General features: G+C 72.7%; 50 protein-coding genes and 1 pseudogene. 26 read left to right on the top strand and 25 right to left on the bottom strand.

Annotated features, from left to right (window positions below; translation table 11 throughout):
- Positions 1-752: pseudogene (locus AB0F18_RS19120) on the top strand (hypothetical protein); the annotation flags it as partial.
- A gap of 18 nt (positions 753-770) precedes the next feature.
- Here AB0F18_RS19120 and AB0F18_RS19115 read toward each other — a convergent pair.
- On the bottom strand, positions 771-2168 hold the full coding sequence (locus AB0F18_RS19115) for an ABC transporter substrate-binding protein (protein ID WP_362061924.1): 1398 nt from the start codon (positions 2166-2168) through the stop codon (positions 771-773).
- A 197-nt stretch (positions 2169-2365) separates the two neighbouring features.
- Between AB0F18_RS19115 and AB0F18_RS19110 the strand changes: the two genes are divergently transcribed.
- Both AB0F18_RS19110 and purU read left to right on the top strand, forming a co-directional pair.
- Positions 2366-2812, top strand: coding sequence for a hypothetical protein (locus tag AB0F18_RS19110; protein ID WP_362061939.1), 447 nt, complete (start codon positions 2366-2368; stop codon positions 2810-2812).
- Positions 2813-2826: 14 nt separating this feature from the next.
- Positions 2827-3705: a formyltetrahydrofolate deformylase gene (purU, locus tag AB0F18_RS19105; RefSeq protein ID WP_362061921.1), complete on the top strand. Its 879-nt coding sequence runs from the start codon at positions 2827-2829 to the stop codon at positions 3703-3705.
- A 97-nt stretch (positions 3706-3802) separates the two neighbouring features.
- Here purU and AB0F18_RS19100 read toward each other — a convergent pair whose 3' ends face one another.
- Entirely contained in the window at positions 3803-4318 is a 516-nt protein-coding gene (locus AB0F18_RS19100; RefSeq protein WP_362061918.1) for an EF-hand domain-containing protein, read from the bottom strand.
- A gap of 288 nt (positions 4319-4606) precedes the next feature.
- On the opposite strand from AB0F18_RS19100, the gene AB0F18_RS19095 reads away from it, so the two are divergent.
- Positions 4607-5185 (top strand): sigma-70 family RNA polymerase sigma factor, encoded by a 579-nt coding sequence (locus tag AB0F18_RS19095; RefSeq protein WP_042816979.1) that lies wholly within the window; start codon positions 4607-4609, stop codon positions 5183-5185.
- On the top strand, positions 5182-6420 hold the full coding sequence (locus tag AB0F18_RS19090) for a maleylpyruvate isomerase N-terminal domain-containing protein (protein ID WP_362061915.1): 1239 nt from the start codon (positions 5182-5184) through the stop codon (positions 6418-6420). The genes AB0F18_RS19095 and AB0F18_RS19090 overlap by 4 nt, the downstream gene beginning before the upstream one ends.
- Before the next feature lie 62 nt (positions 6421-6482).
- On the opposite strand, the gene AB0F18_RS19085 is transcribed toward AB0F18_RS19090, so the two are convergent.
- The 3 genes from AB0F18_RS19085 to AB0F18_RS19075 form a co-directional block, all read right to left on the bottom strand.
- A complete protein-coding gene (locus tag AB0F18_RS19085) occupies positions 6483-8105 on the bottom strand; it encodes a CHAP domain-containing protein (RefSeq protein ID WP_362061912.1) in 1623 nt (540 codons plus the stop codon).
- A 179-nt stretch (positions 8106-8284) separates the two neighbouring features.
- Complete coding sequence (locus tag AB0F18_RS19080; protein ID WP_362061909.1) at positions 8285-8563, bottom strand: hypothetical protein; 279 nt, start codon at positions 8561-8563, stop codon at positions 8285-8287.
- 296 nt (positions 8564-8859) lie between these two features.
- Positions 8860-10479: an AMP-binding protein gene (locus AB0F18_RS19075; protein WP_362061907.1), complete on the bottom strand. Its 1620-nt coding sequence runs from the start codon at positions 10477-10479 to the stop codon at positions 8860-8862.
- Between the two features lie 155 nt (positions 10480-10634).
- Here AB0F18_RS19075 and AB0F18_RS19070 point away from each other — a divergent pair, with 155 nt between their 5' ends.
- The 4 genes from AB0F18_RS19070 to AB0F18_RS19055 all read left to right on the top strand — a co-directional run bounded on the left by AB0F18_RS19070 (position 10635) and on the right by AB0F18_RS19055 (position 14701).
- Complete coding sequence (locus AB0F18_RS19070; RefSeq protein WP_362061936.1) at positions 10635-11828, top strand: amidohydrolase family protein; 1194 nt, start codon at positions 10635-10637, stop codon at positions 11826-11828.
- Between the two features lies 1 nt (position 11829).
- The gene (locus AB0F18_RS19065; protein WP_362061905.1) at positions 11830-12984 is read left to right on the top strand and encodes an acyl-CoA dehydrogenase family protein; all 1155 of its coding nucleotides are present in this window, start codon (positions 11830-11832) and stop codon (positions 12982-12984) included.
- A 6-nt stretch (positions 12985-12990) separates the two neighbouring features.
- Positions 12991-13911 (top strand): acyl-CoA dehydrogenase family protein, encoded by a 921-nt coding sequence (locus AB0F18_RS19060; protein ID WP_362061902.1) that lies wholly within the window; start codon positions 12991-12993, stop codon positions 13909-13911.
- Positions 13912-14239: 328 nt separating this feature from the next.
- The gene (locus tag AB0F18_RS19055) at positions 14240-14701 is read left to right on the top strand and encodes an ATP-binding protein (protein WP_362061899.1); all 462 of its coding nucleotides are present in this window, start codon (positions 14240-14242) and stop codon (positions 14699-14701) included.
- A gap of 182 nt (positions 14702-14883) precedes the next feature.
- On the opposite strand, the gene AB0F18_RS19050 is transcribed toward AB0F18_RS19055, so the two are convergent.
- Together AB0F18_RS19050 and AB0F18_RS19045 are read right to left on the bottom strand one after the other, a co-directional pair.
- Positions 14884-16311 carry a pentapeptide repeat-containing protein gene (locus AB0F18_RS19050; protein ID WP_362061896.1) on the bottom strand — a complete coding sequence of 476 codons (1428 nt, stop codon included), beginning with the start codon at positions 16309-16311 and terminating at the stop codon, positions 14884-14886.
- A 29-nt stretch (positions 16312-16340) separates the two neighbouring features.
- Complete coding sequence (locus tag AB0F18_RS19045) at positions 16341-17000, bottom strand: TetR/AcrR family transcriptional regulator C-terminal domain-containing protein (protein ID WP_362061893.1); 660 nt, start codon at positions 16998-17000, stop codon at positions 16341-16343.
- Between the two features lie 94 nt (positions 17001-17094).
- Here AB0F18_RS19045 and AB0F18_RS19040 point away from each other — a divergent pair, with 94 nt between their 5' ends.
- Positions 17095-18504: an FAD-dependent monooxygenase gene (locus AB0F18_RS19040; RefSeq protein WP_362061933.1), complete on the top strand. Its 1410-nt coding sequence runs from the start codon at positions 17095-17097 to the stop codon at positions 18502-18504.
- Here AB0F18_RS19040 and AB0F18_RS19035 read toward each other — a convergent pair whose 3' ends face one another.
- The 5 genes from AB0F18_RS19035 to AB0F18_RS19015 form a co-directional block, all read right to left on the bottom strand.
- Positions 18505-19353 (bottom strand): immunity 49 family protein, encoded by an 849-nt coding sequence (locus AB0F18_RS19035; RefSeq protein WP_362061890.1) that lies wholly within the window; start codon positions 19351-19353, stop codon positions 18505-18507.
- 83 nt (positions 19354-19436) lie between these two features.
- On the bottom strand, positions 19437-19856 hold the full coding sequence (locus tag AB0F18_RS19030) for a hypothetical protein (protein ID WP_362061887.1): 420 nt from the start codon (positions 19854-19856) through the stop codon (positions 19437-19439).
- Between the two features lie 20 nt (positions 19857-19876).
- Complete coding sequence (locus AB0F18_RS19025) at positions 19877-22090, bottom strand: EndoU domain-containing protein (RefSeq protein WP_362061884.1); 2214 nt, start codon at positions 22088-22090, stop codon at positions 19877-19879.
- A gap of 199 nt (positions 22091-22289) precedes the next feature.
- Positions 22290-22478 (bottom strand): hypothetical protein, encoded by a 189-nt coding sequence (locus AB0F18_RS19020; RefSeq protein WP_362061882.1) that lies wholly within the window; start codon positions 22476-22478, stop codon positions 22290-22292.
- Entirely contained in the window at positions 22475-23128 is a 654-nt protein-coding gene (locus tag AB0F18_RS19015; RefSeq protein WP_362061879.1) for a dihydrofolate reductase family protein, read from the bottom strand. Before AB0F18_RS19015 ends, AB0F18_RS19020 begins: the two co-directional genes overlap by 4 nt.
- Positions 23129-23420: 292 nt before the next feature.
- Between AB0F18_RS19015 and AB0F18_RS19010 the strand changes: the two genes are divergently transcribed.
- Positions 23421-24284, top strand: coding sequence for an FkbM family methyltransferase (locus tag AB0F18_RS19010; protein WP_362061876.1), 864 nt, complete (start codon positions 23421-23423; stop codon positions 24282-24284).
- Positions 24285-24324: 40 nt separating this feature from the next.
- Here AB0F18_RS19010 and AB0F18_RS19005 read toward each other — a convergent pair whose 3' ends face one another.
- Positions 24325-25251 (bottom strand): cyclase family protein, encoded by a 927-nt coding sequence (locus tag AB0F18_RS19005; protein WP_362061873.1) that lies wholly within the window; start codon positions 25249-25251, stop codon positions 24325-24327.
- Between the two features lie 100 nt (positions 25252-25351).
- Between AB0F18_RS19005 and AB0F18_RS19000 the strand changes: the two genes are divergently transcribed.
- The 3 genes from AB0F18_RS19000 to AB0F18_RS18990 are packed head-to-tail and all read left to right on the top strand — an operon-like array spanning position 25352 to position 28555.
- On the top strand, positions 25352-26263 hold the full coding sequence (locus AB0F18_RS19000; protein ID WP_362061870.1) for an SDR family oxidoreductase: 912 nt from the start codon (positions 25352-25354) through the stop codon (positions 26261-26263).
- A 16-nt stretch (positions 26264-26279) separates the two neighbouring features.
- A complete protein-coding gene (locus AB0F18_RS18995) occupies positions 26280-27482 on the top strand; it encodes an acyl-CoA dehydrogenase family protein (RefSeq protein WP_362061867.1) in 1203 nt (400 codons plus the stop codon).
- Positions 27479-28555, top strand: a complete 1077-nt coding sequence (locus tag AB0F18_RS18990; protein WP_362061864.1) for a Zn-dependent alcohol dehydrogenase — start codon at positions 27479-27481, stop codon at positions 28553-28555. The genes AB0F18_RS18995 and AB0F18_RS18990 overlap by 4 nt, the downstream gene beginning before the upstream one ends.
- An 82-nt stretch (positions 28556-28637) precedes the next feature.
- Here the strand turns inward: AB0F18_RS18990 and AB0F18_RS18985 are convergent, their stop codons facing one another.
- Positions 28638-29255: a flavin reductase family protein gene (locus tag AB0F18_RS18985; RefSeq protein ID WP_362061930.1), complete on the bottom strand. Its 618-nt coding sequence runs from the start codon at positions 29253-29255 to the stop codon at positions 28638-28640.
- Positions 29256-29375: 120 nt separating this feature from the next.
- On the opposite strand from AB0F18_RS18985, the gene AB0F18_RS18980 reads away from it, so the two are divergent.
- The gene (locus AB0F18_RS18980) at positions 29376-29918 is read left to right on the top strand and encodes a hypothetical protein (protein WP_362061861.1); all 543 of its coding nucleotides are present in this window, start codon (positions 29376-29378) and stop codon (positions 29916-29918) included.
- Between the two features lie 92 nt (positions 29919-30010).
- A complete protein-coding gene (locus AB0F18_RS18975; RefSeq protein WP_362061858.1) occupies positions 30011-30805 on the top strand; it encodes a VOC family protein in 795 nt (264 codons plus the stop codon).
- Positions 30806-30839: 34 nt separating this feature from the next.
- Here AB0F18_RS18975 and AB0F18_RS18970 read toward each other — a convergent pair whose 3' ends face one another.
- The 4 genes from AB0F18_RS18970 to AB0F18_RS18955 all read right to left on the bottom strand — a co-directional run bounded on the left by AB0F18_RS18970 (position 30840) and on the right by AB0F18_RS18955 (position 35919).
- The gene (locus AB0F18_RS18970) at positions 30840-31562 is read right to left on the bottom strand and encodes an enoyl-CoA hydratase-related protein (RefSeq protein WP_362061927.1); all 723 of its coding nucleotides are present in this window, start codon (positions 31560-31562) and stop codon (positions 30840-30842) included.
- 223 nt (positions 31563-31785) lie between these two features.
- On the bottom strand, positions 31786-34020 hold the full coding sequence (locus AB0F18_RS18965; protein ID WP_362061855.1) for an acetate--CoA ligase family protein: 2235 nt from the start codon (positions 34018-34020) through the stop codon (positions 31786-31788).
- Positions 34021-34191: 171 nt separating this feature from the next.
- Complete coding sequence (locus AB0F18_RS18960) at positions 34192-34716, bottom strand: GNAT family N-acetyltransferase (protein ID WP_362061853.1); 525 nt, start codon at positions 34714-34716, stop codon at positions 34192-34194.
- Between the two features lie 45 nt (positions 34717-34761).
- Entirely contained in the window at positions 34762-35919 is a 1158-nt protein-coding gene (locus AB0F18_RS18955; protein WP_362061850.1) for an NAD(P)/FAD-dependent oxidoreductase, read from the bottom strand.
- 172 nt (positions 35920-36091) lie between these two features.
- On the opposite strand from AB0F18_RS18955, the gene AB0F18_RS18950 reads away from it, so the two are divergent.
- The 3 genes from AB0F18_RS18950 to AB0F18_RS18940 all read left to right on the top strand — a co-directional run bounded on the left by AB0F18_RS18950 (position 36092) and on the right by AB0F18_RS18940 (position 37793).
- Positions 36092-36865, top strand: coding sequence for a maleate cis-trans isomerase (locus AB0F18_RS18950; RefSeq protein WP_362061847.1), 774 nt, complete (start codon positions 36092-36094; stop codon positions 36863-36865).
- A gap of 68 nt (positions 36866-36933) precedes the next feature.
- The gene (locus AB0F18_RS18945; protein ID WP_362061844.1) at positions 36934-37386 is read left to right on the top strand and encodes a DoxX family protein; all 453 of its coding nucleotides are present in this window, start codon (positions 36934-36936) and stop codon (positions 37384-37386) included.
- Positions 37383-37793 carry a Zn-ribbon domain-containing OB-fold protein gene (locus AB0F18_RS18940; protein ID WP_362061841.1) on the top strand — a complete coding sequence of 137 codons (411 nt, stop codon included), beginning with the start codon at positions 37383-37385 and terminating at the stop codon, positions 37791-37793. Before AB0F18_RS18945 ends, AB0F18_RS18940 begins: the two co-directional genes overlap by 4 nt.
- Before the next feature lie 186 nt (positions 37794-37979).
- Here the strand turns inward: AB0F18_RS18940 and AB0F18_RS18935 are convergent, their stop codons facing one another.
- Positions 37980-38645 carry a pyridoxal 5'-phosphate synthase gene (locus tag AB0F18_RS18935; protein WP_362061838.1) on the bottom strand — a complete coding sequence of 222 codons (666 nt, stop codon included), beginning with the start codon at positions 38643-38645 and terminating at the stop codon, positions 37980-37982.
- Positions 38646-38715: 70 nt separating this feature from the next.
- Between AB0F18_RS18935 and AB0F18_RS18930 the strand changes: the two genes are divergently transcribed.
- Entirely contained in the window at positions 38716-38922 is a 207-nt protein-coding gene (locus tag AB0F18_RS18930; protein WP_362061835.1) for a hypothetical protein, read from the top strand.
- 15 nt (positions 38923-38937) lie between these two features.
- On the opposite strand, the gene AB0F18_RS18925 is transcribed toward AB0F18_RS18930, so the two are convergent.
- From AB0F18_RS18925 to AB0F18_RS18910, 4 genes are all read right to left on the bottom strand, one after another.
- Positions 38938-39777 (bottom strand): PhzF family phenazine biosynthesis isomerase, encoded by an 840-nt coding sequence (locus AB0F18_RS18925; protein WP_362061832.1) that lies wholly within the window; start codon positions 39775-39777, stop codon positions 38938-38940.
- Positions 39778-39874: 97 nt separating this feature from the next.
- Positions 39875-40720 carry a proline hydroxylase gene (locus AB0F18_RS18920; RefSeq protein WP_362061829.1) on the bottom strand — a complete coding sequence of 282 codons (846 nt, stop codon included), beginning with the start codon at positions 40718-40720 and terminating at the stop codon, positions 39875-39877.
- A gap of 47 nt (positions 40721-40767) precedes the next feature.
- Positions 40768-40959 carry a hypothetical protein gene (locus AB0F18_RS18915; protein WP_362061826.1) on the bottom strand — a complete coding sequence of 64 codons (192 nt, stop codon included), beginning with the start codon at positions 40957-40959 and terminating at the stop codon, positions 40768-40770.
- A gap of 131 nt (positions 40960-41090) precedes the next feature.
- Positions 41091-44024 carry an alpha/beta fold hydrolase gene (locus AB0F18_RS18910; protein ID WP_362061823.1) on the bottom strand — a complete coding sequence of 978 codons (2934 nt, stop codon included), beginning with the start codon at positions 44022-44024 and terminating at the stop codon, positions 41091-41093.
- A 321-nt stretch (positions 44025-44345) separates the two neighbouring features.
- On the opposite strand from AB0F18_RS18910, the gene AB0F18_RS18905 reads away from it, so the two are divergent.
- A complete protein-coding gene (locus AB0F18_RS18905) occupies positions 44346-45548 on the top strand; it encodes a M4 family metallopeptidase (protein ID WP_362061820.1) in 1203 nt (400 codons plus the stop codon).
- On the top strand, positions 45545-45841 hold the full coding sequence (locus AB0F18_RS18900; RefSeq protein WP_362061817.1) for a protealysin inhibitor emfourin: 297 nt from the start codon (positions 45545-45547) through the stop codon (positions 45839-45841). Before AB0F18_RS18905 ends, AB0F18_RS18900 begins: the two co-directional genes overlap by 4 nt.
- Positions 45842-45893: 52 nt before the next feature.
- Here AB0F18_RS18900 and AB0F18_RS18895 read toward each other — a convergent pair whose 3' ends face one another.
- A complete protein-coding gene (locus AB0F18_RS18895) occupies positions 45894-47111 on the bottom strand; it encodes an acetyl-CoA acetyltransferase (protein ID WP_362061814.1) in 1218 nt (405 codons plus the stop codon).
- Between the two features lie 184 nt (positions 47112-47295).
- Between AB0F18_RS18895 and AB0F18_RS18890 the strand changes: the two genes are divergently transcribed.
- Both AB0F18_RS18890 and AB0F18_RS18885 read left to right on the top strand, forming a co-directional pair.
- Complete coding sequence (locus tag AB0F18_RS18890; RefSeq protein WP_362061811.1) at positions 47296-48564, top strand: acyl-CoA dehydrogenase family protein; 1269 nt, start codon at positions 47296-47298, stop codon at positions 48562-48564.
- Positions 48564-49049, top strand: a complete 486-nt coding sequence (locus AB0F18_RS18885) for a nitroreductase family deazaflavin-dependent oxidoreductase (RefSeq protein WP_362061808.1) — start codon at positions 48564-48566, stop codon at positions 49047-49049. The genes AB0F18_RS18890 and AB0F18_RS18885 overlap by 1 nt, the downstream gene beginning before the upstream one ends.
- A gap of 72 nt (positions 49050-49121) precedes the next feature.
- Here AB0F18_RS18885 and AB0F18_RS18880 read toward each other — a convergent pair whose 3' ends face one another.
- Positions 49122-49769 carry a TetR family transcriptional regulator gene (locus tag AB0F18_RS18880; protein ID WP_362061805.1) on the bottom strand — a complete coding sequence of 216 codons (648 nt, stop codon included), beginning with the start codon at positions 49767-49769 and terminating at the stop codon, positions 49122-49124.
- Positions 49770-50078: 309 nt separating this feature from the next.
- Here AB0F18_RS18880 and AB0F18_RS18875 point away from each other — a divergent pair, with 309 nt between their 5' ends.
- Together AB0F18_RS18875 and AB0F18_RS18870 are read left to right on the top strand one after the other, a co-directional pair.
- Entirely contained in the window at positions 50079-50918 is an 840-nt protein-coding gene (locus AB0F18_RS18875) for a VOC family protein (protein ID WP_362061802.1), read from the top strand.
- A gap of 237 nt (positions 50919-51155) precedes the next feature.
- On the top strand, positions 51156-52102 hold a 947-nt coding region (locus AB0F18_RS18870; protein ID WP_362061799.1), incomplete at its 3' end, for a serine/threonine-protein kinase.

Here is a 52102-nt window from a genome sequence, read left to right as displayed (position 1 = left end):
GCCGCACGCCGCCGGCCGCGCAGCCCCGGCCGTACGGGCAGCGCCCGCCCCGGCAGCAGCCCGTCCCGCCGCAGCAGCAGTTCCAGGCCCCGCCCCCACCCCCGCCCGCACCCGCGCGCCGGATCCCGCCCGCGGTCATCGCCGCCGGGGTGTTCGGGCTGGCCGTGGCCGGGCTCGGGGTGGGCGCGCTGCTCAGCGACGGCAAGGCGCAGAACAACGACCCCGTCGCGGTGGCCCCGGCCTCCGGCGGTTCCGCGGCCGCGGACGCGCCGGGCGGGTCCGCGCCGGTGGACCCGGCCCGCCCGCAGGCCGCCCAGCTGGACAAGCTGCTCGCGGACGCCAACGACAGCCGGACCGCGGTGATCAAGGCCGTGGACGACATCAAGGACTGCAAGAACCTCGGCCAGGCGGCCCAGGACCTGCGCGAGGCGGCCCGCCAGCGCGACGAGCTGGTCACCCGCCTCGGGGACCTCAAGATCGATCTGCTCCCGAACCACACCCGGCTCGCGGCCACCCTCACCAAGGCCTGGAACTCCTCGGCGGACGCCGACAACAGCTACGCGGACTGGGCGGACGACGCCGGCCACGACAAGGGCGGCTGCAAGGACGGCAAGGCCAAGCCCACGGACGACGCCGCCGCCGGCAACAAGTCGAGCGCCGAGGCGACCAAGGCGAAGGAGTCGGCGGCGACCATGTGGAACACGATCGCCGCCAAGTACGGGCTCACGCAGCGCGACAAGACCCAGCTGTAGGGGGGTGCCGCGGCGGGGTCACGCCGAGCGCGGGGCCGATTCCAGCGTCGACGTCATGTCCACGTCCTGCTCGCCGAGCTGTGCGACGAGCCGGCCCTGCTGGACGACCTGGAAGCTGACCCGGCCGTTCACCAGCCGCGGGAAGCCGGCCACCGCCCGCATGTCCTGGTAGCGCCAGCTCAGCTCCGGGGTGAGGTTCCCGGTCGAGATGCCGGAGGACTCGTTGAGCATCCGGGCCAGCTTGCGGCCCGTGATGGCCTCGCCGTCCTTGAACTTCTGGACGACCTGGTTGAGGACGGTGTACGCGATCCAGGTGGTCTGCGCCCCGCTGTCGTCGGCCTCGACGGTGTCGTCCCCGAAGGCCTGGTCGCTGATGACCTTGCGCATCGGCGCCCACAGCGGGTCGGTCGACACCGGGTACCAGCTGGTGACGTACGCGCCCTCGAAGGGGCTCTCCTTGCCGCCGGTGCGGTCGACCAGGGCCTGGCTGACGCTGCCGAGGACGGAGGAGATCTGCGGGTTCCTGCGCACGCTGGAGTCGGCGCGGCGGAAGGCGTCGAAGAAGGTCTCGGTGCGCTCGCCGAGCACGGCCGTGACGCAACCCTTGGACGACGAGGCCGACGAGGCCGACGGCGAGGTGCCCTTGGCGGCGGGAGATCCCGACGGGCTGGGGGTCGTCGTCGCCTTGGACGAGGAGGACGGCGGGGCCGGCGTCGCGGAGGCCGCGGACCCGCCCCCGGTGACGTCGGCCAGGGCCTCGCGGGCCTGCGGCATGAGGTCCGCGGCGTCCTCGGCCGCCCGGATGTCGGAGGCCTCCGGGGTGTTGCTGGCCTTCAGGCCCGCGTTCAGCAGCACCGGCATGGTGTCGCCGACGAGGGTGTCCGGGCGGACCAGGGACACCTGGGAGCAGGCCTTGCCGAGCTGGTGGCCGGCGCCGGCGAGCAGCGCGGGCTGGCCGCCGTTGACCGGGTAGGACAGGGTGCTCTGGAACTCCTCGGCGGAGACCCCGTAGCCGCCGATGAAGGGGATGCCCTCGGCCTCCAGCGGGGCCATGAAGGCGCGGCCGTGCTGACTGTACGAGCCGACGACGGCCACCGCCTTCTTCGTGATGGCCTCGCGGGCGCAGTCGGCGGCGCCGGTCGCGGTGTTCTTCTCGTTGCAGGTCAGGACGCGCAGCTTGCGGCCCTTGATGCCACCGTTGGCGTTGATCCACCGTTCGTACGCCTTGGCCATACCCGGCATTCCGGGCATGTTGGTGGCCTTGGTTCCCATCGGAGCGAACGTCATGACCGTGAGGGTGTCCCCGGAATCCCCCGATCCACCGGGGAGCACCCCACACGCTGTGGTGAGACACGCACCCGTCACTGCGGCAAGGAGCAGGCGGGACAAGGCAGTTGCGCGTCGGCGATTGGTCATGTCCCACGACCATTCCGTCACAGGGGTAACTGGATGGTGAGGTGTACACAACATCCGGTGACGCCCAGGTGAACTACCGGGGGGTCCGGCGGGGATAGGTGCGTCAAGATCGCATTTGTGGGGAACGTACGATCGAAAGCGTGACATTCGCCCAAGGTTCGAAGAACTCTTCCCGCCGCGGCGGCCGCTCCTCCACCATGGGCGGCATGCCCCTCAACGACATGCCGTGGTGGCGCTGGCGCAGCAACGTGCGCTCGGCGCTGCACATGCTTTCCGACCCCGCCTTCCAGGAGGAGATCTGGCTGACCGGCGTCGAAGGGTACGGGGACGTCACCGACGCCGTGTACCGGCTCGTCGAGGACACCTGGCTCGACAGCTGGTCCGCCGACAAGTACATAGGCACGATCTTCCGCGACGCCCAGGAGGCGGCCCTGGTCGACCTCGCGGTGCTGCGCGTGCTGCGGATCCTGCACCAGGTCGGCCCGGACGCCCCCGTGACCGCGTACCTGGAGCACCACGCCTGGCCCGAGGCGGTGCGGGCGGCGCGCGAGGCGCACGTCCGCATGTCGGCCGCGGACGGCGAGGACCCCGACGAGCGTCCGACCTCGGTCGACGTGCTGAAGATGCTCACGCGCGCGGTGTGAAAGGCTATGGGGTCATGAGCGACCCGCAGCCCGGGGCCCGGCCCCTGCCCCAGTACGTCCTGACCGTGTCCTGCCCCGACAAGCAGGGCATCGTGCACGCCGTGTCGAGTTACCTCTTCATGACCGGCTGCAACATCGTGGACAGCCAGCAGTTCGGAGACCGGGAGACCGGGCTCTTCTTCATGCGGGTGCACTTCGAGGCCGAGCCGGAGGTGACGCTGGACAAGCTGCGCGCCAGCTTCGCGGCCATCGGCGACAGCTTCCGGATGGACTGGCAGATCCACCGCTCCGACGAGCGCATGCGGATCGTGCTGATGGTGTCGAAGTTCGGCCACTGCCTCAACGACCTGCTGTTCCGCGCGAGCATCGGCGCGCTGCCGGTGGAGATCGCGGCGGTGGTCTCGAACCACACCGACTTCGCCGAGCTGGTCGGCTCGTACGACATCCCCTTCGTGCACATCCCGGTGACGAAGGACACGAAGGCGGCCGCCGAGGCGCAGCTGCTGGAGCTGGTGCGGGCGGAGAACGTCGAGCTGGTGGTGCTCGCCCGCTACATGCAGGTGCTGTCGGACACCCTGTGCAAGGAGCTGAGCGGGCGGATCATCAACATCCACCACTCCTTCCTGCCGAGCTTCAAGGGCGCCAAGCCGTACCACCAGGCGCACGCGCGCGGCGTGAAGCTGATCGGTGCGACCGCCCACTACGTGACGGCCGACCTCGACGAGGGGCCGATCATCGAGCAGGAGGTCGAGCGGGTCGGGCACGAGGTCACGCCGGACCAGCTGGTCGCGATCGGGCGGGACGTGGAGTGCCAGGCGCTGGCGCGGGCCGTGAAGTGGCACAGCGAGCACCGGGTGCTTCTGAACGGGACCCGGACCGTCGTGTTCGCGTAGACCCCGCGGGGGCCTGGGGGCTCTGCCCCCAGGCCCCCGCGCCTCAAACGCCGGCGGGGCTGGGTGTGGCGGGGCCGGAATGTGTACGCCGTAGGCGTTACGCGTCCGGGTCCACGCCGCAGTACGCGGCGAAGGCCGTGAGGATCTCCTCCTCGCCGATGCGGCCGTCGCCGTCCGCGTCCAGGGCCGCCGCCACCAGGGCGGCCAGGTCCGGGGCCGTGCCCAGGACGCGCAGGACGCGGGTCGCCGTCGCCGGGGTCGCGCCCCTGCCGTCCTCGTCCGCCACCGCGACCACCGCCGCCAGGAACGGCCGGGCGATCTCCGCGAACCGCTCCGGGTTGTCCCGCAGCCGCTTCGCCGCTCCGGTGACGAACTCCTCGCGGGACACCCGCTGGTCCCCGTCCACGTCGGCGATGCCGGCCATGCCCTGCCAGAAGGCCTCGGCGCCGGCGAAGACCGCCTGGCCCTTGTCCGAGCGGGCGGTCACACCGAATTCGGCCAGTACGGCACGGGCGGCCGTACTGAAGTCCTCGCGGTCGATGTAGCCGGATCCGTCCTGGTCGAAGGTGGCGAATCGGGAGGCGATCTTGCGCTCGTACTCTGCGCTGTCCATATGCGGCGTTCCGCCTTCACATGTGCGTTGGGGTGCACTTGAGGTGCAGATCAAGACAGGCAGGAGCGTAAGGCCTCGATGGCCTGCGCGTTAAGCCGAGCGGTCAACGAGGTGGCCGCATCGAACCCGCGCACGGGGAGCGCGGCGGGGCGCGTACGCATGTACGGGGGAAGGCGGACCGATCCTGCTAGCACGGGGGTCGCGCTTCCGGGGGAGGTTCCCCCAAAACAGGCGCGCTCCGGCCGGTGGCGACTACATTTGACGGGTCGACACACGGCTGGAGGCAGCATGGCGAAGGACGTTCCACCGCGCTGGGACCGCCGCATGCAGCAGCGTCTCGCCCGCGGCGAGGCCGCCGCCCTCGGGGAGCTCTACGACCGTTTCGCCTCGCTCGTGCACAGCCTCGCCCACCGGGTGCTCGGGGACGAGAAGGCCGCGGACCGCATCACCCGCGAGGTCTTCGGCTACATCTGGGAGAACCCCGACGCCTACGACCCCAAGCAGGGCTCCATGCGCTCCTGGGTCGCCCGGATCACCCAGGGCCAGGCCGTCGCCCGGCTGCGACAGGCCGAACTGGGCCGGGGCTCGCGCGAGGAGCTCGAACAGAAGGTGCGCAGCGCCAACGCCGCCGCCCGCGCCGACTACATCGTCACCTCCATGCCCGCACCGCTGCGGGCCGCCCTGGAACTCGCGTACTTCAAGCGCCGCGACTACCGGCAGGCCGCCGCCGACCTGCAGATCAGCGAGGACGAGGCGCGGCGCCGGCTGCGGCTCGGCCTCCAGCTGCTGTCGACCGCCAACGTCCTCCCGAGGGAGGACACCGCCCCGCCCGGATACGGCCCTCGCGGATACGGAACCACCCGATGACCGGACCCACCGAAGACACCCCCGGCGACAGCAACGACGACGCGTACGGGCGCCCGGCGGGCGGCCGTACGCGGATACCGGGTCCCCGCGCGGCCGGTGACGACCTCGACGCGCCCGAGTTCCTGCCGCCCGCGCCGCCCACGCACGCCGTACTGAAGTCCCTGCTCGGGGCGTGGGCGCTGGCCGCCTGCTCCGCCGAGGAGACCCAGGCCGTCGAGGACCACCTCACCGTGTGCGCGCCCTGCGCCGAGGAGGCGCTGCGGCTGCGCGACGCGGTCGGGCTGCTGCACCCGGAGGAGAGCCTCGACCTGAAGCCGCTGCTGCGCTCGCGGGTGCTGGAGGACTGCCTGGGCAAGCGCCCGGCCCGCATCCCCGTACCGGCGTGGGCGAACCCGTACGACACCGAGACCGCGCGCCTCGACGCCCTGCTGCGCGACTTCGGGGACTCGGAATGGGACACCCCGGTGCGGCTGAAGTGGTTCGAGGAGGAGCGCCGGCGCAGCCACCGCACCACGGTCGCGGGCGTGATCGGGCACCTGCTCACGGTCGACGGGATGATCGCCACCGCCCTCGGCCTGGACGACCCGCTCGGCCCGCAGGCACCGCCCGGCGGACCGACCGGGCGTACCGAGCACTTCTGGAACTCCGCCACCGCACCGTCCGACCGGCAGGTGCGCGAACCCTGGCGGGCGCAGGGGCACACCCTGGTCCGTACGGTCTCCTTCGCCGGCCGGGGCGTGGCCGAGCTGGCCGTGGACTACGGGGCCTTCGCGCTGCCGCTCGGGGACGCCTTCCTGGAGCGGGCCTTCGAATGCTGGGTGCACGCCTGGGACATCGCGGAGGCGGTGGACTACCCGTACGAGCCGCCGTCCGGCCCGCACCTGCACGGCATGATCGACCTCGCGGCCCGGCTGCTGCCCGGAGCCCTGGCCGGCCGGCGCCGCTCCGGCCTGGCGGCACCGGCGCGGGGGCTGGTCGCGGCGGGGGCTCCGGGGCGGACCCTGCACCTGGAGATCGAGGGGGCGGGCGGGGGCGGCTGGGACATCGCCCTGGACTCCCCGGCGGCGAAGCCCTCGCGGGAGCACACGGTGGCGGAGGTCGCGCTGGACGGCCTGGAGTTCTGCCAGCTGGCCGCCGGCCACATCTCCCCGGAGGAGGCGGCGGTCGGCCAGACCGGCGACCGCGAGGCGATCCGCGACGTCCTGTTCGCCGCGGCGTCGCTGAGCCGGCTGTAGCAACGGCCGTACGCGGCTCCGGAGGACCGGGGCCGCGTACGGGGCGGAGGGCCGAGTGCGGGTCAGGCGGTGGGCACGGCGGTGATCAGGGTGGCCGGGACGCTGACGACGTCGTTGAAGCTGGCCTTGCCGGGGCCGAATTCGGCTTCGGTCATGGCGCGCTTCTTGCCGCCGGTGACCTGCCAGACGGTGGGGTCGCCCTGGGCGAGCAGCATCGTGCCGTCGGCGGGGACCGCCTTGGCGACGGCGGAGGCCAGCCACTCACCCGGCAGGGTCTCCAGCGGGCGCTTGTCGTAGCCGAGGCCGGTGAAGTCGGCGTAGGTCAGGGAGACGGCCTTGCCGCCGGCCATGACGTAGACGGTGGGGTCGGAGGCGTTCTTCACGACGGTGCCGTTGACCAGCTGCTTGCTGACGGCGCCGGCGAGCCACGTGCCGGGCACGCCCATCTCCGGGCGCTGGTTGTAGCCGTTGGCGGTCCACTCGGCGCCCGAGATGTGCACGGCGGTGCCGTTGACCATCACGTAGCGGTTCGGGTCGGTGGTCGACTGGTCCATGACCACGGTGCCGTTGGCCGGGGCCTTGGCGGCGGCGGCCTTCAGCCACTCACCGGGGACGCCCATGAGGGTCATCTCGTTGTACCCGTCGGCCGTCCACTCCTCGGCCGAGATGTGCAGGGCGCCGCCCTCGACCATCACGTAGCGGGCCGGGTCCTTGCCCGTCTGGTCCATGACGACCACGCCGGTGGTGACCTGGCGCTGTGCGGCGGTCTTCAGCCAGGCGGACGGGACGCCCATGTCCGGGCGGACGTTGTAGCCGGCGGCGGTCCAGTCCTCGGCGCCGATCTTCAGGGCGGCACCGTCGATGATCACGTAGCGCTCCGCGCCGCCCGCCTGGTCGTGAACCACGGTGCCGGAGGGCGGGGCGCTCACCAGGGAGCGGAAGGCCGAGTCGTCGACGAGGACTATCTTGCTGAGGTCGTACTTGTCCGGCGTGACGTCGGAGCCCGCCACGGGGACGCCGGCGCCCTTGATCATGACCTTGACCTCGGGGCCGTTCGGCGACTTGACGAGGGTGCCGTCCGCGAGGGAGGACGGGGCGGGGTAGGAGGGCTTGGTCGTGCCGGCCGGGGAGATGTAGCCGCTGATCTTCTGGCCCCAGGGGGAGGAGCCGACCTGCCACTGGTCGGTGCTGTGGGTGCTCACGTGGCCCGGGTAGCCGCCCTGGTTGCCGCCGGTGATGGTGACCCAGTTGCCGGAGATCCCGGTGACGAGGGCGACGTGGTCGTCGGAGTAGCTGCCGCCGTGGTTGTAGACGACGGCGTCGCCGACGTGGGGCGTGCTGGAGAGGGTGCCGTACTTGACGCCGTAGTCGTAGAAGCTGTCCGCCATGTCGCTCAGGGTCGACAGGCCGGTGACCCCGTTGCGGGCCCAGACCCAGCCCGCGAAGTCGGCGCACCAGGCGTGAGTTCTCTGGCCGTTGTAGCAGCTGCTGTTCTGCTCCGGGCCGCCCACGTAACCGCCGTGGGCACAGGCGCCGTTGCCCTCCTCGGCGCGGGCCGTCGCGGAGATGCCGTCGGTGAGCGCCGAGGCGCTGGCCGGCGAGGTGAAGATCATGGTGGCGGCGGTCGCGGCGAGGGCCGAGGTGGAGGCGACGCGGATGGCGGTGGCCTTGAGGTTCTTGGGCATGGCTGAGCTCCTGTGGGCGTGGAGAGACGTGTGGGGGCGCCGCGGGATGCCGCGGGGCGGGCCTGGTCGAGGCCGGAAGGGGTGGGGCTGCGCACCGTGGTGCCGGTGGGACGGCTGCCCTGCAGGAACAGCGGTCGGAAGGACCGGGCGGTCGGTGGCGAAGAGGGTGGTGCGGTGGGTCAGTAGGTGATCAGCGGGCTGAGGTGGTACGCGCGGCCCGCGCCGGTGCCGAGGACGGTCGTGAGGAGCCCGCAGGCCTTCTCACGGGCGAGGGCGTCGTTCTCGGCGCGGACGAAGAGGGCCACGTTCATGCCCGTGGGCAGCGGGCGCACCCGTACGTGTTCGAGTGCGTGCTGCGGGCCCGCGTGGGCCCAGAGGGCGTCCTGCAGGAGGCTCGCCCCGCTCTCCGTACCCGGCGCCCCGCTGTGGCTGAGGAGGGGGAGTCGGACCAGGAGCATGCCGCTCAGTCCCACCCGATGACGTCGCCGGAGGCGCAGTGGGCGGCGCTGAGGATCTGGGTGGTCTTCGACATGGCGGTTCCCCCGGCTGGTGAGTGAGCGGTCCTGGTGTCCGGACGGCGGATGCCCGGGCTCCGGGGGCTGTCCGCCCCCCTCGCCCCGGCTTCGGGTTTCGTTCCCGCCGCCGTTCCGGTGATCACCATCCTGCTCGGTCCGGAAGCCCCGGAGAAGGTTTCCGGCCTGGCACCAAGGGGCCCGTCAGCTTGGTGCCAGGGGTGCGCCGGGCGGCCGTCCGGTCAGGAATAGCGTTCGCGCAGGCGGTACTTGAGGACCTTGCGCAGGGCGTCGTTACGGGGGAGGGCGTCGACCAGTTCCAGCTGTTCGGGCAGCTTGTACGGGGACAGGCCCTGGGCGCGGAGGTAGGCGGTGACCTGGGGGAGGGTCAGCGGGGCCGCGCCCGCCGGCTGCTCGACCACGGCGCAGACGCGTTCGCCGCGCTCCTCGTCGGGGAGGCCGATGACGGCCACGTCGCCGACGCCGGGGAGCTGGTGGAGGAGGTCCTCGATCTCCTTCGCCGAGATGTTCTCGCCCTTGCGGATGATCACGTCCTTGCTGCGTCCGGTGAGGACCAGGTGGCCGGAGGGGGTGAGGTGGCCGAGGTCGCCGGTGATCAGGTAGCCGTCGGCGTCGAAGACCTCGGGGGTGTCCTTGCGGTTCAGGTAGCCCTGGCAGACCGCCTCGCCGCGCAGCCGGACCTCGCCGTCGGTGCCGGCGGGCAGGGGGGTGCCGTCGGAGGTGGTGATGCGGATGGACATGCCCTCCGGGGGGCGGCCCTCGGTGGTGGCGAGGTTCTCCGGGGTGTCGTCCGGGGAGCCCATGGTGATCATCGGGACCTCGGTCATGCCGTACCCGTGGGTGAGCTGGCAGCCGAGCTCGCGCACCACCGCGTGGTAGATCTCCGGGGGCTTGGGGGCGCCGCCGCCCGCCAGCAGGCGCAGGCTCGGGATGAGCTTCACCGCCGGTTCCTTGCGCTGCTCGGCCAGGAACATGGAGTAGAAGGCGGTGGAGCCGCCGGCGATGGTGACCCCGTGGCGGCGGTAGCCGTCCAGCGCGTCCGGCATCGCGAACTTCTCGAAGAGCACCGCCGGGAACCCGTACAGCAGCAGCATCACCGTGTAGTCGGGCCCGGCTATGTGCGCGTACGGGAAGGCCATCGAGCCGACGTCGGACGGGGTCAGGCGCAGGGCGTGGGCCAGGCAGGAGCCGCCCGCGATCAGGGAGCGGTCGGTGTGCAGGACGCCCTTGGGGTCGGAGGTGGTGCCGGAGGTCCAGTAGATCCAGCGCACGGAGGTGCCGTCGGCGGGCGGCGGGGGCAGGACCGCCGGGTCGCCGTCGGGGAGGTCCGCGTACGCCTCGAAGACCCCTCGGGCGCCGAGGCGGGCGGCCATCGCGGTGTGGTCGAAGCCGCGCCAGGTACCGGGGACGGCGAAGAACTCCGCCCGCGACTCGCGCAGGGCGAACCCGGTCTCGCGGTCGCGGTAGAAGGGGATCACGGGGGACTGGACGGCGCCGAGGCGGGCGAGGGCGGCCGACAGCAGGACGGTCTCGATGCGGGTCGGCAGCTGCCAGGCGACGACCGTGCCGGGGCGTACGCCCATGCGGTACAGGCCCGCGGCGACGCGTTCGGCGCGGTCGCGCAGGGCGGCGAAGGTGAGGGTGCGGTCGGCGGCGGGGTCCTCGGCGGCCTCGATGAGGACTGGGGCGGCGGGGGTCAGGGCGGCCCGGCGGGCGATCAGCTCCCACAGGGTGCGGGAGCGGCCGAGTTCCGTGGCGGCGGCCGTGACGCCGTCTGCTGCGGCCGTTTCGGTCTCCGCCGTCGCCGTCGCCGTCGCCGTCGCCGTCTCCGTGGTCGTCATTGCGGACCTCCCCTGGGCGTGCCGGCCGGAAACGCCAGCTGACGGTTAGTCAGATCAAGGGCAGAGCGTAGGGCTCAGCCGCTTGTCGGTCCAGGGGTGGCGGGTCTAGCTTGTTTCTGACGATGCATCAGATCAGGGAGAAGGAGCGCGAGCAGATGGCACTGGAACTGCCTCGGATCATCAGCGTCGACGACCACGTGATCGAGCCCGCCCACCTCTTCGACGTATGGCTGCCCGCGAAGTACCGCGACCGCGGCCCCAAGCCCCTCACCGCCGGCATCGGCGAGCTGGAGTACACCGGCGGCAAGTACGTGATCTCCATGGACCCCGACGGCCCGCCGACCGACTGGTGGATCTACGAGGACCTCAAGTTCCCGTACAAGCGCAACATCGCCGCCGTCGGCTTCGACCGCGACGACATGACCCTGGAGGGCATCACCCGCGAGGAGATGCGCCGCGGCTGCTGGGACCCCAAGGCGAGGCTCCTCGACATGGACCTCAACCACGTCGAGGCCTCCCTCTGCTTCCCCACCTTCCCCCGCTTCTGCGGGCAGACCTTCGCCGAGGCCCGTGACAAGGAGGTCGCCCTCGCCTGCGTGCGCGCCTACAACGACTGGATGGTCGAGGAGTGGTGCGGCGACAGCGGCGGCCGGCTGATCCCGCTGTGCATCATCCCGCTGTGGGACATCGACCTCGCCGTCGCCGAGATCCGCCGCAACGCCGCCCGCGGGGTGCGCGCCGTGACCTTCTCCGAGATCCCCACCCACCTGGGGCTGCCGTCCATCCACTCCGGCTACTGGGACCCCTTCTTCGCCGTCTGCCAGGAGACCGGCACGGTCGTGAACATGCACATCGGGTCCTCGTCCCAGATGCCCGCCGCCTCCCCCGACGCCCCGCCCGCCGTCCAGGCCTCGCTGAGCTTCAACAACGCCATGGCCTCGATGATGGACTTCCTCTTCAGCGGGGTCCTGGTGAAGTTCCCGCAGCTCACGCTCGCCTACAGCGAGGGCCAGATGGGCTGGATCCCGTACGCCCTGGAGCGCGCCGACGACGTCTGGCAGGAGCACCGCGCCTGGGGCGGGGTCCGCGACCTGATCCCCGAGCCGCCGTCCACGTACTACTACCGGCAGATCTACTGCTGCTTCTTCCGCGACAAGCACGGCATCGCCTCGCTGGACGTCGTCGGCCGCGACAACGCCACCTTCGAGACCGACTACCCGCACGTCGACTCGACCTTCCCGCACACCAAGGAGGTCGCCCTCGACCACGTGAAGGGCCTGGACGACGAGACCGTCCACAAGCTGATGCGCGGCAACGCCATCCGCATGCTCGGCCTGGACCTGGTCTGAGATGGACCTCGCCCACACCGAGGAGGAGCAGGAGTTCCGGGCCCGGCTGCGCGCCTGGCTCGGCAAGGTGCTGCCCGAGCTGCCCGCCAGGCCCTCGCCGGACGACTGGCCGGGCCGGCGCGCCTACGACCTGGGCTGGCAGCGCCGGCTGTACGACGCCGGGTACGCGGGCCTGCACTGGCCCGTCGACGCCGGCGGACGCGGGGCCACCCCGACCCAGCACCTGATCTTCCTGGAGGAGACCGAGCGGGCCGGCGCCCCGTACGTCGGCGCGAACTTCGTCGGGCTGCTGCACGCCGGCCCCACCATCGCCGCCGAGGGCACCGCCGAGCAGCGGGCGCGCTGGCTGCCGCCGGTGCTGCGCGGGGAGGAGGTGTGGTGCCAGGGGTTCAGCGAGCCGGGCGCCGGCTCCGACCTGGCGGCGCTGCGGACGAAGGCGGTCCGCGACGGGGACGCGTACGTGGTCACCGGCTCCAAGATCTGGACGTCGCACGCCGAAGTCGCCGACTGGTGTGAGCTGCTCGTACGCACCGACCCCGCCGCGCCCAGGCACCGCGGGATCTCCTGGCTGGCCCTGCCCATGGACGCGCCCGGCGTCACGGTCCGGCCGCTGCGCACCCTGGCGGGCTCGGCCGAGTTCACGGAGGTCTTCCTGGACGAGGTCCGGGTACCGGTGGCCAACCGGGTCGGCGCCGAGAACGACGGCTGGCGCGTCACGATGGTGACCCTGTCCTTCGAGCGCGGCACCGCCTTCGTCGGCGAGGTCGTCGCCTGCCGGCGGACGCTGGGAGCGCTCGCGCGGGCCGCCAGGGCGAACGGGCGCTGGGACGACCCCGTACTGCGGCGGCGGCTGGGCCGGCTGTACGGGGAGTTCGGGGCGCTGTGGCGGCTCACGCAGTGGAACGTCAGCGAGGCGCAGGGCTCGGGCGGGGTCCCCGGCACCGGGGGCAGCGTCTTCAAGCTGGCGTACTCGCACGCGCGGCAGGAGCTGTACGACGCGGCGGCGGAGGTGCTGGGGGCCGGGTCCCTGTCCCTGGAGGAGGAGTGGACGCTGGAGCGGCTCTCCTCGCTCTCGTACACGATCGCGGCCGGTACCTCGCAGATCCAGCGGAACATCGTCGCCGAGCGGATCCTCGGCCTGCCGAAGGGGCGGTGAGCGGTCGTGGACTTCCGGCTGACGGAGGACCAGCGGGACCTGCGGGCGGGCGTCCGCGACCTGCTCGCGGGGCGGTACGGGCGCGAGGCGCTGCGGGAGTCCGTGTCCTCGGGGGTGGCGGTGGACCGGGCGCTGTGGCGGGAGCTGGGCGAGGCGGGCTTCTTCTCCCTGCGGCTACCGGAGTCCGAGGGCGGGGTGGGCCTGGGCCTGCCGGAGGCCGTGCTCGTCTTCGAGGAGGCCGGGCGGGCGCTGCTGCCGGGGCCGCTGGTGGCGACGCACCTGGCGGCCGGGGTGGTCCCGGGGGCGGCTTCGGGCTCGGCGGTGGTGACGGCCTTCGACCTGGGCGGGCCGCTGGTGGCGCACCTGGGCGAGGCCGACGCGGTCCTGGGGGCGGAGGGGCTGCCGGCCGGCGAGCCGGTGCGCTCGGTGGACCCGCTGACGCCGCTGTGGCGCGCGTCCGGCGACGGGGCCGCGCTCCCCGCCGGGTTCCGTGAGGCGGGGGCGCTGCTGACGGCGGCGCTCCAGCTGGGCAGCGCGCTGCGGACGGTGGAGCTGGCGGTGCGGTACGCGGGGGAGCGCGAGCAGTTCGGGCAGCCGATCGGGGGCTTCCAGGCGGTCAAGCACCTGTGCGCGGGGATGCTGGTGCGCGCCGAGGTGGCCCGTACGGCGGTCTATGCGGCGGCGGTGACGGGGGACACGGCCGAGATCGCCGCGGCGAAGCTCCTCGCGGACGGGGCGGCGGTGCGCGGTGCCCGGGACTGCCTCCAGGTCCACGGCGGGATGGGCTTCACGTGGGAGGCGGACGTGCACCTGCACCTGAAGCGTGCGTGGGTGCGGGCGGAGCAGTGGCGCACGGCGCCGGAGGCGGAGGAACTCCTGGCGTCCTGCCTGGAAGCGGAGGCGGAGGCCGAGGCGAGTCCGCTGTAGGGCCGTCGCCGGCTGTTACGCAGGGGCACGGGAGGGACGGCGCGGGACTCATGTCCGATTACAGAGAGTTGATATCGGTTTGTGTCCTTGGCCCGCCCCGATGCGGCCCGGAGGCGGGGGCGTGCCACGGTACGCTCCCACGATGCGAGTGGTTGAGCGACGGGAGCGTCGCACAGTATGCACCACGCCTACTCCTTCGCGCTGGAATATGCCCGAAGCGCTTGTTGTGGTGACTGTATGTCAACCATGCTGCTCGGCACGGGGATCACGCCCGGTGATCCCATCCTGTCGCGAGGCGAAGTGTCCGCCGGTTCGGATGGTGTGAGCGGTGCAGGTGCTTCAGGTACAGCTGGAGGTAGGACCGGACCCCGCCGAGGTCGGCCGGGCGCGCCGATGGGCGCGGTCCCGGCTGGCGGGGTCGGGCATAGGGGACGACGAACCGCTCGCGGAGACGCTGATCCTGCTGATCTCCGAGCTCGTCACGAACGCGGTCGTGCACACGGGCTGCCCGGCCGTCCTGCGGATGCTCCTCGGGGGCCCCGGCGTACGGGTGGAGGTCGCCGACGCGAGCGACCGCGCCCCGGCGCGGCGGCGGGCCGCCGGGGACGACACGGGCGGGCGCGGGCTGGAGCTGGTGGACGGGCTCGCCGACCGGTGGGGCTGGCAGCGCGAGGGCGCGGGCAAGCGCATCTGGTGCGAGATCGACCGCGCGGTGAAGGAACCTGCGTCGGCTCCGCCGGCGCCGCTGAAAAAAGTCGTACTGAAACGGGAACCGCGCGTGTACCTCTAACGAGGTGTTGACGGTTCGTCACCTGTTGATCACCCTGGTGGTGAGCGATTCGTCGCGAGGGGACGCCAAGGGTCCTGTGCCTTGACGAGTGCGGGTCGTGGGGTGGCGGCTGCCGTGCCGCGCTCGGGGCGTGCACGACCGCACGCCGCCACCCGCAGGTCCCTCCGTAATGGGGCGTCGGTTCAGTTCTGGCGGTGCGGTGTGATGACCCGTACGTCGGCGCCGCGGGTGCGGAGCCAGGATTCCAGGGTGGGGCCGGTCAGGGGGCGGGTGCCGGTTTCGGTGGTCAGGGTGGCGGGGCCGAAGAGGGTGCCGGTCAGGCCCGTGACCGTGGTGGTGTCGTCCAGGGTGACCCGGAAGGAGTTCTCCCGGAGCGTCGCGCCGGTGAGGTCGGCGCCGCGCAGGTCGGTCTTCATGAGGGTCGCGCCCAGGATGCGGGCGCCGCGCAGGCGGGCGCCGCGGGCGTCCACCCCGTAGAGGTCCGCGCGGGCGAGGTCGGCCCCGTCGAGGACCGCGCCGCGCAGTACGGCTCCGTCGAGGTGGGCCCGTACGAAGCAGGCGCCGGTGGCGTCGGCGCCGGTGAGGTCGGCGCCCTGGAGGTGGGAGCGGTAGAACTCCGTGCCGGTGAGGTTGGCGCGGGCCAGGCCGGTGCCGCAGAAGAGGGAGCAGGAGAAGTCGGCTCCGGTCAGGTCGGCGCCGCTCAGGTCGAAGTGGCTCATGTCGGTCCCGCCGGGCTTGCCCTCGGCTCCGTCCTCGACCCATTTCCACAGCCAGTGCGCCGCGTCGGGGTCGACGGGCAGCAGGACCCGCCAGGGCAGGACGGCCGGGCGGCGGTGCCGGTACCAGGCGGTCGCCGACGGGTCGGCGCCCAGTTCCTCACCCGAGTCGTCGACCGTCAGCTCACGGAAGCGGGCGTCGAGGGTGGCGACGGCGGCGCGTACCGGCTCCGGCAGGCCGGGGAGCGCCTCCTCGATCCGGTCCCGGCCCGCGAGGTCCTCGCGGTACATGCCGGCCCCGTACCAGCGTGCGGGCGGCCACCCGGCGGCCATCCGCGCGACCAGCGCCTCCCAGGGCCACAGGAGCGCCCGGTGCTCCCCGAGCCCGTCCGCGAGGGGCGTCGGCGGCGCCAGGCCCCGTACCGCGTCGGGCAGCCCCTCCACCTCGGCCTCGGGGAAGGCGGCGAGCCCGGCCTGGGTGGCGTACACGCGGAACCACGGCTGGTCCTTCGCGATGTCCAGGTCCTCCACGGCCGCGAAGGTGGACCGGCCCTGCGGAAGGAGGACCTTCCGGATCCACGGCACGGTCCCCCACTCGACCAGCACCGGCGTCCCCAACTCCCCGGCCAGGACGGCGGCGAGCTCCTCGGGGGCGGGTGGCCCGGTGACCTGCGGGGTGGCGTACACGTTCAGCATGCCGCGCAGGTCACCGGCGCGCAGCGCCTCGTACTCGCAGGTGACGAGGGCCGTGTCCCAGTTCCGCCCGTCGACCACCCCGTCGGGGGCCACGTCGACCCGTGCCCCGGGCACCCCGAACCCCCGCGCGAGGGCCCCGGCCAGGCGGTCCCGATCGGGCCGGGCGGCCGTGAGGAACCCGTACCCCGTGCCGTTCATCGCTTCTTCACTGTCATCCGCCCAGGGTGTCAGCCGCGGGGCGCGGGCCCGTACCGGTTTTCGATGCCCGCGACGAGGAGGGCGAGGCCTTCCTCGAAGCCCTGGTCGTAGTCCTGGAAGAGGTCCGCGCCCGCCTCGGCGGCCAGGGGGTAGTCGGCGAGGCGTTCGGCGCGTTCCGTGACGTCGAAGCCCTCGCGGCGCTCGCCCGGGAGGGGCTGGACGCCCTGTTCCTCCGTGACGAAGCCGAGGGTGAAGAAGTAGGCCGTGGTGGTGGCGCGGACGGCCTGGGGGAGGGTGAACCCGGCTTCGGTGAGGGCGCGGAGGTTCGCCTCCATCTCGACGGCGTGCTCGGTGCCGGTGAAGCGGGACCCGCTGAAGACCTTCGCGCCGTCGCGGTAGCGGAGCAGGGCGGTGCGCAGGCCGCGGTTGGCCGTCAGGACGCGGTCCTGCCAGGAGAGGCCGGGGTCGAGGGGGGAGTCCGCCGTCATGCGGCGGTACATCTCCGTGGCCATCTCGTCGAGGAGCTCCTGTTTGTTCTTGAAGTGCCAGTAGAGGGCGGGCGCCTGGACGTCGAGCTCCTTGGCGATCGCGCGCAGGCTGAGGCCGTCGAGGCCGACCTCGTTGAGGAGGCGCAGGGAGGTGTCGACGGCCTGCTTCTTGTCGAGCTTCGGGGGTTTGCGAGTAGCCACGCTTGACAGTTTAACAGCGTTAAGGGCACTCTTCAGGGGTCGGAACTTAACGCTGTTAAGGAGGCTTCTCGTGGGTGTGGACGTAGACGTGGACGTGGACGTGGACGTGCTGGTCGTCGGGGCCGGGGCCGCCGGGCTCGCGCTCGCCGTCGACCTGGCGCGGCGGGGGACGCGGGCCCTGGTGGTGGAGCGGGCCGACGGGCTGTTCCCCGGCTCGCGCGGCAAGGGGATCCAGCCCCGCACCCTGGAGGTCTTCGACGACCTGGGCGTCCACGACGCCATCCGGGCCGCCGGCGGCCCGTACCCGGTCGGGATGATCTGGCAGGACGGCAAGCGGCTCGGCGAGCACACGATGTGGGACGAGACGGACGTGCAGGAGGGCTCGCCGTACCACGAGCCCTGGATGGTGCCGCAGTGGCGCACCCAGGAGGTCCTCTTCGCACGCCTCACCGAACTCGGCGGGCAGGTCGCCTTCGGCCGGGAGCTGGTCGGGATCGCGCAGGACGCGGAAGGGGTGACGGCCGAGTTCGCCGCCGGCGCGCCCGTACGGGCCCGGTACGCGGTCGCCGCCGACGGCGGCCGGTCGACGGTACGGCGCCTGCTCGGGATCGGGATGACGGGCGAGACGGTCGACCCGAACCCGATCCTGGTGGCCGACGTACGCATCACCGGCCTCGACCGCGACAACTGGCACATCTTCCCGCCCGCCGACGGTGAGGGCTTCCTCGCCGTCTGCCCCCTCGCCGGAACGGAGGACTTCCAGCTCACCGCGCAGATGGAGGACGGCGGCCCGGCGATCGACCTCTCCCTCGCAGGGCTGCGCGCGGTCGTCGCCGCACGCTCGCACCTGGACCCGGCCGATGTCACGGAGGTGCGCTGGGCCTCCGAGTTCCGGCCCCGGGCGGCGATGGCCGACCGGTTCCGGGAGGGGCGGATCTTCCTCATCGGCGATGCCGCGCACGTCCACTCGCCGGCGGGCGGGCAGGGCCTCAACACGAGCGTGCAGGACGCGTACAACCTCGGCTGGAAGCTGGCGGCGGTGCTGAGCGGGGCGGCGCGGGAGGCGCTGCTCGGCTCGTACGAGGAGGAGCGGCTGCCCGTCGCCGCCGAGATGCTCGGCCTGTCCACCCGGATCCACCGCGGGGAGGCCCGGCGCGGCGCGGCCACGCAGCAGCTGGGGCTGGGCTACCGCGGCTCGTCCCTGGCGGTGGAGACCCGTACGGGCCTGGACGCCACCGCCCTGCGGGCCGGCGACCGCGCCCCGGACGGGAACCGGGGCGGCGTGCGCCTCTTCGACGCCTTCCGGGGGCCGCAGTGGACCCTGCTGTCGGTGGGCGGGGCCCCGGTGCCGGAGCTGCCGGGGGTACGGGTGGTGCGGGTGCCGTCGTACGAGGCGTACGGGGACGGGGTGTTCCTCGTACGCCCGGACGGCTACGTGGGGTGGGCGGGCGGCACGGGTGAGGGCGCGGCGGCGTACGCGGCCCGGGTGGGGGCCGGGGGGTGATCAGACCTCGAACTCGCCTACCCAGGAGCGCTTGAGCAGGTGTTCGGGGAGGTACGGGGATTCGACCTCGACCGGGATGCCGCCGTCGTAGGCGAGGCAGGCGATGGCGAGGATGCCGAACGGCACCAGGCCGTCGATGTCCTCGGCCCGCTCGGGCGTGGCCGTCCAGTAGCGCTTGTGGAGTTCCAGCGCCTCCAACAGTGCAGTGTGGAAGCCTTCTTCGTCCTTCTGGAGGAACTTGTAGAAGAGGTTGATCGGCGGGTACGCCACCTGCTGGATGTAGTCCCGACCCGCGATGACGGCCACGTCGGGGTGTGACCGCTGGAAGGTCTCGGTCAGCTCCTCCACGAGCTCCGGGCGCTTGAGCCAGTACGCCTGGAGGGCCGCCACCCAGTGGTAGAGGTAGTCGTCGTGGTCGGCGCGGGAGGCGCGCAGGACGTCGAGCGGGAGCTCGCACAGTGCGGTCATCTTCGGCTGGTCGCGGGTGATGATCGCGTACCAGAACGCCTCGATCCACGTCTGCGCGTGCGCGTAAGGCATCGGCCCCGTCGCGGGCAGTGTGTGCACCTCATGGAGGATTCGCAGGCTGACCGTTCCATCGGTCATGCCCGCCGTACGGAAAACCGCCGAGCCGAGCTGCGCCGCGGCGACGACCGCTTCCCACGTTTCCAGTTTCCCGCCCCGCGGATCCACCCCGAAGCGCGCGTTCAGGTTGAACTTCGCACCGCCCCAGACAAGGTCGAGGTTGTGCGGCGCCGAATCGAGTTCCTCGAACTCGACGTTCAGCCGCTCGCGGAGCCAGTCGACCCACTCCTGGCGATTGGGGTCAGGCTCCGCATGGCTGGTCACGAACACCTTCCTTCCTTGCCGCGGGGGGTTCGGCCACCCATCGGCTGAGCCACCCGCGACCGCGCCCGGTTCGGCCGGGCCGTTCACGCGCCGAGGTAGTCACGGATTCCCGCCAGCGGGTCGTGACCATGCTCCTCGGCGTACTCACGGCGGCGCGAGTCGGCCTTTTTGGGATTCGCCAGGCAGCAGTAGTCCCAGAAGTCGACCAGCACGCGGAACGCGTCGTCGAGGGTGTATTCACCCTGAACGTGCTCGACGAAGTAGTTCTCCACCCTCACGCCCTCTGGGCTGATGGTGGCGGTGTGCGCGTTTCCGTCCAGGTCCTCCGGCGCGAAGGACGGGTTGGCCTTGGCCTCGGTCACCAGGTCGATGGCCTCCAGGACGGACAGCGGCGAGAGCTGGATGTCGGCCGTCACCCACTGCCCCAGTGTGCTCAGCTCGTCAGGCCCGGAGAAATCCGGCATCCCGAAGGCGTCCTCGGCGTAGTATTTGGTCCGAATCACTGCTGGGTTCTCCTTCTCGCTTACTTCGGCATGAGCGGGTAAATCGTCTTCGCGTCACCGGTGATCGGGTCGAAATAGCCTTCGAACCTGATGCCCTTCCACTCGCCGCGCCACTTATTGCGGACGAGGTCGACCACCCTGCCGTTCTCGAAGGACTTCGTCATGGCACGCCTGACCTGCTTTTCCGTCCAACCCGGGGGGAAGAAGGTCGTCTTGGCCCGCTTCATCACCATCTCCCCGGTGCGCGGATCACGCATCCATACATTGCCCGTGGTCAGTCCTGTCTTGTGATCGATCTCGATTATGCTTGGGACCTTCACCATGTGGGGGTTGAGATCACGGCCATCGGGTCGGAAATGGTAACCGGACACCTTGGGGTTGCCTTTGGGATCGTACTTGAGCTCGCCCTGCAGCACGTGGTCGAAGGTGTGCTCGGGGATACGACCGCCCTTCGGAAGCCGGGGAAGGTCTTCCACCTTCGGCGGATCCTGATGGGGGATGGCCGTGTCCCCGCCGTGGCCCGAACCCGAACCCGTGGTCGGCTGACCCGTGCCGGGGTCGGCGGGGTCATGGGGGTCGCCACCGTGACCGGAAGTGTTGTCCGCGGGGTCGTGCGGGCCAGCGTCGTGACCACTGCCGCCGGACGAGCCGTGACCGCCGTGACCCGCTCCGGAACCGCTGTCAGCGGCGTGCGTGGGCTGGTGGCCCCCACCCCCCGGTCCGGTGTGGCTGTTGTGGGCCGTCTTGTCCGACGCGCCGCCCGGGGTGTGGGTCGCGGTGCCACCTGGCGTGTGCGCTGCATTGTCGGCCGTGCCCGTCACCGAGTGGGTGTTGCCGCCGCCGACGGTGACTTCCTCGCGCTTGGGGACCTCGGCGAGGGGGTGGTCGTTTCCCTTCGGGACCGCGGTGAGGTCCTGTTTCGGGGTGCCGGTGTGGTCGAGGAGCTGGTGGGTGGTCTTGTCGTAGTACTGCGGGCGGCCCAGGGCGTCGTCGGGTAGGCGGAGTGTTTCGGTGGGGTGGGGGAAGGTGACACCAGGGGTGTCGGCCTTGGGGAGGTCCTTCCAGACCACGTCGTCGACCTTGGGGAAGGCGCCGTCGGCCTTGCCGAAGTTGGCGAACAGTTCGCCGATCTTGAGTTTGCTGAAGGCGAGGGATCCGGCCTTGCCGGCGGCCTGGCCGACGTAGGTCATGGGGTCGATGAGGCGTCCCGCCTTGCCGGCCACGCTGATGACCTTGGCCGCCGTGCCTGTCTTGGCGGCGGTGCCGGCGCCGTCGGTGAAGATGGCGGTCAGGACGTTGAAGGTGACCGCGCCGGCGGCGCGGGCGGGGTTCTTGCCCCATTCGTCCCAGGCGACGAGGGCCTTGCCGGTCTCCTTCATCGCGTTGCGCGAGTCGCGCAGCCAGGCCGGCATCGCCTTGTCGTCGGCCATCCAGAACACCACGCCCGTGCCGGGATTGATGCTGAGGGCCAGGCCGGTGCCGAGCTTCGCCAGGCCCGTCCAGGCCTTGCCCGCCGCGTCCGCGCCGTCGACGCCGACGAGGGTGCCCAGGCCGCGGACGGTGCCCACGATGCCGTCGACGACGATGCCGTCCCAGACGAAGGACTTGACCCAGTAGCCGACCTCCCAGGCCCGGTGGGTTTCCTCCAGGTGTGAACCCCAGGGCAGGTCCTGTGCCTTGTTGAGGTCACTGGCCAGGTAGCCGTGCATGTCGTCGGCGTGCGAGCCGTCGTCGGCTCTGAGGGGAGGAGCGCCGTACAGGGCGCGGATCTTGGTTGCGCAGGCGCGTTCGGCCGCCCAGAACGCGCCGGCGGTCGCGTTGACTGCGTCGACCAGGGCGTTGTTTTCGGCGGTCTTCTTTCCGTCGTCCTTCCAGTGCTCGTCGCCGAGGATCTTGTTGGAGAAGGTCGTCGCCTCGGCTTGGAGCTGCTTCAGGCGTGCCACGAGCGGGCGGGCCTCGGTGACGAATTCGCCCAATGCCTTGGCTGCCGACTCCAGTTGGTCGGCGAAGAAGTCGCTGTCCGTCTTCACCGGATGCGTGGTGGCGAACAACTGTGCCGCCTCGGGAGCGGAGTAGAAAGCCGACAGGCCCTGGAACTCGGAGTCGACGTTCGCGCCGGCGTCGCGGAAGGTGCCCGCGGCGGCGGTGATCGCCTTGTGGTTCTGCTCCAGCGCGTCCAGGTCGCCCGTGAACTGCGGGATCGCGCATGGGTTGATCGGTATATGGTCCGTCACTGCTGCCCCGCCCCCCGGGTGTTGATCTACGCGCGAGCCTACCTGTCTACCTGGGCGGATTTCCGAACACAAATGCGAAATGGGCTGGGGGCTGGGGTCGGCCGGAAAGTGGTGGGCGGTGACTGCATCCGGCTCGTGCCGGCAGACTTTCGGCTGTGGGCGGCGATGGCGGACCGGTTCCGGGAGGGGCGGATCTTCCTCATGGGCAATGCCGCGCGTCCATGGACGCGTAGTCGGCGATGCCGTCGTGGATCTGTGTGCGGAGGTCGCCGACCAGCTGCCGGATACGGGTCATCGCCGTGTGGTCGTCGTCGGTCACGGTGAGCCGGTCGTCCTCGTCCGTGCCGCCGCCGGTCGGCCGGCCGCCCGTGGCCGCCGTTGGGGTCACCGGCGCCAGAAGAGGTGGTGCATCACGTCGCCGCTCGGGCTGGGGACCACGTCCCGGTGGAAGCGGTCGAGGAGTTCGTCGGGGGACTCCCAGAGGCGGGAGCCGGAGCCGAGGTTTACCGGGGAGACCGCGACGTGGAGGGTGTCGACCAGGTCGGCGTCGAGGAACTCGCGGATGGTGATCGCCCCGCCGCCCAGGCGGACGTCCTTGCCCTGCGCCGCCTCGCGGGCCCGGGCGAGGACCGTGGCCGGGTCGGCGTCCACGAAGTGGAACGTGGTGTCGGAGAGGGTGAACGAGGGGCGTGGGTGGTGGGTCATCACGAACACCGGGGTGCGGAAGGGAGGCTGCTCGCCCCACCAGCCGCGCCAGTCGTGGTCCTGCCACGGCCCGCGCTGGGGGCCGAACTTGTTGCGGCCCATGATCTCGGCCCCGATGTTGCGCGCCCAGTCCCGCGTGAAGTAGTCGTCCAGCCCGCGGCTCCCGCCCGGCTCGGTGCGCATGGGCCAGCTCGCCGTGGCGCCGGCCCAGGAGAACAGGGCCGCGGGATCGGCGGCGTCGCCGAAGGGGTGCTCCAGGCTCTGGTTCTCGCCGGCGCCGAAGCCGTCCTGGGAAACCATGAAGTTGTGGACTCTGAGGAGCTGCGTCGTCATGTGGTCCTTCTCCGTTTTCGTCGGTGGTAGGGGTGAGACTGCCCGGGCCGGCGAAACTCATCGGTGTCAGTGGGGATCGGCGCGCGGACATGCCGCCTTCGGCGTAACGGGGGCGGCCGGGCGTGCGGGCGGCAGGCCGCGCGGGGGCCCTGCGCCGCCCCTTCCGGCAGGTACGGGAAGACCTGGACACGAAGCCCGGACGGGGCGCCTGAGCCGGGACGGGCCCTCCGTGCGCCAGGATGCTGGGCCGGGGGGCACCGCCAGTCCGTCCATCCGGAGAGCGAGAGCGTCCATGACCGTCAACGCCACCGCCAACGCCGCCTCACCCCTGCTCGACCTGGTCCGGCCGGCCCGGCCGACCCATGTCCTCGACGTCGGCGCCAACCCGATCGACGGGGACCCGCCCTACCGGGCCATGCTGGAGGCGGGCCTGTGCCGGGTGACCGGGTTCGAGCCCCAGCCCGAGGCCCTGGCGGAGCTGCTGCGCCGCAAGGGCCCGTACGAGACCTACCTGCCCGACGCCCTCGGCGACGGAGCCGCGCACACCCTCTACGTCGCCGCCGCCTCCGGGATGACCAGCCTCTTCCGCCCCGACCCGACGCGGCTCGGGCTGTTCAACGGGTTCGAGGAGTGGGGGCGGGTCCTGGAGGAGGTGCCGGTGGAGACGCGGCGGCTGGACGAGGTCGGGGAGGTCGGGCCCTTCGACCTGCTGAAGATCGACATCCAGGGGGCGGAGCTGATGGTCTTCGAGGGCGGACGGCGGAAGCTGGCGCAGGCCGTGGCCGTGCACACGGAGGTGTCCTTCGTCCCCCTGTACGAGGACCAGCCCGTCTTCGGTGACGTGGACCGGGAGCTGCGCGCGCAGGGCTTCGTCCCGCACGCCTTCGCCGCCGTCAAGCGCTGGCCGATCGCGCCCGTCGTCTTCGGCGGCGACTTCCGGCGGGCCCGCCACCAGCTGCTGGAGGCCGACGTCGTGTACGTGCGCGACTTCGGCCGCCCCGAGGCGATGGACGACGAGCAGCTCAGGCAGCTGGCCCTGCTCGCCCACCACGTCTACGACTCCGCCGACCTGGCCCACCACTGCCTGCGGCAGCTGAGCGCGCGGGGCGGGGCGCACCCCGACGCGGCGAACCGGTACCTGGCGGCGCTGGGGTAGGCCCCCATCGGGCCCCGCTCAGGCCCCGCCCGGGCCCCGCTCAGAGGACCGCCACCGGGGCCACCGGGGTGCCGGTGCCGCCGACGAAGGGTTCCGGCATCGCCGAGAGGAGGAAGGAGTACCGGCCGGCTTCCGCACAGGCTGTGGACAGGGCTTCGAGGTTCCAGTTCTGCCCCTGGTGCATGCCCATCTCGACCAGGTCGAGGGCGTGCACCGGCAGCCAGAGGTCGTCGATCTCCGGCGGGAAGATCTCGAAGGTGAGGGTGTCGTTCGCGACGGCCGCCACGTCCCGGGCGTGGAACCACTCCGGGGTGCGGACGGAGAGGCCGGGCGACGGGAAGCCGTAGCCGTGCTTGTCGCCGGCCAGGTAGACCTGGATCTGGCCGGTGCGGACCAGGACGATGTCGCCCGCACGGACCGTGACCCCGCCGAACTCCTCGGCCTGCGCCAGGTCCTCGGGGGTGACCGCGTGGCCGCCCAGGAGGCGGTCCAGGCCCTTGGCGCGGGCCACGTCGAGGAGGACCCCGCGCGAGACGATCGGGCCGGCCTTGTCGATGCCGCTGAACTGGGCGCGGGTGTGCGCGGTGATCGTGGACGCCGGGCGGCCGTTGTAGATGCGGCCCGAGTGGGAGACGTGGGTCAGGGCGTCCCAGTGGGTGGCCGCCTGGAGCCCCATCGTCACGGAGTCGTCGCTGCAGGCCACCGTGCCCGGGCCGAAGAGCTCCTGGTTGATCTGGACCATGGTGTGCAGGGGGTTGACCCGGCCCGGGATCAGGCCGGCCTGCACCCCGTCCTCCTTGAGCGGCAGGGCCAGGGGGACGCGGCGCCCCGTGCGGATCTCCGCGGCCGCCGCCCGGACGACCTCGTCGGTGATCAGGTTCAGGGTGCCGATCTCGTCGTCGGCGCCCCAGCGTCCCCAGTTGTTGACGCGCTTGGCGATGTCGTGGAACTCGGGGGGCATGGTCATGGGCGCCATCCACTCCTTGAACGAACAGGGGCTTGTGGGAAGGGATCTGACTGGTCATAGAATCTAACGGACCGTCAGAAAAAGCGGGAAGGGGCCGGACGTGGGGAACTTCTTGGCAGGCAAGGTCGTGGCCGTCACCGGCGCCGGCCGGGGCATCGGCCGGGCCGTGGCACTCGCCGCCGCCGCCGAGGGCGCCAAGGTCGTCGTCAACGACTACGGCGTCGGGATCGAGGGCAACGAGCCCACCAGCGAGGTGGCGGAAGAGGTGGTGAAGGAGATCCTCACGGCCGGCGGGGAGGCCGTGGCCGTCGCCGACGACATCTCCACCATGGCCGGCGGCCAGCGCATCGTCGACACCGCCCTCGCCCAGTACGGGCGCATCGACGGGGTGGTGTGCGTCGCGGGCATCCTGCGCGAGCGGATGCTCTTCAACATGTCCGAGGAGGAGTGGGACCCCGTCGTCGCCACCCACCTCAAGGGCACGTTCACCGTCTTCCGCGCCGCCTCCGCCGTCATGCGTCGGCAGGGCTCCGGCACGCTCATCGGCTTCACCAGCGGCAACCACCAGGGGTCCGTCGCCCAGGCCAACTACAGCGCCGCCAAGGGCGGGATCATCTCCCTCGTCCGCAGCGCCGCCCTCGGCCTCAACAAGTACGGGGTCACCGCCAACGCCGTCGCCCCCGTCGCCCGCACCCGGATGTCCGCCAACGTGCCCATGGAGCTCAAGGAGATCGGCGAGCCCGAGGACGTCGCCGCCCTCGTGACCTACCTGCTCAGCGACCGCGCCAGGGCCGAGGGCATCACCGGGCAGGTCTACACGATCGCCGGACCGAAGATCGCCGTCTGGGCCCAGCCGCGCGAACTGCGCGCCGGCTACGCCGAAGGGGCCTGGACCCCCGAGAAGATCGCCGACTTCCTCCCGGGCACCGTCGGCACCGACCCGATGCCGATGCTCGCCCAGCTGGAGGCCATGGCCAGGGCGGCCGCCGCCAAGGACCGCCCGAACGCCTGAGGAGCAGGGGGACAGCGTGGACTTCAGCTTCGGCACGGAGGCGGAGGAACTGCGCGCCCGCGCCCGCGCCTGGCTCGCCGAGCACCTCGTCGGCCCGTACGAGGAGGCCATCGGCCTCGGCGGGCCCGGCAGCGAGCACGAGGGCGTCGGCGCCCGGCGCGCCTGGGAGCGCGAGCTCGGCCGCGGCGGCTGGATCGGCACCGGCTGGGACGCCCCGGCCGGCGCCTACGGGCAGCAGCGGCTCACCCTCACCGGACAGGTGGTGTGGGCCGAGGAGTACGCGGCGCTGCGCGCCCCCGGCCGGGTCGGCCACATCGGCGAGAACCTCCTCGCCCCCACCCTCCTCGCCCACGGCACCCCCGAGCAGCAGGCCCGTTTCCTGCCCGGCATCGCCCGCGGCGAGGAACTCTGGTGCCAGGGCTACAGCGAGCCCGACGCCGGATCCGACCTCGCCGGGCTGCGCACCGCGGCCGTACGGGACCCGTCGGACGGGCTGCTGCGCGTCACCGGCCAGAAGATCTGGACCTCCCTGGCCCGCGAGGCCGACTGGTGCTTCGTCCTGGCCCGCACCGAGGCCGGCTCGCGCCGCCACCACGGCCTGTCGTTCCTCCTCGTCCGGATGGACCAGCCGGGGCGGGTGGAGGTCCGCCCGATCCGGCAGATGTCGGGGACGGCCGAGTTCAACGAGGTCTTCTTCGACGGGGCCGTCGCGGAGGAGGCCGTCGGCGGCGAGGGCAACGGCTGGACCGTGGCCATGGGCCTGCTCGCCCTGGAGCGCGGGGTCTCCACCCTCGTCCAGCAGATCGGCTTCGCGGCCGAACTGGAACGGGTGATCCGGGCGTACGCGGCCCCGGGCGCGGACTTCGACCCCGTGCTGCGCGAACGCCTCGTACGGCAGTGGGCCGAGCTGCGCACCATGCGGTGGAACGCCCTGCGCACCCTGGGGGAGGCGGGGGACGCCGGCGCGCCGAGCGTGGCGAAGCTGCTGTGGGGCGGCTGGCACCGGCGGCTCGGGGAGCTCGCGGTGGAGGTGCGGGGCGCGGCGGCCACCGCCGGCCCGGGGCTCTGGGCGCGCGGGGCCCCGTACGAGCTCGGGCTCGCCGAGGAGCAGCGCCTGTTCCTGTTCACCCGGGCCGACACGATCTACGGCGGTTCGGACGAGATCCAGCGGAACATCATCGCCGAGCGGGTGCTCGGCCTTCCTAAGGAGCCCAGATGAGGGGCGTCGTGTTCGACGGCAAGCAGGCCCAGGTGGTCGGGGACCTGGAGATACGGGATCCCGGGCCGGGGGAGGTGCTGGTCGCGATCGGTGCGGCCGGGCTGTGCCACAGCGACCTGTCGGTGATCGACGGGACGATCCCCTTCCCGCCGCCGGTGGTGCTCGGGCACGAGGGCGCGGGGGTGGTCGAGGCGGTGGGGCCGGGAGTGACGCACGTGGCGCCCGGTGACCGCGTGTCCCTGTCGACCCTCGCCAACTGCGGGGCGTGCGCGGACTGCGACCGCGGCCGGCCGACGATGTGCCGCAGGGCGATCGGGATGCCGGACCGGCCGTTCTCTCGGGGCGGGCAGCCGCTGTTCCAGTTCGCGTCGAACTCGGCGTTCGCGGAGCGGACCCTGGTCAAGGCCGTGCAGGCGGTGAAGATCTCCGAGGAGATCCCGATGACCTCGGCCGCGCTGATCGGCTGCGGGGTGCTCACGGGGGTGGGGGCGGTGCTGAACCGGGCGAAGGTGGGGCTCGGGGAGAGCGTCGTGGTGATCGGGACGGGAGGGATCGGCCTCAACGTCATCCAGGGCGCCCGGATCGCGGGGGCGTCGGTCATCGTGGCGGTGGACGCGAACCCGGCGAAGGAGGCGGTGGCGCGGCGGTTCGGCGCGACGCACTTCGTGGACGCGTCGGCGACCGGGTCCCTGGCCGGGACCTCGGCGGCCGTGAAGGAGATCCTGCCGACGGGTGCGGACCACGCCTTCGAGTGCGTGGGCAGCGTGAAACTGATCCGGCAGGCCGTGGACCTGCTGGACCGGCACGGGCAGGCGGTGCTGCTGGGCGTGCCGGGGTTCGCGGAGGAGGCCTCGTTCCAGGTCTCCTCGATGTACCTGGACAAGACGATCATGGGTTGCCGGTACGGGTCCTCGCGCCCCCAGCGCGACATCGCGCTGTACGCCGAGCTGTACCGGCAGGGGAAGCTGCTGCTGGACGAGCTGGTGACGCAGGTCTACCCGGTCGAGGACTTCGCCAAGGCCGTGGACGACGCGCAGCACGGGCGGGTGGCGCGCGGGGTCCTCACGTTCTGAGGGCGGCCCCGGGGTGTGGCGGTGGCCCGGAGCGCTCGGAGCGCGCCGGGCCACCGCGGTGTGCGGAGGGCGGGGGTACGCGTCACTCGGCCAGGCGGCCGAAGCGGCCCTTGTGGAAGAGGAGGGGGTCGCCCTCGCCCTCCGCGCCCATGGCCTCGACCCGGCCGACGACGATGAGGTGGTCCCCGCCGGTGTGGACGGCGTGGATCCGGCAGTCGATCCAGGCGGGGACGTCGTCGAGCTGCGGGGATCCGGTGGCCGGGGCGGGCCGGTGGGAGACCCCGGCGAACTTGTCGGCGCCGCTGACCGCGAAGGCCCGGCAGAGCTCGCCCTGGCCGGAGCCGAGGATGTTGACGCAGAACACCCCGGCGCGGGCGATGCGGGGCCAGGTGGCCGACGTGCGGGCCACCATGAACGTGACCAGGGGCGGGTCGAGGGAGAGCGAGGCGAAGGACTGGCAGGCGAAGCCGGCCGGCCCCTCCTCGCCGTCGGCGGGCGGGGCGGTGATGATCGTGACCCCGCTGGCGAAGTTGCCCAGTACGGCGCGGAACTCGGCGGGGCTGACGGGCGCGCGCTCGTCCGCGCCGACGGCCCGCAGGTCGGGGCGCGGGAGGGCGTCGACGCGCGCGGACTCGGGCTCCCGGGGCGTGGAGGTGGGGGAGCCGACTGACCTGAGGTATCGGACGACGGTGGCCGCCATCCCTGCGTGTCCCATCACCCTCCGATTGAACCTGACGGCTCGTCAGATGAGAAGGGGTCGCGGGGGTGGGTGTAGGGTCCGATGGCGGGTTGAACGCGTTCAAAGAGGGGGTGGGGGGCGATGGGGAGGCTCACGGCGGCCTGGGGCCGGGAGCTCGCTGGGGCGGCGGCCGCGGCGATCGGCCAACTCGCGCTGCTGGTAGCGGGTTCCGTCCTGTTCGCGTTCACCCGGGCCGACTACGACCCGGGGGAGGGAGGGGCGTTCGGGATCGTGGTCGTGCTGGTGGCGGGCCCGGTGGTGCTCCTGCTGCTGGGGCTGCTGCACGCGGCCCTGTTCGCCCTGCCGGTCTCGGTGGCGGCCCGCGCCCTGGGCCGGCGCACCCCCGTGCCGGCCGCCGGGTGGGCGGCAGCCCTGGGGGCGGTCCTCGCGGCGGTGTACGCGGCCGAGGGGTGGCGGCACGGGCTGCCGTACGGGCCGACGTGGGAGTGGGTCGCGGGGCTCGGGGTGCTTCCTGTGGCGGGGGCGCTGTACGCGCGGTGGTGTGAGGTCAGGACGCTGAAGGTGGTGGAGGGGGTGGCGTGGGTGATGGGCACCGGCCTGCTGGTGGTGGTGGCCGCGGGGGTGGGGCTCGTGTCCGGGGGCGGGGCACCGCCGAACGGGTGAATCCGGCGGGCATCGGCGGTCTGTACGTCCTCTGGTGGGTGGGGGGTGGGCATGGTGGCGAGCGACTGCGCGCCTACCCGTAGGAGGAACTGATGCTCGGCACCGACTTCCGTACCGGATCGCCCAACTGGCTCGACCTCGGCAGCCCCGACACCGGCGCGGCCGCCGCCTTCTACGGGGCGGTCTTCGGCTGGGACTTCGTCTCCGCCGGGCCCGAGGCGGGCGGGTACGGGTTCTTCCAGCAGGGCGGCCGCACCGTGGCCGCGCTCGGACCGCTGACGGAGGAAGGGGCGGACTCCTCGTGGACCGTCTACTTCCAGAGCGAGAACATCCGGGCCACCGCCGACGCCGTGATGCGCGCGGGCGGGGAGATGCGGGCGGCGCCGATGGACGTCATGGGGGAGGGCTGGCTCGCCCAGTTCACCGACCCGCAGGGCGCGCGGTTCGCCTGCTGGCAGCCCGGGAAGACGGCCGGGCTGGAAGTGGCCTCCGCCGAGAACAGCCTGCTGTGGGTGGAGCTGCACGTACCCGACCCGGAGGCCGCCCTGCGGTTCTACGGCGGACTGTTCGGGTGGCGGTCGCAGGAGATGGACGCGCCGGGGATGACGTACCGGGTGCTGAGCCTCGCCGAGGGCGACCAGCGGGACACCTCCTTCGGCGGGGTCGCTCAGCAGGGCGAGGGGGCGGGCGGGGCGTCGGCGCTCGTGCCGCGGTGGGTGCCGTACTTCCACGTGGCCGACGCGGACGCGACCGTCACGGCCGTCGAGGAGGCGGGGGGCGCGGTGCTGATGCCGGCGGCGAACGTGCCGGACGTCGGGCGGATCGCGTGGGGAGCGGACCCGGCGGGGGCGGTGTTCGCGGTGCTGAAGCCGAACCCGCGGATGTAGGTGCCGGCAGGGGCGCGCAGGCGCGTACCTCGGCTTAGCGGCCCAGGTACTTGGGGGTGCGGCGCTCCACGAAGCTGGCCACGCCCTCGTTCGCGTCGGCGGTGGTCATGTTCAGCTCCTGGGCGGTGGCCTCGGCGGCGAGCGCGGTCGCCCGGTCACCGTCCAGGGAGGCGTTGACCAGCTGCTTCGTGAGCGCCAGGGCACGGGTGGGGCCCTGGGCGAGCCGCTCGGCCCACGCGCGGGCGGCCGCCTCCAGCTCGTCGGCGGGGACCACCTTGTTGACCAGGCCGAGGCGGGCGGCCTCCTCGGCGGGGACGGCGTCGCCGAAGAACATCAGCTCCTTGGCCTTCTGCGGGCCGAGGAGCCGGGGGAGCAGGTACGCGCCGGCGCCGTCGGGGACCAGGCCGCGGCGGACGAACACCTCGATGAAGCGGGCGGGTTCGGCGGCGATGACGAGGTCGCAGGCGAGGGCGAGGTGGGCGCCGATGCCGGCGGCGGTGCCGTTGACCGCGGCGATGACGGGTTTCTCGCAGTCGAGGACCGCGGTGACGAGGCGCTGCGCCCCGAGCCGGATCATGCGGGCGACGTCGCCCGCGACCCGGTCGGTGGCGGCGGGCCCCGAGCCGCGGAGGTCGGCGCCGGCGCAGAAGCCCTTGCCGGTGGCGGTGAGGACGACGGCCCGGGTGGCGGGGTCGGCGGAGGCGTCACCGAGCAGCGCGATGACGCGCTCGCGCTGGTCCCAGGTGAGGGCGTTCATGGCGTCGGGACGGTTGAGCGTGATCCAGGAAACGCCGCTCTCGAAGCGGTGCAGGATCTCGTCCGAGGGGGTGACGGGGGACAACGGAACTCCGTTCGGGGGGTTGGGGGGCTGGGCTGGGCCGGGCCGGGCAGATCAGGTCCCGGCCGGCCAAATCCAGCCCCGCCGGCGTTTGAGGCGCGGGGTCTGGGGAGGAGCCCCCGGGGCTCGGCGGCACCGCAGGTCAGCGGCATAGGGCGAGCGCGTCCAGCGCCACCGCCCCCTGCCCCCGGGGGAGGACCATCAGCGGGTTGATGTCCAGCTCCGACAGTTCGTCGCCCAGTTCGAGGGCCATCCGCTGGACCCGGAGGACGACCTCCACCAGTGCGTCCACGTCCGCCGCCGGAGCCCCCCGTACGCCGTCCAGCAGCGCGGCGCCGCGCAGTTCGCGGAGCATCGTCCGGGCCTGGTCCTCCCCGAAGGGGGGTACGCGGACCGCCGCGTCGTGCAGGACCTCCACCAGGACGCCGCCCAGGCCCACGGTGACGGTCGGGCCGAAGAGGGGGTCCTGGGTGACGCCGACGACCATCTCGACGCCGCGTTCCACCATCTGGCAGACCAGGATCCCGTCCAGCGGGATGTTCTCGTAGCGGGCGATGTCCGTCAGCTCGCGGTACGCGTCGCGGATCTGGCTCGCCGAGGTGAGGCCGACCTTGACCAGGCCGAGTTCCGTCTTGTGGGCGAGCTGGGGGCCCGAGGCCTTCATGACGACCGGGTACCCGACCAGCCCGGCCGCGCGGACGGCCGCCGCCGCGCTGGTGACCAGCTGTTCGCGCGGGACGCGGATCCCGTACGCCCGCAGCAGCTGCTTCGCAGCGTGCTCGCTGAGCTGCTGGCCGGGCCGCATCAGGGCCTGGGCCTTGCGGTAGGAGGGGGACGGGGTGCGGGGGGCCTCGTCGAAGGGGGAGCGGTACGAGGCGGTGAAGCGGTGGTGGCCGAGGTAGGCGCGGACGGCGGTGATGCAGTTGCCGAAGGTGCGGAACGTGGCCACGCGGGAGGAGCCGAGGAGGGTGGAGCGGTACGCCTCCTCGGTACCGACGGGGGAGCCCCAGATGACGCAGATCAGCTTGTCGGTGGCCTCGGCGGCGTCGACCAGGTCCTGGGCCAGCTTGTCGCTCATCGGCGGGAAGGGGCCGGTGATCGGGCAGATCAGGACGCCGACCGAGGGGTCGGCGAGGATCGCGTCGATGATTTTGCGGCCGCGCCAGTCGCCTACCGGGTGGCCGCCGTTGTCGACCGGGTTGGCGACGTTGAGGTACGGGGGGATCCACTGGTGGAGCTCGGCCTGCTTGGCGTCCGAGAGGGTGGGCAGGGTCAGCCCGGCCTCGGTGGCGAGGTCGGAGAAGTGGGCGCCGGTGCCGCCGGAGATGGAGTAGACGACGACCCCCTCGGCCTGCGGCGGCCGGGCTCGGGCGAGGAGGGCGGCGGTGTCCTGGAGTTCGTCGAGGCCGTCGACGCGGATGACCCCGAACTGGCGCATGGCGGCGTCCACGACGGTGTCGGCGCCGGTCAGCTTGCCGGTGTGGGAGGCGGCCATGCGGGCCCCGGTCTCGGTGCGGCCGACCTTGACGGCGACGACGGGGACCCCGTTGCGGGCGGCCCGGTCGGCGGCGAGGAGGAAGGAGCGGCCGTCCTTGAGGCCCTCGACGTAGCAGGCGATGGCCCCGACCTCGGGCCGTTCGGCGAAGTAGGAGATGAAGTCGGAGGTCTCCAGGTCGGCCTCGTTGCCGGTGGGGGCCCAGTGGGAGAGGCGGATGCCCAGTTCCTGGAGGGTGTAGACGGGGCGGCCCTGGTGGCCGGACTGGGTGATCAGGGCGATGGCCGGGCCGTCGAGGTCCTCGCGGAACCGCTCGAAGGCGTTGAGGTTGGTGTTCGGGCCGAGCAGGCGCAGCCCCGAGCGGCGTACGGCGGCGGTCAGCCGGGCCTGGGCGGCCGCGCCGGTCTCGCCGGTCTCGGCGAAGCCGGAGGCGAAGGCGACCGCGAACTTGACCTTCGTGTCGGCGAGTTCCTCGATGACCGGGATCGGGTCGGCGACGAGGAGGACGGCGAGGTCGACCTGTTCGGGCAGCTCGGCGACGGAGGCGTGGCACGGCAGCCCGAAGACGGAGGTCCGGGTCGGGTGCACGGGGTGGACGCGGGCGCCGACGCGTTCGGCCCAGGCGATCAGCTGCCGGGTGATGCCGGTGTTCGGCCGGCCGTCGGTGTCGGAGGCGCCGATGACGGCCACCGACTCGGGCCGGAAGAACCGGTCCAGGTCGGGCACCTCGGAGTGCAGGGGCCGGCCGCTGACGTCCAGTTCGGCCGTGTCCCCGGCGGCCGGTGCCGTCGTGGAGTGGACGGCGGTCCTGGGGGTCTCCCCGCAGGCCTCGACCCGTGCGCGGAAGTCGGTGGTGAGGGTGCCGTGAGTAGATCCAAGCATCGCTTCGCCCGCCCTGCTCGATGAACCTCGGTGGAGTCGTCCGTAGCTGACGTGTAGTCAGATTACTGAACTGACACGCCGTCAGGAACAGGGCTGCGCAGGAAAGGTGGTGGAGGTGGTGTGCCTGAACCGTGGCAGAGGTGTCGGGGCTCCGTCCAGACCGGATCCGGCCTAGGGGGCCGCGTAGCAGCGGACGGTGACGGTCTGCTGCGGGGTCCAGCGTTGTTCGGCGGTGCCGAGGAGGGTCCAGCCCAGTCGCTCGTAGAGGGCCGTCGCGGCGGTGTCGGACGTGACGACGTCGAGGACGGCGTGCAGACCGCGGTCCGTCGCGTCCTGGACGGCCCGGGCCAGCAGCAGGGCGCCGAGCCCGTGGCCGCGTGCGGCCGGGGCGACGAACAGCCGGCTGATCACCGCGGTCGTGGCGCGGCTGGCACCCGCGCGGGCGCTCCACAGACCGGGTGCGATATCGCCGTCGTCGCTGCGGGACAGGCGGACATGGCCGGCGACCCGGCCGTCCAGTTCCGCTACCCAGGCGGAGAGCGGCGTCGGCTGCGTCAGCCAGTCGCCGGGGCGGTCGGGCCAGTTCACCGGGTAGCCGTCGCGCTCATGGACGGCGGCGAGCACCTGGACGCACGCGTCGAGGTCGCGGTCGGTTCTCTGCCGGACGTGACGGGTCGGATCGTTCTTGGCCTCCATCGCGGTAGGGAAACACAGTCCCGGGACGGTGACCAGCCTGTTTGGCTAGCGGGAGAGTGCCTTTGCGATGTGACGCGCGTCGCGGGACAGTTCGCGGAGCATGCCGCTGATGGGGTTCGTGTAGCCCGTGAAGTACAGGCCGGGGGCCCCGGGGGTGGTGCGGGGGCCGGTGGCGAGGGGGCGGCCGCGGTCGTCCAGGACGCCGAGGTGGCCCACCAGGGGTTCCAGGCCGCGGCGGTAGCCCGTCGCCGCTATCACCGCGTCCGGGGTCAGCCGCGTTCCGTCGGCCAGGACCACCTGGTCGCCGTCGAACGAGGTCACGGCCGCGACGGGTTCGATCCGGCGGTCGCGCACTGCGTCGATCAGGCCCATGTCCTGGACCGGGATGGCCCCCTGGCGCACCCGGCTGTACAGGCCGGCGGTGGGGCGGGGGAGCCCGTACGCCGACAGGTCCGGGACGGAGGCCTTCGCGACGAGGGTCCCGAGCCGGTCCACGAGGCGCACCGGCAGCCTGCGCACGAGGATCCCCGTGCGCTGCGACGGCCAGCCCAGCGTCGAGCGGCGCAGGATGTGCGGGGCCGTGCGCACCGCGAGCCGTACCCGGGCCGCGCCGCCCTCGGCGAGGTCCACGGCTATCTCGGCGCCGGTGTTGCCGACGCCGACGACCAGTACGTCCTGCCCGGCGTAGGGCGAGGGCTCGCGGTAGCCGGAGGCGTGCAGCAGTCGTCCGGTGTACGTGTCGGCGCCCGGCCAGTCGGGCAGGTGCGGGGTGTGGTTGAACCCGGTGGCCACGACCACGGCCCCGGCCGCCAGCAGCCGTCCGCCGGAGGCGTGCAGGGTCCAGCCCTCCCCGTCGGCGGCGCGCTCGACGCGGGTCACCTCGACGCCCGTGACCAGCTCCAGCTCGTGGTGCTCGGCGTACTTCTCCAGGTACCGGACCAGGTCGGCCCGTGCGACCCAGCGCCCGAAGCGGCGCGGCATCGCCAGCCCGGGCAGGGCCGACAGGCGCCGGGTGGTGTGCAGCCGCAGCCGCTCGTAGTGGCCCCGCCAGGAGGCGCCGACCGAGCCCGACTTCTCGACGACCACGGCGCGCACCCCGCGGGCGCGCAGCGCCGCGGCGACGGCGAGGCCGCCGGGGCCCGCGCCGATCACGTACACGGGGCGGGGCTGGGTGCTGGTCAGGTCGGGTGCGGGCGCGGGCATGAGGAGTGAGCGTATCGACACACAGGGTTGATGGGTCTCGGACGAGGAGGGAATCGATTGCGGATCGGTCACGGGGCCCGGTCCGGTTGGTGCGGGGTCCGGCGCGGCTTGGCGGCACAGCCGGTCGAACCCTGACAAAGTGGGGCGTCCCGGTAGTGGAGAGGAGCGCGCGATGTGGCAGCCCGACGGGTGGGACGTACGCGTCCGCCTCGGTGTCCTGACCCCCCACGCCGACGTCGGCCCCGAGTCGGAGCTGCGCGCCATGGCCCCGGCGGGGGTCGGCCTGCACTACGCGCGGGTGCCGTTCGGGGCGATGGGGCGCGGCGGTGCGATGGAGGCGAGGATCCCGCTGGCTCCGGTACGGGCCTTCGCCGAGCCCCCGCAGGTGGACGACGCGGCCGAGCTGCTGGCGGCCGCGCCGGTGGCGGCGCTCGCGTTCGCCTTCACCAGCTCCTCGTACGTGATCGGGGCGCGCGGGGAGGCGTACCTGCTGGCCCGGCTGCGCGAGCGGGCGCACGGCCTGCCGGTGGTGGCGACCTGCGCGGCCGCCGTCGAGGCGCTGCGCGCGCTGGGGGCCGGGCGGATCGCGCTGGTGGACCCGCCGTGGTTCGACGAGACCCTGAACGAGCTGGGCCGCGGCTACTACGAGGAGGCCGGGTTCGAGGTCCTGTACGCCGCCCCGTGCGGGCTGCCCGGCGGGCAGGCGCAGGTCACCCCGCAGGGCCTGCACGACTGGGTGGCCGGGCAGGTGGGCGGCGCGGCGGAGGCGGTGGTCATCGGCGGCAACGGCTTCCGAGCGGTCGGCGTGATCGAGGCGCTGGAGGCCACCCTGGGCCGTCCGGTGCTGACCGCGAACCAGGTCCTGCTGTGGTCCGCGCTGCGCGCGGCGGGGGCGGGGACCGCCGGGGTCGAGGGCTACGGGCGACTGTTCACGGAGGTCGTCTGAGGCCTTGCGGGATCGGCGCCGATCCGCTGAACTGACGTACCGTCAGATCGAGTGGAGGGTGGCGGTCCATGCAGACCATCTGGCTCAGCGGGGCCGAATGGCTCGCCGTGCTGCGCATAGGCCTCGGCCTGTGGTGGCTGGAGAGCTGGCGGCACAAGGACAAGAAGGGCTGGTTCGAACGCGGCACCGGCATAACCTGGGCCGCCGACGTCGCCGGCAGGCACCGGTGGTCCTTCGTGAAGAGCGGCTTCGCGGCCGTCGTCCAGCCGCGGCCGCGGCTGATGGCGTACGTCGTCGTCTACGCGGAACTGGCCCTGGGGCTGGGCCTGGTGCTGGGCTTCCTCACGCCGGTGGCGCTGGCCGGCGGACTGCTGCTGAACCTGCTCTATCTGGTGCTGATGATCCACGACTGGGCCGAGCAGGGGCAGAACGCGATGATGGCGCTCATCTCGGGCGTCGCGTTCTTCGGCGTCTCCTGGCAGACCTGGTCCCTCGACTCCGTGATGGGGATCCTCCTGTGAGCGCCGTACGGTACGACCTGCCCGAGGCCGACGAGTTCACCCGCCCCTACTGGGACGCGGCCGCCGAAGGGCGGCTGCTGCTGCGGCGGTGCGCCGAGTGCGGGCGGGCGCACCACTACCCGCGCGAGTTCTGCCCCTTCTGCTGGGCCGGCGAGGACCGGGTCGCCTGGGAGGCGGCGAGCGGCCGCGCGACCCTCTACACCTGGTCGGTGATCCACCGAAACGACCTGCCGCCGTTCGGGGAGCGCGTCCCGTACGTGGCCGCCGTGGTGGACCTGGCGGAGGGGCCCCGGATGATGACCGAGGTCGTCGACTGCGCGGACGCGGACCTGCGGATCGGCATGCCGCTGCGGGTCGCCTTCCGGGAGGCGGCCGAGGGGGTGTGGGTCGCGGTGTTCCGCCCCTGACGGGGCGCGGGGGCCTTCGCGGGTCTCCCAGCGAAGTACCCGACCGAGCCGGACGGCGGCCCCGGCCGCGTCGAACGCCGCGAGGGTCCGCTCGGCAGGTACGAGGAACTCGGCGCCCGTGCCGGTGAGCGCGGCGCCACGAGACGACCGGCGCCCCGCGGGTCTCCGCGGTGGGCGCCCTCGTGCTCACGGCCAGAGGAGCTCGCGGGTCCAGCCGTCCCCTTCGGTGCGGCGGTAGCGCAGGCGGACGTGGCGGCGGGCGGCGTCGCCCTGGAAGAACTCCGCCTCCGTCGGCTCCAGCACGTACCGGGTCCACGTCGGCGCCGGGGCGTCCGGCTCGGCGGCCGCCCGCTCCCAGGACGCCGCCGAGGCCGCGGCCAGCTCCTCCGGCGAGGACAGCACCTCGCTCTGCCGGCCCGTCAGCGCCGCCGCCAGCGCACCGCGCGAGCGCACCGCCAGATCGGCCCGGCTCTCCTGCGGCCCGCACGCGACGACCCGCCCCCGGAGGCGGACCTGCCGGCCCACCGCCGGCCAGTAGAAGACCAGCGCCGCCTGCGGCCGCCCGGCCAGCTGCCGGCCCTTGGCGCTGGTGGCGTGCGAGGCGAAGTGCCAGCCCCGCGCGTCGGCCTCGTGCAGCATCAGGATCCGCGCGTCGGGCCGGCCGTCGCCGTCCACCGTCGCCAGGCTCATCGTGTGGGGCTCCACCTGACCCGCCCGGGCGGCGTGCACGAACCACTCCCGGAAGAGCGGCAGCGGCTCCGCCGGCGCCGACGCCGGATCGAACCCGGGCAGGACGGTGTCCCAGACGCGCAGGGAGTGCAGGACCTCGTGGAACTCGGAGTCACCGATCATCCCGCCAGGCTAACGGCGCCCACACGAACGCCCCGGGGCCGGCCGTCTGCCCGGGGGTGGTGGGCCTAGGGTGCGGGCGCGGATCCACGTCGACACCGGCACCTTCCCGAGGGCACGCCGCTGGCCGGTGGCCTCGTACACCTCCGGCTACCCCAGGGGCGTCCTCCAGGCCGAGTGGACGGACCCCGCGCACATCCGGCTGATCGACCTCGACCACACCCACCACGACCTGCGCATCGCCCCGGACGGCAGACCGCTCGACGCGCTCGGCTGGTAGCGGACCACCGAAGGGTCAGGCGATCGGGACCGCCGTGCCCGTCACCTCGATGCCCGCCGCCGGGTCCGCCGGTACGCCCACCGTGATCAGGCTCGGCCGGCCCATGTCCGCGCCCTGGTGGACGGTGAGGACCGCCGGCACCTCCACCAGCCCCAGGCTCCGCAGGTACCCGCCCAGCGCGGCCGACGCCGCACCCGTCGCCGGGTCCTCGACCACACCCCCCGGAGGGAAGGGGTTGCGGGTGTGGAACACCGTCGGCGACTCCCTCCGTACCAGGGTGATCGTCGTCCAGTCCCGGCGGGCCATCAGCGCGCCCAGCGCCGCCATGTCGTAGTCGAGGTCGGCCAGCCGCTCCCGGCTCGCGGCCGCGATCACCGGATGCCAGGCCCCCGCGTACGCGGCCCGGGGCGGCAGCGCCGGGTCCAGATCCGCCGCCGACCACCGCAGCGCGGCCAGCAGCTCCGCCAGATCCGCCTCGGAGATCTCCTCCGTACGCGGTGCCACGCTCACCAGCGTCGCCACCACCGCCCCGTCCGGCCCCGTCGACGTGGTCACCGGGACCGGGCCCGCCTGGGTGTGCAGCAGCAGCGCGCCCGTGCCGTACCGCTGGGCGTGGGCGACGGCGGTGGCGATCGTGGCGTGCCCGCAGAACGGAACCTCCGTCTGCGGGCTGAAGTAGCGGATGTCCAGCTCCCCGTTCTGCCGGGGAACGACGAAGGCCGTCTCCGAGTAGCCGACTTCCGCCGCCGTGGCGGCCATCGTCGCCTCGTCCATGCCGGTGGCGTCCAGCACCACACCCGCCGGGTTCCCGCCGAGCGGATCGGTGCTGAAGGCGACGTAGCGCAAGAGGTCCATGCGGCGAACGTAGCGGGACGCTCGCACGGGCGTCAAAACCCCTGCTGCGAAAGGGTGTTGACGCCCATTGCGCCGAGCCCGCCCGGCCCGGCCCCGCTCAGGCCCAGGTGAGCAGCTGCCCGTTCGTGCCGATGCCCACCGCGAACCCCAGCGCGATCCGCCGCGCGCCCCGGCTCGGCCGCACCGCGTGGAAGAACCGGGGGTCGAGCAGCAGCGCCTCCCCGACCTGCGGAGCCAGCTCGATGGACTCGGCGCCCCGCACCACCGCCTCGTCGTACCCGTAGTAGGCGGACAGCCGGTGCGCCTCGTCCTCCGGCTGCCAGCGGTGGCGCCAGATGACCGTCTCACCGCCCTCGGGCGGCACGCTCAGGTACAGGTTGAACGCGAACTGCCCCATCAGCGGCACGTCCAGCAGATCCCCCGCGTACTCGCGCAGCGCGTCGTCGAAGTGCACCTGGAACCCCTGGTTCGGCTCCCGGGCCACCCCGTCGCCCATCTCCAGCCCGCCCCGCCGGCCCACCGCCACCCCGCCCGGCCAGGCCGCGGCGAGCGCCTCCCGGCTCGTACGGAACGGGTCGAAGGACAGGCCCAGCCCCTGCCAGGCCTCGTGGTGCCCCTCCAGCGCCTTCCAGTAGCCGTCGGAGACCCCGCCGTCCGCCATGTGGTCGCTGACCCCCACCCCGAACCGCATCACCGGCGGATCGATACGGGCCTGCTGGTACGCGTCGAACGGCCGCGCCTCCAGCGCGCCGAGCACCTCCGCGCACCGCTCCGCGGAGAGGAACCCCGGCACCCGCACCGCCGCGCACCGGCCGGCGGCGAGGCCGGCGAGCAGCTCATGGGTGAAGGCGGGCGCGGTGACGGCGCGGAAGAACGGATCGTGCGACGGCTCCGGGGCGGCTAAAACGCCCGGCGTGGATCGTTCTGATTGTTCTGACGTCATTCGACGGCCCCCCGGGCACTCGGAAAGACAACAGAGAACAACAGCACCTACACGGGATGCGCCCCACTGGTCGTACGGAAGGCGGACTTGGCGTCGAGTTCGAGCGCCTGCCGTCCGGCCTCCAGAGCCTCCATCGCGATCCGCCGGCCGACCTCCGCCTGGAGTTCCTCCAGCGCGCTCCCCGGCGCCCCCCATCTGGGGGACTGGTCGTTGTTCGAATCGGCCGGGACAGCAGTCATCGGCGGACCTCCGCGCATTTCGGTGTGGGACGCGTCACACAGGGTGAGGCACCGTCAGGCTACGCGCAAGCCCGCACCGGCCGCCGGAGTTCCGCCCAACTGCCGCGGAACGACGGGGTTTCGGCAGCCCCTCAGGTGGGCATCTCGCGCAGCGTCTTCTCCAGCAACGCCCTGGCCTGCACCGACAGCGGATGCTCCGAGGCCACCACCCGGTCCAGATCCCGCACCAGCGCCTTCAGCTGGTTCACCGCTTCGGGCGTACGCCCCCGGATCCCGAGCAGCACCAGCACGAACGTGAACCGGAACCTCATCACCAGGTTCGAATCCGGCGGCTGCGACGCGTCCCGCAGCGCCGCCCGGATCACCTGCTCCGCCTCGTGCGCCCGGTCCTGCCGCAGCAGCGCGTGCGTCAGCGTCTCCCGCGCCCGCAGGATCTCCGGAGTCGACGGCGGCCAGTGGTTGCGCCGGCTGATGTCCAGGATCTGCCGGGCCTCCGCCTCCGCCTCGGCGTGCGCACCGAGGGCGAGCATCGTACGGGCCAGGGTGTTGCGCATCACCAACGTGTCGTAGTGCTCCCGGCCGCGCACCTCGTTCTCCGCCTCCACGATCGAGCGCAGCATCACCTCCGCCTCCCCCTCCCGCCCGGCCTGCTCGTTGATCGCACGGGCCAGCTTGTGCCGGCTGGCCAGCGTGTCGGCGTGGTTCTCGCCCAGGATCCGGGTCCGCGCCCCCACCACCAGCTCCAGCACCCGCTCCGCCTGCGGCAGCTGCTCCCGGTCCAGGAGGATGCGGCCCTGCTCGTGCCGCAGGCCCAGGATCTCCCGGTCGTCGGGGTCGAAGCCGAAGGAGGAGCAGCGGTCCACCATCGGCAGCACCAGGTCGTACGCCGGCCCCAGCAGCCCCGTCGCGATCAGGTAGCGGGAGGTCAGCCGCGCCAGCTCCAGGGCCTCGGCGCGCACCGTGCGGTCCGACAGCTTCAGGTCACCGAGCAGGCACGCCCGGGACACCTCCATCGCGTGCGGGGCGAGCGCCGCCCACAGCGGCCAGTTGGCCGGGTGGTCGGGATTGCGCAGGTGGGTCGCCGACAGCACCATCCGCACGGCCAGCCCGTAGTGGTCCGCCGGCCGCTCCCGCACCTCCCCGTCCTCGCGCAGCACGCCGTGCACCACCGGGTGCATGGTCAGTACGTGCGCCAGGTCGCGTTCCGCGACGCCCTCGTGCTCGTACGCGTCCACCAGTCCGAACTCCTCCAGCCCCGCCAGGGCGGCGCTGGTCCGCGCCGGGGTCACGCCGGGGAACAGGGGGGAGCGCGTGAGCGCCGGACTGGCCAGCAGGAGGCGGTAGGGGATCGGGGAGATGCTCAGGCAGGCGAACACCTTCAGCAGTGCCGCCGCCTGCCCCAGCTCCCGCTCGCGCAGCAGGTCCAGGGCGATCCCGCAGGACTTCTCCACGATCTCCCGCCCCAGCAGCTCGCCGAGGTGCGGCCCGTCCTGGCCGGCGGAGTCGATACGGGCGGCGACGGTCCGGCGGAAGGTCTCGAAGTCGCGTATGTCGCTGTCCAGGGAGATCTGGCTCTCGCTGACCGCCCTGATCACGTCGGCGGCGTGGCGCAGCGCCAGCGGCAGCCCGCCCAGCTCGCGCGAGAGCCGGCGCGCGTCCTCGTTCGTACCGCCCAGGCCACCGGTCCGCTCCAGCAGCATGGACGCGCCGTCCTTCTCGTCCAGCAGCGGCACCGGCCGGACGTGCGCCCAGTCGCCCCAGCCGCGGCGCGCCCGGCTGGTGACCAGCACCGTGCCGCGCGCGGTCTGCGGCTTGCGCAGCCAGCCGGTCCCGTGCGAGACCAGGCCGTTGCGGGGGCCGAGGCGCTCGGGGTCGTCCGCGTTGTCGAAGATCAGCAGCCAGGGGTCGGGGCAGTCGTTGAGCAGCGTCCAGACCAGGTCCATGGCCGTGCCCAGCAGCCAGGCCCGCTCCACCGTGATCGACGGGGCCCCGAGGTCACGGGCGATCATCCGCATCCGCAGGCTCAGCTCGGGCATCGACACCCACCACACCCGGCGCCCGTCCCGCTGCGCCCGGTCGGCCGCCTCCAGCGCCACCCGGCTCTTCCCGGACCCGCCCAGCCCGGCGAGTACGTGGACCTGCTGGCGGGCCTCCTCCGACAGCAGGTCCGCCACCAGCCCGAGCCGCTCCTGCCCCTTCAGCTGGCCCTCCTCCAGCTGCCCGTACGGGGGCGGCGGGAACGGCGCCAGGTCCGGCTCCCCGGCCGCGGGCGCCGGCAGCGAGGGACGTCCGTCGTCCTTGGCCGCGGAGCCCAGGTCGATCCCGGCGAACTCCGGCTCCTCACCGCCCCCCTGGGATACCTCGATCAGTGCCCCGCGTACGGCCTTGTAGGAGGCGGCGGTGCGGTCGGCGGGCTGGATGATGGAGAAGTGGTCGGCGGTGACCACCCCGCCCTTGGGGAACACGCCGCGCGCGACGACCGGCGGCACGACGTCGTCGGCCGACCCGCCGTAGGCGCGCACGGGGATCGGACACTCCTTGTCGCTGTACGCGCGGGCGTGCACCACGGCGCTCAGCACCGTCCGCTGGGCCTCGGTCACCGCCCGGTCGAAGGGGCGCAGTTGTTGCTCCTGCGGGTGGTTCCACAGCACCTTGACCCACTTGCGGACGGTGAGGAAGAAGCCGGAACCGGTGTTGGGGCAGGCGAACATCGTGAAGTGCCTGATGCGGCGCAGGTCCCGCCCCTCGCCGTTCCACAGCTTCCGCGCGAGGAACCGCTGCACGACCAGCCCGCCCTGGCTGTGGGTGACCAGCACGATCCGCTCGGCGTCGGCGAGTTCGGTCTCCAGGAAGGTGCCGAGCTGGTCGGCGACGTCGTCGGTCTCGGCGACACGCCGGTCGGGGCGCAGCCGCACGAGGGGGGAGTCGTACTGGAAGCGGTGGACGCTGAGCCAGTCGCGCAGCTCCGGGTCGGTGGTCAGGAGCCCGTGGAACGCCTTCCACGCCTTCGCGGAGGAGAACAGGCCGTGCACCAGCACGAGGTGGACGCGTGTCCGTACCGCCATCGCGAACCTCCGCAGCCAGAAAGCGTGTTGAAGCAGAAGGAATTCGGTCGCAGATGAAGAAGAACCAGCCGGGTCAATGATGCATGAGGCGCGACGGGACGAGCCATAACGGGGACACGCCCGGAAACGGGACGGCCGGTCTGGCGGATCCGTCCCGCACCCGGCCGTCCCGGCGGTTGCTGGCGACTGGCGGCGGCGCAAGACTGGTGATATCGGTGCAAAACGGCCGCTGGTATGTGATCTGAGATCACCTCGCATCAAATGATGAAATGTCAAATGATGAATTCTTAACCGTTGGTCCTCTCGCTCAGGAGGTGCCCCATGAGCAGGACCCGACCGATCAACTGCATCATCCCTCCGTACATTCTCGACAAGCTCCTGGAGAGCCCGGACGCCGACCTGCGCCAGGCCGCCCTGGACACTCTGCTGACCACCGCCCGTCTGCGGGGTGAACGCACGGTCCGCGCGTCCCTCGCGGGAGCCACGGCTACCGCCGGTGACGGCCGGCGCACCATCTTCGACTGCGATGAGGGGGTGTCCCTGCGCCGCGCCGCTCTGGTCAGGACGGAAGACGGACCGGAGTCCACGGACACGGCCGTCAACCAGGCGTTCATAGGTCTGGGCCTGACGCGCGACTTCTACCGGGACGTCTTCCAGCGCGATTCGATCGACGACCAGGGCATGCGCCTGGACGGCTACGTCCATTTCGACGTGCAGTTCAACAACGCGTTCTGGGACGGGCAGGAGATGGTCTTCGGTGACGGGGACGGAAAGGAGTTCAGCAACCTCACCGGATCCCTCGACGTGATCGCCCACGAGCTGACGCACGGCGTCACCGAGAACACCGCCAGACTCGAGTACCACAACCAGTCCGGGGCCCTGAACGAATCGATGTCGGACGTATTCGGTTCACTGGTCAGGCAGTGGTCGCTGAAGCAGAAGGCGGAGGACGCGGACTGGAAGATCGGCGCCGACGTATGGACCCCGGGAATCGGCGGTGACGCCCTGCGGTCGCTGAAGGAGCCGGGGCAGGCGTACAACAATCCCCAGTTCGGCAAGGACCCCCAGCCCGACCGCATGAGCAGGTTCATCCACCTGCCCGACACTCCGAGAGGGGACTCCGGCGGGGTGCACTTCAACTCCGGCATCCCGAACAAGGCGTTCTACCTGACGGCAGTGGCCATCGGCGGATTCGCGTGGGAGGGTGCCGGACACATCTGGTACGACTCGCTCAGGGCGTCGACCGCCGACGCGAGCTTCCAGGACTTCGCGGACACCACCTACCAGAAGGCCGGGGACCTGTTCGGCGTCGGCAGTCCCGAGCAGTCGGCCGTGCTGGCGGCATGGGCCGGGGTGGAGATCCAGATCAGCGGCGTCCCGAAGGCCCGGGCCTTCGCCGTCAACGGGAACGGCCGCGCGGGCCGCGAGGACGGCATCGCAGCCCTGTCCCGGCAGCTCGGGGAACTGAACGCCAAGGTGACCGGACTGGCCAAGGACCTGGCCGTACTGAAGGGCAACAGGTGAAGGTGACGCTGGAGACGTACGGCGGGCTGGCGGCGGCGATCCGCCGCCGGCCCGAGGTACTGGACACGGCCACCCTGCCCGAGAACGCCGCGGCGGAGCTGACCCGCCTGCTGACGGCGGCCGCCGCGGCGCCCCCGGCGAACGGGTCCGGCCTCGCCAGGGACGCGATGACCTACACGATCACGGCGGAGGACCCCGCCCGGACCATGGTCCTCGAACAATCGGACGCGACGATGACCCCGGCGTTCGCGACCTTGCTCACCTGGCTCAAGAAACGCTTCGCACAGCAGTAGACCGCGGCCGTCCGCGGACCCCGGACATCGCGGGTTCCGGGCGGCCACGGCCTCATCCCCGCCCCAGCAGCACCGTCCCCGATGAGCAGAACCAGCCGCCCGTGCCCGATGCCAGGGCCACCTCCGGCAGGCCGCCGCCGCCCCCGCGCTTCGTGACCTGTCGGCCCGGGCCCGCCTCGCCGCGGAGCTGGCGGACCGCCTCGACCAGCAGGAACAGGCCGCGCATGCCGGGGTGGCAGGCCGAGAGACCGCCGCCGTCCGTGTTGACCGGGAGTTCGCCGTCGCGCAGCAGGCGGCCCTTCTCCACGAAGGCGCCGCCCTCCCCCTTGGCGCAGAAGCCGAGGTCCTCCAGCGTCACCAGGGTCATGTACGTGAAGGCGTCGTAGATCTCGGCCAGGTCCACGTCCGCCGGGCTCAGGCCGGCCCGGGCGAAGGCCTGGCGGCCCGAGACGGCCGCCGGGGAGACCGTGAAGTCCTCCCACTCCGACATCGTGGTGTGGGAGACCGACGTACCCGTGCCCAGGACCCAGACGGGGGCCTTGGCCGTGTCCGGGACGTACTCCTCGGCCGCGAGGAGCACCGCGCAGCCGCCGTCGGAGCGGATGCAGCAGTGCAGCTTGGTGAAGGGGTCGGCGATCGGGTCCGAGGTGAGGACGTCCTCGACCGTGATCGGGTCGCGGAACATCGCGTCGGGGTTGGTGGCCGCGTTCGCCCGGGCCTGGACGGCCACCGAGGCGAGCTGTTCCAGGGTGGTGCCGTACTCGTGCATGTGCCGGCGGGCGGCCATGGCGTACTTGGCGACCAGGGTGTGCCCGTACGGCACCTCGAACTGGAGGGGCCCCCGCGACCCGAACGACAGGTTCGACGTGCGCCGCCGGGCCTTGATGTCGGCGCGGGCCGTGGAGCCGTAGACCAGCAGGACGGCGTTGGCGTGGCCGGCGGCGATGGCGTCGGCGGCGTGGGCCGCCATCACCTCCCACGTCGAGCCGCCGACGGACGTCGAGTCGACCCAGGTGGGCCGCAGCCCGAGGTACTCGGCCACCTCCACCGGGGCGAGGACCCCGAGGCCGGCCGAGGCGAAGCCGTCGATGACCGAGCGGTCCAGGCCGGAGTCGGCCAGCGCCCGCCGGGCGGCCTGCGCGTGCAGGGCGTAGGGGGTCGGGCCGTCCACCCGGCCGCAGTCCGAGAGGGCGACGCCGACCACCGCGACCCGGCGGCGGGGTGCGGGAAGGGGCGGGGGCACGGGCGGTGCAGACAGGGGTCCAGGCATGGAGGGACGGTACATCTGACGACACGTCAGTTTCTAGCCCACGGCTTCGGCTCCCCACGACTTCAACCCTGCGGCTCCTGCGGCTTCCGCGCTCTGTGCATCTCGCCCCCGCCGCCCTAACATGACGCCCCGTCAGATACTCCCCCAGCTACCGCTGGGAGGTGCCCCCAGGAGGAGCCCGACGATGGATGCCGCCTTCACCGCGGAGCAGGACGAGATGCGCCGTACCCTGCGCGAGATCCTGGGCAAACACTGCGGCCCGGACGAGGTCAAAACCGCCGCCCGGACCGACGCCGGACACGACCGCGAGCTGTGGCAGCAGCTCTCCCGGCAGCTCGGGCTGCCCGGCACCGCCATCGCCGAGGAGTACGGCGGCGTCGGCTGCACTCCCGCCGACCTGGCGCTGGCCTGCGAGGAGACCGGGCGCGTGCTGCTGCCCTCCCCGCTGCTGGCCACCGCCGCCCTCGCCGCCCCGCTGATCGGCGCCCTCGGCACCGCCGGCCAGCGCTCGGCCCTGCTGCCCCCGATCGCGGCCGGGGAACTGACCGCCGCACTCGCCGTACCCGGCCCCGCACTGGCCACCGCCCTCGCCCTGACCGGCGACAACGCCCCCGGCGACTGGGCCGGCGGGGGCCGTGCGGGCGGGGTGCAGGCGCGGGCCGACGCCGAGGGCTGGCGGCTCTACGGGGAGGTCGCCCAGGTGCTCGACGGGCACAGCGCCGGCCTGCTCCTGGTCGCCGCTCACACCGGCGGCTTCGCCCGGGCCCGGACCCTGCTGTTCCTCGTACGGGGGGACGCGCCCGGCCTCGTCCGCGCCCGGCAGACCACCCTCGACGAGACCCGCCCGCAGGGGCGCATGCAACTGCGCGACGTACAAGCCGAGTTGCTCGGTGACGAGGAGGTCCAGGCGGCGGAGCCCCAAGCGCAGGGCGGCGGCACCCGCACCCTCGCGGCCCTGGCCGCCACCGGCCGGCACGCCGCCACCGTCCTGGCCGCCGAGGCGGCCGGCGCGGCCGGCCAGGCGCTGGCCCGCACCGTGGACCACGTACGCCGGCGCGAGCAGTTCGGCCGGCCCATCGGCTCCTTCCAGGCGGTCAAGCACCGCCTGGCCGACCTCTACGTCCAGGTCCAGGCGGCCCGGTCCGCCGCCTACTACGCCGCCTGGGACCCCGAGCAGGGCGCCCTCGCCCTCGCCCAGGCGCTGGAAGCCCTGCGGATCACCGCGGGTGAGGCCATCCAGCTGCACGGCGGCATCGGCTTCACCTGGGAGCACGACGCCCACCTCTACTTCAAGCGGGCGGCCGCCGACGAGCTGCTCTTCGGCCCGGTCCACCGGCTCCGCGCACACGCCGCGCACCGGGCCGGCCTCTTCACCGCCCCCGGCACCCCGACGGCACACCACGCCCCCGGCACCCCCGACCCGTCCGCGACGCGACAGAAGGCGGCCGTCTGATGGCTCCCGGCGCGACCCTCCCCGTCAAACTCATGCAGAAGATCTCCTCGACCCTCCTCTTCGCCAGGATCGCTCCGCACTTCATCCCCGCCATGGACAAGGCGGTGCACCGCCTGACCGGCGGAAAGGTGCTGCTCAGCGCCCGGATGCTGCCCGGGGTGATCCTCACCGCCCGGGGTGCCAAGAGCGGCGAGCCGCGCACCACCCCGCTCGCGTGCATGCCGGAGGACGGAGGCAGGAGCTGGCTGCTGATCGGCTCCAACTTCGGCCGCCCCGGCCACCCGGCCTGGACCGGGAACCTGCTCAAGAACCCGGACGCGGACGTGAACTGGCAGGGGCGGGACATCGCGGTACGGGCCCGCCTGCTGGAGGGGGCCGAACGGGCGGAGGCGTGGCGGGCGGTACTGAGGTTCTGGCCGCCGTACGCGACGTACCAGGCGCGCATCGAGCGCGAGATCAGGCTGTTCCGCCTGGAGCGACGCTGATCGCAGGCGTACGCGAACCGGCACGGACGCGGCGGCCCGCGGAGCCGGCGGACCCCCGGGAGGGGTCCGCCGTCACCTGGTCGGCTTCTTGCCGGTGATGCCCAGGTGCACGAGCAGCGCCAGGTTCGGCTTGAGCTCGGCCTGCTTGACGCCCCAGGTCTGGAAGCCCTTCTGGTGCGAGGCGACCGCGGCCAGCATCGCCACCAGTGAGCCGGCCATCGCCGCCGGGCTGAGCTCCTTGTCGACCTTGCCCTTGGCCTGGAGCTCCTTCATGGACTCCGTAAGGGAGTTGGTGACGGAGTTCAGGATCTTCATGCGGATCTTGTAGAACCGCTTGTCGCCCTCGGCCGCGCCGAGGTCGACCACGCGCAGGATCGCGTCGTTGCGGCGCCAGAAGTCCAGGAATCCCTCGACGAGTTCCTCGGCCGCCGCCCAGCCGGCCTTGCCGACCCAGTTGCGGCCCTCGACGAGCGCGGTCAACTGGGCGCCCTCCGTGGCCATTTCCTCGGCGATCTCCAGGACGGCGCCCTCGACGTCCGGGAAGTACTGGTAGAAGGTGGCGGGGCTGGTACCGGCCTTGCGCGCGACGTCGATCACCTTGACGTCGCGGTACGGCGAGGAGCTGAGCATCTCGCTGAGGCAGTCGAGCAGCTTCTGCCGCGTCGCCTGGCCGCGCCGGCCGGCGACACGCCCGTCGACGGTGCGTACTTGTCCTGTCATGCCGTCAGCTTACCGAGGGGGCTCCGGCGCGCTATTCGGCCGCCTGCAAATGGGGTTACGGGCCCGCCGACCTGCCCTGGAGTCGCTTCGGGGGGTCCGGCGGGGTCGGATTCCGGCCGGACCGCGGGGCGCTCGGCGCAGCGCTCCGCGCAGCACTCGGCGCAGCGCTCCGATCCGCCGCCGGGGCGGACCGACCCCCCTCCGTATCGTGGCGTATCCCCCGAATAGTCTTATCAACAGGGTGTGGACAACTTTTCGGGCGGACCATGGGAAAACCCAGCAAAGCCCGCGCAACGGAAGGAACCTCCCATGGTCGCATTCGCGGAAGGCTCCCCCTGCTGGGTCGACGCCTCGCTCCCCGACGTCGAGGCGGGCAAGCGGTTCTACGGTGAGCTCTTCGGGTGGACCTTCGGCGGCAGCGCGGGCCCCGAGTACGGCGGTTACACCCAGGCCTACAGCCGCGGCCGCAACGTCGCCGCCCTCGCCCCCAAGCCCGACGGCCGCATGCCCACCGTCTGGGGCGTCTACCTGTACACCTCCGACGCCTACGCCTGCGCGGCCCGTATCCGCGCCGCCGGCGGCCAGATGGTGATGGATCCCCAGCCCGTCGGCCCCTACGGCACCGCCGCCATGGCCGCCGACCCCGGCGGGGCCGTCTTCGGCCTCTGGCAGCCCGGCACCCACCACGGCTTCGAGGCCCAGGGAGAGCCGTACACGTACTGCTGGGCCGAGCTCTACACCCGCGCCCGCGACGCGGTCGACGTGTTCTACGCCACCGTCTTCGGCTACGTCCCCCAGGACCAGGACGACCCCGACGACCCCGAGGGCACCGGGCTGGAGTACCGGCTGTGGTCCCCGCCCGGCAGCGCGCCCGGCGCCGACACCGCGGTCCTGGGGCGCAGCCTGATCACCGACGCCTTCCCGGCGATCATGCCGGCGCACTTCCTGGCCTATTTCGCCGTCCCCGACTGCGATGCGAGCGTGGCCGCGGCGCAGCGGCTCGGCGGGCGTGTCACGGCCGATCCGTTCGACACGCCGTACGGCCGGATCGCCGTCGTCGCCGACAATCAGGGGGCCGTCTTCGCCCTCCTGTCGGAGCCGCGCGGGAACGCGGACCCGGAGCCGGGGCCGGACCAGGCGCGGGCCTGACAGAATCGGCACTGCGAGGACTGTGCGACTGTGCGACTCCTGGCCCGAACGGCTCACGGCCGCGGGCCCGGATCCGCACGCCGCACGCGGCGGGACGGGGCACCGTTCCGCCGGCGGCGCGTACAGGACACCGGGGCGGGCGGCGGCCGTCCGCCGGTCCGGTGCGCGCGCCGGTGCACGCGCCGGCGGAAAGAGCGGGCCCGGGCAGAGGGCCCGTACGGGGAGGTGTGGAGGCGAGTGGTGGAGCAGCTGACGCAGCACGACCCGAGACGGATCGGCCCCTTCGAGGTGCTGGGACGGCTCGGCGCCGGCGGCATGGGGCTGGTCTATCTCGCGCGGTCGGCGTCCGGTCGGCGGGTCGCGATCAAGACGGTGCGCACCGAGCTCGCCGAGGACCAGCTGTTCCGCGTGCGGTTCACCCGCGAGGTGGAGGCGGCGCGCGCGGTGTCCGGTTTCTACACCGCGGCCGTGGTCGACGCCGACCCGCGGGCCGCGGTGCCGTGGCTGGCGACCGCGTACGTGCCGGCGCCCTCGCTGGAGGAGATCGTCAACGAGTGCGGGCCCATGCCCGTGCAGGCCGTACGGTGGCTCGCGGCCGGTATCGCCGAGGCACTGCAGTCCATCCACGGGGCGGGCCTGGTCCACCGCGACCTGAAGCCGTCGAACGTGCTGGTCGTCGAGGACGGGCCGCGCGTGATCGACTTCGGCATCGCGAGCGGGGTGTCCAACACGCGGCTGACGATGACGAACGTCGCCGTCGGCACCCCCGCCTACATGTCGCCCGAGCAGGCGAAGGACTCGCGCAGCGTCAAGGGCGCCAGTGACGTGTTCTCGCTCGGCTCCACCCTCGTCTTCGCCGCGACCGGGCACCCGCCGTACCACGGGGCGAACCCGGTCGAGACGGTGTTCATGCTGCTGCGCGAGGGCCCCAACCTCGACGGGCTGCCGGACGAGCTGCGGCCGCTGATCGACTCCTGCATGCAGATGGACGCCACCCGGCGCCCGACCCCCGCCGACCTCCAGGCGCAGCTCGCCCCGCACCTCTTCGACGGCGGCGACGACAGCGGGACGGCCTCGGCGTGGCTCCCGGCGCGGGCCGTCGCCATGATCGAGGCCCGGCGCGCCGGGAACCGTACGCCGGTGCCCGGCGTGCCGTCCCCCGGCGGCCCCGTGCACGCGCCGCC

Source organism: Streptomyces sp. NPDC029216, from assembly GCF_040648015.1.
GTDB lineage: Bacteria > Actinomycetota > Actinomycetes > Streptomycetales > Streptomycetaceae > Streptomyces.
Note: the sequence above shows the minus strand (reverse complement) of the source record. Positions and strands in the feature narration are given on the sequence as shown.

Excerpts from the sequence above, each read along its gene's own strand:
- AB0F18_RS18945 (WP_362061844.1), top strand. The coding sequence starts at position 36,934 with ATGCAGACCATCTGGCTCAGCGGGGCCGAATGGCTCGCCGTGCTGCGC.
- AB0F18_RS18885 (WP_362061808.1), top strand. The coding sequence starts at position 48,564 with ATGGCTCCCGGCGCGACCCTCCCCGTCAAACTCATGCAGAAGATCTCC.
- AB0F18_RS19010 (WP_362061876.1), top strand. The coding sequence starts at position 23,421 with ATGACCGTCAACGCCACCGCCAACGCCGCCTCACCCCTGCTCGACCTG.
- AB0F18_RS18925 (WP_362061832.1), bottom strand. The coding sequence starts at position 39,777 with ATGGACCTCTTGCGCTACGTCGCCTTCAGCACCGATCCGCTCGGCGGG.
- AB0F18_RS18915 (WP_362061826.1), bottom strand. The coding sequence starts at position 40,959 with ATGACTGCTGTCCCGGCCGATTCGAACAACGACCAGTCCCCCAGATGG.
- purU (WP_362061921.1), top strand. The coding sequence starts at position 2,827 with ATGAGCGACCCGCAGCCCGGGGCCCGGCCCCTGCCCCAGTACGTCCTG.
- AB0F18_RS19090 (WP_362061915.1), top strand. The coding sequence starts at position 5,182 with ATGACCGGACCCACCGAAGACACCCCCGGCGACAGCAACGACGACGCG.
- AB0F18_RS19070 (WP_362061936.1), top strand. The coding sequence starts at position 10,635 with ATGGCACTGGAACTGCCTCGGATCATCAGCGTCGACGACCACGTGATC.
- AB0F18_RS18920 (WP_362061829.1), bottom strand. The coding sequence starts at position 40,720 with ATGACGTCAGAACAATCAGAACGATCCACGCCGGGCGTTTTAGCCGCC.
- AB0F18_RS18965 (WP_362061855.1), bottom strand. The coding sequence starts at position 34,020 with ATGCTTGGATCTACTCACGGCACCCTCACCACCGACTTCCGCGCACGG.
- AB0F18_RS18910 (WP_362061823.1), bottom strand. The coding sequence starts at position 44,024 with ATGGCGGTACGGACACGCGTCCACCTCGTGCTGGTGCACGGCCTGTTC.
- AB0F18_RS18890 (WP_362061811.1), top strand. The coding sequence starts at position 47,296 with ATGGATGCCGCCTTCACCGCGGAGCAGGACGAGATGCGCCGTACCCTG.
- AB0F18_RS19115 (WP_362061924.1), bottom strand. The coding sequence starts at position 2,168 with ATGACCAATCGCCGACGCGCAACTGCCTTGTCCCGCCTGCTCCTTGCC.
- AB0F18_RS19075 (WP_362061907.1), bottom strand. The coding sequence starts at position 10,479 with ATGACGACCACGGAGACGGCGACGGCGACGGCGACGGCGACGGCGGAG.
- AB0F18_RS19085 (WP_362061912.1), bottom strand. The coding sequence starts at position 8,105 with ATGCCCAAGAACCTCAAGGCCACCGCCATCCGCGTCGCCTCCACCTCG.
- AB0F18_RS19015 (WP_362061879.1), bottom strand. The coding sequence starts at position 23,128 with ATGACGACGCAGCTCCTCAGAGTCCACAACTTCATGGTTTCCCAGGAC.
- AB0F18_RS18905 (WP_362061820.1), top strand. The coding sequence starts at position 44,346 with ATGAGCAGGACCCGACCGATCAACTGCATCATCCCTCCGTACATTCTC.
- AB0F18_RS18935 (WP_362061838.1), bottom strand. The coding sequence starts at position 38,645 with ATGATCGGTGACTCCGAGTTCCACGAGGTCCTGCACTCCCTGCGCGTC.
- AB0F18_RS18985 (WP_362061930.1), bottom strand. The coding sequence starts at position 29,255 with ATGGCGGCCACCGTCGTCCGATACCTCAGGTCAGTCGGCTCCCCCACC.
- AB0F18_RS18990 (WP_362061864.1), top strand. The coding sequence starts at position 27,479 with ATGAGGGGCGTCGTGTTCGACGGCAAGCAGGCCCAGGTGGTCGGGGAC.
- AB0F18_RS18880 (WP_362061805.1), bottom strand. The coding sequence starts at position 49,769 with ATGACAGGACAAGTACGCACCGTCGACGGGCGTGTCGCCGGCCGGCGC.
- AB0F18_RS18975 (WP_362061858.1), top strand. The coding sequence starts at position 30,011 with ATGCTCGGCACCGACTTCCGTACCGGATCGCCCAACTGGCTCGACCTC.
- AB0F18_RS19050 (WP_362061896.1), bottom strand. The coding sequence starts at position 16,311 with ATGAACGGCACGGGGTACGGGTTCCTCACGGCCGCCCGGCCCGATCGG.
- AB0F18_RS19110 (WP_362061939.1), top strand. The coding sequence starts at position 2,366 with ATGGGCGGCATGCCCCTCAACGACATGCCGTGGTGGCGCTGGCGCAGC.
- AB0F18_RS18970 (WP_362061927.1), bottom strand. The coding sequence starts at position 31,562 with ATGAACGCCCTCACCTGGGACCAGCGCGAGCGCGTCATCGCGCTGCTC.
- AB0F18_RS18895 (WP_362061814.1), bottom strand. The coding sequence starts at position 47,111 with ATGCCTGGACCCCTGTCTGCACCGCCCGTGCCCCCGCCCCTTCCCGCA.
- AB0F18_RS19080 (WP_362061909.1), bottom strand. The coding sequence starts at position 8,563 with ATGCTCCTGGTCCGACTCCCCCTCCTCAGCCACAGCGGGGCGCCGGGT.
- AB0F18_RS18950 (WP_362061847.1), top strand. The coding sequence starts at position 36,092 with ATGTGGCAGCCCGACGGGTGGGACGTACGCGTCCGCCTCGGTGTCCTG.
- AB0F18_RS18980 (WP_362061861.1), top strand. The coding sequence starts at position 29,376 with ATGGGGAGGCTCACGGCGGCCTGGGGCCGGGAGCTCGCTGGGGCGGCG.
- AB0F18_RS18960 (WP_362061853.1), bottom strand. The coding sequence starts at position 34,716 with ATGGAGGCCAAGAACGATCCGACCCGTCACGTCCGGCAGAGAACCGAC.
- AB0F18_RS19100 (WP_362061918.1), bottom strand. The coding sequence starts at position 4,318 with ATGGACAGCGCAGAGTACGAGCGCAAGATCGCCTCCCGATTCGCCACC.
- AB0F18_RS19005 (WP_362061873.1), bottom strand. The coding sequence starts at position 25,251 with ATGACCATGCCCCCCGAGTTCCACGACATCGCCAAGCGCGTCAACAAC.
- AB0F18_RS19095 (WP_042816979.1), top strand. The coding sequence starts at position 4,607 with ATGGCGAAGGACGTTCCACCGCGCTGGGACCGCCGCATGCAGCAGCGT.
- AB0F18_RS18875 (WP_362061802.1), top strand. The coding sequence starts at position 50,079 with ATGGTCGCATTCGCGGAAGGCTCCCCCTGCTGGGTCGACGCCTCGCTC.
- AB0F18_RS18955 (WP_362061850.1), bottom strand. The coding sequence starts at position 35,919 with ATGCCCGCGCCCGCACCCGACCTGACCAGCACCCAGCCCCGCCCCGTG.
- AB0F18_RS19065 (WP_362061905.1), top strand. The coding sequence starts at position 11,830 with ATGGACCTCGCCCACACCGAGGAGGAGCAGGAGTTCCGGGCCCGGCTG.